Annotated in this window: 45 protein-coding genes and 1 tRNA gene (2 of these 46 running past the window's edge); 17 read left to right on the forward strand and 29 right to left on the reverse strand. The window is 46.8% G+C overall.

Translation table 11 applies throughout. The features are described 5' to 3' along the window. Positions 1-213: the 3' portion of an ankyrin repeat domain-containing protein gene (locus AC1DFM_RS23575; RefSeq protein ID WP_477079218.1), read on the forward strand. The gene continues 978 nt to the left of window position 1, outside the view; 213 of the gene's 1,191 nt are visible here — the last part of the coding sequence; the start codon falls outside the window, past its left edge; it ends in the stop codon at positions 211-213. Positions 214-223: 10 nt separating this feature from the next. Then, the gene (locus tag AC1DFM_RS23580) at positions 224-1,552 is read left to right on the forward strand and encodes an ankyrin repeat domain-containing protein (protein ID WP_477079219.1); all 1,329 of its coding nucleotides are present in this window, start codon (positions 224-226) and stop codon (positions 1,550-1,552) included. Between the two features lie 83 nt (positions 1,553-1,635). On the opposite strand, the gene gap is transcribed toward AC1DFM_RS23580, so the two are convergent. Both gap and AC1DFM_RS23590 read right to left on the reverse strand, forming a co-directional pair. Continuing rightward, the gene (gap, locus tag AC1DFM_RS23585) at positions 1,636-2,649 is read right to left on the reverse strand and encodes a type I glyceraldehyde-3-phosphate dehydrogenase (protein ID WP_477079220.1); all 1,014 of its coding nucleotides are present in this window, start codon (positions 2,647-2,649) and stop codon (positions 1,636-1,638) included. 72 nt (positions 2,650-2,721) lie between these two features. Continuing rightward, complete coding sequence (locus tag AC1DFM_RS23590; RefSeq protein ID WP_477079221.1) at positions 2,722-3,471, reverse strand: SDR family NAD(P)-dependent oxidoreductase; 750 nt, start codon at positions 3,469-3,471, stop codon at positions 2,722-2,724. Positions 3,472-3,570: 99 nt separating this feature from the next. Here AC1DFM_RS23590 and AC1DFM_RS23595 point away from each other — a divergent pair, with 99 nt between their 5' ends. After that, positions 3,571-4,095, forward strand: a complete 525-nt coding sequence (locus AC1DFM_RS23595; protein WP_477079222.1) for a GNAT family N-acetyltransferase — start codon at positions 3,571-3,573, stop codon at positions 4,093-4,095. A 15-nt stretch (positions 4,096-4,110) separates the two neighbouring features. Here AC1DFM_RS23595 and AC1DFM_RS23600 read toward each other — a convergent pair whose 3' ends face one another. Beyond that, positions 4,111-4,575, reverse strand: coding sequence for a hypothetical protein (locus tag AC1DFM_RS23600; RefSeq protein WP_477079223.1), 465 nt, complete (start codon positions 4,573-4,575; stop codon positions 4,111-4,113). 70 nt (positions 4,576-4,645) lie between these two features. Here AC1DFM_RS23600 and AC1DFM_RS23605 point away from each other — a divergent pair, with 70 nt between their 5' ends. Together AC1DFM_RS23605 and AC1DFM_RS23610 are read left to right on the forward strand one after the other, a co-directional pair. Then, complete coding sequence (locus AC1DFM_RS23605; RefSeq protein ID WP_477079224.1) at positions 4,646-5,503, forward strand: helix-turn-helix domain-containing protein; 858 nt, start codon at positions 4,646-4,648, stop codon at positions 5,501-5,503. A 67-nt stretch (positions 5,504-5,570) separates the two neighbouring features. Next, positions 5,571-6,221: an HD domain-containing protein gene (locus AC1DFM_RS23610; RefSeq protein WP_477079225.1), complete on the forward strand. Its 651-nt coding sequence runs from the start codon at positions 5,571-5,573 to the stop codon at positions 6,219-6,221. 78 nt (positions 6,222-6,299) lie between these two features. Here AC1DFM_RS23610 and AC1DFM_RS23615 read toward each other — a convergent pair whose 3' ends face one another. The 3 genes from AC1DFM_RS23615 to AC1DFM_RS23625 all read right to left on the reverse strand — a co-directional run bounded on the left by AC1DFM_RS23615 (position 6,300) and on the right by AC1DFM_RS23625 (position 8,343). After that, positions 6,300-6,845 carry a hypothetical protein gene (locus tag AC1DFM_RS23615; protein WP_477079226.1) on the reverse strand — a complete coding sequence of 182 codons (546 nt, stop codon included), beginning with the start codon at positions 6,843-6,845 and terminating at the stop codon, positions 6,300-6,302. A 153-nt stretch (positions 6,846-6,998) separates the two neighbouring features. Next, positions 6,999-7,544 carry a dihydrofolate reductase family protein gene (locus AC1DFM_RS23620; RefSeq protein ID WP_477079227.1) on the reverse strand — a complete coding sequence of 182 codons (546 nt, stop codon included), beginning with the start codon at positions 7,542-7,544 and terminating at the stop codon, positions 6,999-7,001. Positions 7,545-7,608: 64 nt separating this feature from the next. Then, positions 7,609-8,343, reverse strand: coding sequence for an AraC family transcriptional regulator (locus tag AC1DFM_RS23625; protein ID WP_477079228.1), 735 nt, complete (start codon positions 8,341-8,343; stop codon positions 7,609-7,611). A gap of 273 nt (positions 8,344-8,616) precedes the next feature. Here AC1DFM_RS23625 and AC1DFM_RS23630 point away from each other — a divergent pair, with 273 nt between their 5' ends. From AC1DFM_RS23630 to AC1DFM_RS23640, 3 genes are all read left to right on the forward strand, one after another. Further along, positions 8,617-9,216: a short chain dehydrogenase gene (locus AC1DFM_RS23630; protein WP_477079229.1), complete on the forward strand. Its 600-nt coding sequence runs from the start codon at positions 8,617-8,619 to the stop codon at positions 9,214-9,216. Between the two features lie 234 nt (positions 9,217-9,450). Further along, positions 9,451-10,047, forward strand: a complete 597-nt coding sequence (locus tag AC1DFM_RS23635) for a Crp/Fnr family transcriptional regulator (protein ID WP_477079230.1) — start codon at positions 9,451-9,453, stop codon at positions 10,045-10,047. Positions 10,048-10,126: 79 nt separating this feature from the next. Continuing rightward, positions 10,127-10,528 carry a YybH family protein gene (locus AC1DFM_RS23640; RefSeq protein WP_477079231.1) on the forward strand — a complete coding sequence of 134 codons (402 nt, stop codon included), beginning with the start codon at positions 10,127-10,129 and terminating at the stop codon, positions 10,526-10,528. A 122-nt stretch (positions 10,529-10,650) separates the two neighbouring features. Here AC1DFM_RS23640 and AC1DFM_RS23645 read toward each other — a convergent pair whose 3' ends face one another. From AC1DFM_RS23645 to AC1DFM_RS23655, 3 genes are all read right to left on the reverse strand, one after another. After that, positions 10,651-12,666, reverse strand: a complete 2,016-nt coding sequence (locus tag AC1DFM_RS23645; RefSeq protein ID WP_477079232.1) for a M13 family metallopeptidase — start codon at positions 12,664-12,666, stop codon at positions 10,651-10,653. A gap of 231 nt (positions 12,667-12,897) precedes the next feature. Continuing rightward, positions 12,898-14,517, reverse strand: a complete 1,620-nt coding sequence (locus AC1DFM_RS23650; RefSeq protein WP_477079233.1) for an Ig-like domain-containing protein — start codon at positions 14,515-14,517, stop codon at positions 12,898-12,900. Positions 14,518-15,550: 1,033 nt separating this feature from the next. Continuing rightward, positions 15,551-15,635, reverse strand: a tRNA-Ser gene (locus tag AC1DFM_RS23655). A 176-nt stretch (positions 15,636-15,811) separates the two neighbouring features. Here AC1DFM_RS23655 and AC1DFM_RS23660 point away from each other — a divergent pair. Further along, positions 15,812-16,249 carry an acyl-CoA thioesterase gene (locus AC1DFM_RS23660; protein WP_477079234.1) on the forward strand — a complete coding sequence of 146 codons (438 nt, stop codon included), beginning with the start codon at positions 15,812-15,814 and terminating at the stop codon, positions 16,247-16,249. A 3-nt stretch (positions 16,250-16,252) separates the two neighbouring features. Here AC1DFM_RS23660 and AC1DFM_RS23665 read toward each other — a convergent pair whose 3' ends face one another. The 6 genes from AC1DFM_RS23665 to AC1DFM_RS23690 all read right to left on the reverse strand — a co-directional run bounded on the left by AC1DFM_RS23665 (position 16,253) and on the right by AC1DFM_RS23690 (position 22,277). Further along, a complete protein-coding gene (locus tag AC1DFM_RS23665) occupies positions 16,253-16,786 on the reverse strand; it encodes a hypothetical protein (RefSeq protein WP_477079235.1) in 534 nt (177 codons plus the stop codon). A 252-nt stretch (positions 16,787-17,038) separates the two neighbouring features. Continuing rightward, a complete protein-coding gene (locus tag AC1DFM_RS23670; protein ID WP_477079236.1) occupies positions 17,039-17,296 on the reverse strand; it encodes a hypothetical protein in 258 nt (85 codons plus the stop codon). Between the two features lie 104 nt (positions 17,297-17,400). After that, positions 17,401-17,775, reverse strand: coding sequence for a VOC family protein (locus AC1DFM_RS23675; RefSeq protein WP_477079237.1), 375 nt, complete (start codon positions 17,773-17,775; stop codon positions 17,401-17,403). A 144-nt stretch (positions 17,776-17,919) separates the two neighbouring features. Next, positions 17,920-18,717: an AraC family transcriptional regulator gene (locus tag AC1DFM_RS23680; protein WP_477079238.1), complete on the reverse strand. Its 798-nt coding sequence runs from the start codon at positions 18,715-18,717 to the stop codon at positions 17,920-17,922. Positions 18,718-18,741: 24 nt separating this feature from the next. Beyond that, positions 18,742-19,512, reverse strand: coding sequence for a GLPGLI family protein (locus AC1DFM_RS23685; protein WP_477079239.1), 771 nt, complete (start codon positions 19,510-19,512; stop codon positions 18,742-18,744). A 5-nt stretch (positions 19,513-19,517) separates the two neighbouring features. Next, positions 19,518-22,277 carry an outer membrane beta-barrel protein gene (locus AC1DFM_RS23690; RefSeq protein WP_477079240.1) on the reverse strand — a complete coding sequence of 920 codons (2,760 nt, stop codon included), beginning with the start codon at positions 22,275-22,277 and terminating at the stop codon, positions 19,518-19,520. A 261-nt stretch (positions 22,278-22,538) separates the two neighbouring features. On the opposite strand from AC1DFM_RS23690, the gene AC1DFM_RS23695 reads away from it, so the two are divergent. Further along, positions 22,539-24,257 carry an IlvD/Edd family dehydratase gene (locus AC1DFM_RS23695; RefSeq protein ID WP_477079241.1) on the forward strand — a complete coding sequence of 573 codons (1,719 nt, stop codon included), beginning with the start codon at positions 22,539-22,541 and terminating at the stop codon, positions 24,255-24,257. A gap of 10 nt (positions 24,258-24,267) precedes the next feature. Further along, positions 24,268-25,026, forward strand: coding sequence for an SDR family NAD(P)-dependent oxidoreductase (locus AC1DFM_RS23700; RefSeq protein ID WP_477079242.1), 759 nt, complete (start codon positions 24,268-24,270; stop codon positions 25,024-25,026). 111 nt (positions 25,027-25,137) lie between these two features. On the opposite strand, the gene AC1DFM_RS23705 is transcribed toward AC1DFM_RS23700, so the two are convergent. Next, positions 25,138-29,175 (reverse strand): DEAD/DEAH box helicase, encoded by a 4,038-nt coding sequence (locus tag AC1DFM_RS23705; RefSeq protein WP_477079243.1) that lies wholly within the window; start codon positions 29,173-29,175, stop codon positions 25,138-25,140. Between the two features lie 182 nt (positions 29,176-29,357). Here AC1DFM_RS23705 and AC1DFM_RS23710 point away from each other — a divergent pair, with 182 nt between their 5' ends. The 3 genes from AC1DFM_RS23710 (at position 29,358) to AC1DFM_RS23720 (ending at position 32,334) form a co-directional block, all read left to right on the forward strand. Then, positions 29,358-30,245 carry a hypothetical protein gene (locus tag AC1DFM_RS23710; protein WP_477079244.1) on the forward strand — a complete coding sequence of 296 codons (888 nt, stop codon included), beginning with the start codon at positions 29,358-29,360 and terminating at the stop codon, positions 30,243-30,245. 132 nt (positions 30,246-30,377) lie between these two features. Next, positions 30,378-31,265 (forward strand): helix-turn-helix domain-containing protein, encoded by an 888-nt coding sequence (locus tag AC1DFM_RS23715; protein ID WP_477079245.1) that lies wholly within the window; start codon positions 30,378-30,380, stop codon positions 31,263-31,265. A 70-nt stretch (positions 31,266-31,335) separates the two neighbouring features. Further along, positions 31,336-32,334 (forward strand): aldo/keto reductase, encoded by a 999-nt coding sequence (locus AC1DFM_RS23720; protein WP_477079246.1) that lies wholly within the window; start codon positions 31,336-31,338, stop codon positions 32,332-32,334. Positions 32,335-32,455: 121 nt separating this feature from the next. Here AC1DFM_RS23720 and AC1DFM_RS23725 read toward each other — a convergent pair whose 3' ends face one another. Continuing rightward, positions 32,456-33,187, reverse strand: a complete 732-nt coding sequence (locus AC1DFM_RS23725) for a GntR family transcriptional regulator (RefSeq protein WP_477079247.1) — start codon at positions 33,185-33,187, stop codon at positions 32,456-32,458. A gap of 244 nt (positions 33,188-33,431) precedes the next feature. Between AC1DFM_RS23725 and AC1DFM_RS23730 the strand changes: the two genes are divergently transcribed. The 3 genes from AC1DFM_RS23730 to AC1DFM_RS23740 all read left to right on the forward strand — a co-directional run bounded on the left by AC1DFM_RS23730 (position 33,432) and on the right by AC1DFM_RS23740 (position 39,649). Beyond that, positions 33,432-34,745: a glucosidase family protein gene (locus tag AC1DFM_RS23730; protein WP_477079248.1), complete on the forward strand. Its 1,314-nt coding sequence runs from the start codon at positions 33,432-33,434 to the stop codon at positions 34,743-34,745. Between the two features lie 268 nt (positions 34,746-35,013). Beyond that, positions 35,014-38,082, forward strand: a complete 3,069-nt coding sequence (locus AC1DFM_RS23735; RefSeq protein ID WP_477079249.1) for a SusC/RagA family TonB-linked outer membrane protein — start codon at positions 35,014-35,016, stop codon at positions 38,080-38,082. A gap of 55 nt (positions 38,083-38,137) precedes the next feature. After that, the gene (locus tag AC1DFM_RS23740) at positions 38,138-39,649 is read left to right on the forward strand and encodes a RagB/SusD family nutrient uptake outer membrane protein (protein ID WP_477079250.1); all 1,512 of its coding nucleotides are present in this window, start codon (positions 38,138-38,140) and stop codon (positions 39,647-39,649) included. Between the two features lie 123 nt (positions 39,650-39,772). Here the strand turns inward: AC1DFM_RS23740 and AC1DFM_RS23745 are convergent, their stop codons facing one another. The 12 genes from AC1DFM_RS23745 to AC1DFM_RS23800 form a co-directional block, all read right to left on the reverse strand. Then, positions 39,773-41,821 (reverse strand): LamG-like jellyroll fold domain-containing protein, encoded by a 2,049-nt coding sequence (locus tag AC1DFM_RS23745; RefSeq protein ID WP_477079251.1) that lies wholly within the window; start codon positions 41,819-41,821, stop codon positions 39,773-39,775. Between the two features lie 182 nt (positions 41,822-42,003). Then, a complete protein-coding gene (locus AC1DFM_RS23750) occupies positions 42,004-42,366 on the reverse strand; it encodes a nuclear transport factor 2 family protein (protein WP_477079318.1) in 363 nt (120 codons plus the stop codon). Positions 42,367-42,437: 71 nt separating this feature from the next. Then, the gene (locus AC1DFM_RS23755; protein ID WP_477079252.1) at positions 42,438-43,028 is read right to left on the reverse strand and encodes a Crp/Fnr family transcriptional regulator; all 591 of its coding nucleotides are present in this window, start codon (positions 43,026-43,028) and stop codon (positions 42,438-42,440) included. Positions 43,029-43,177: 149 nt separating this feature from the next. Next, positions 43,178-44,557 carry a discoidin domain-containing protein gene (locus tag AC1DFM_RS23760; protein ID WP_477079253.1) on the reverse strand — a complete coding sequence of 460 codons (1,380 nt, stop codon included), beginning with the start codon at positions 44,555-44,557 and terminating at the stop codon, positions 43,178-43,180. Positions 44,558-44,589: 32 nt separating this feature from the next. Continuing rightward, positions 44,590-46,350: a DUF4983 domain-containing protein gene (locus AC1DFM_RS23765; protein WP_477079254.1), complete on the reverse strand. Its 1,761-nt coding sequence runs from the start codon at positions 46,348-46,350 to the stop codon at positions 44,590-44,592. A 15-nt stretch (positions 46,351-46,365) separates the two neighbouring features. Next, entirely contained in the window at positions 46,366-47,955 is a 1,590-nt protein-coding gene (locus AC1DFM_RS23770) for a DUF5008 domain-containing protein (protein WP_477079255.1), read from the reverse strand. Between the two features lie 31 nt (positions 47,956-47,986). Continuing rightward, positions 47,987-48,706 carry a hypothetical protein gene (locus AC1DFM_RS23775; protein ID WP_477079256.1) on the reverse strand — a complete coding sequence of 240 codons (720 nt, stop codon included), beginning with the start codon at positions 48,704-48,706 and terminating at the stop codon, positions 47,987-47,989. A 10-nt stretch (positions 48,707-48,716) separates the two neighbouring features. After that, positions 48,717-50,246 carry a RagB/SusD family nutrient uptake outer membrane protein gene (locus AC1DFM_RS23780; RefSeq protein ID WP_477079257.1) on the reverse strand — a complete coding sequence of 510 codons (1,530 nt, stop codon included), beginning with the start codon at positions 50,244-50,246 and terminating at the stop codon, positions 48,717-48,719. Between the two features lie 30 nt (positions 50,247-50,276). Further along, positions 50,277-53,432: a SusC/RagA family TonB-linked outer membrane protein gene (locus tag AC1DFM_RS23785; protein ID WP_477079258.1), complete on the reverse strand. Its 3,156-nt coding sequence runs from the start codon at positions 53,430-53,432 to the stop codon at positions 50,277-50,279. A 57-nt stretch (positions 53,433-53,489) separates the two neighbouring features. Next, a complete protein-coding gene (locus AC1DFM_RS23790) occupies positions 53,490-54,566 on the reverse strand; it encodes a DUF5007 domain-containing protein (RefSeq protein WP_477079259.1) in 1,077 nt (358 codons plus the stop codon). Between the two features lie 18 nt (positions 54,567-54,584). Further along, entirely contained in the window at positions 54,585-56,177 is a 1,593-nt protein-coding gene (locus tag AC1DFM_RS23795) for a carbohydrate-binding protein (protein ID WP_477079260.1), read from the reverse strand. Positions 56,178-56,194: 17 nt separating this feature from the next. Further along, positions 56,195-57,671, reverse strand: the 3' portion of a protein-coding gene (locus AC1DFM_RS23800) for a RagB/SusD family nutrient uptake outer membrane protein (RefSeq protein WP_477079261.1). It continues 38 nt past the right edge of the window; the window shows 1,477 of its 1,515 coding nt (coding positions 39-1,515); the start codon falls outside the window, past its right edge; its stop codon occupies positions 56,195-56,197.

Raw genomic sequence — 57,671 nt, forward strand, 5'->3', positions numbered from 1 at the left:
GAAGGCAATACCCTGCTGCATAAAATATGCGGCCACAATGTAAACTACGAACAGGAAGTAGCAAAACAGTTGTACCGCAAGGTGAAAATGCTGATAGAAGCCGGCGCCAACGTGAATCTTACTAACGATAAGGATCAAACACCGCTAGACCTGGCAGCACAGGATAACCTGAAATCTAAAACGGTGGAGTTACTCCTCAAACATAAAGCCTGATATCATGTCCATGTCTTTTATTATAGCCTGCGAAAGCGGCAAAAGAAAAATTGCCGAAATTCTGCTGGCCAACAAAGAAGTAGATGTAAAATATACCGATGAAAAAGGCAGAACCAGTCTTCATTACGCCGCCCACCAGGGCTATCTCGATATCGTAAAACTATTACTGGAAGCGGGCGCTGACCTGGATTATGAAGATCATAACGGAGAAACCCCTTTCTACTTCGCCTGTTTACAGAAACAAAAACAAACTGCGCTGCATCTCCTGGAAAATGGCGCCAGAACCGATATCAAAGACTTTCAGGGCAACAACCTGCTTCATCTCACCGCCAAAACAGGACAGAAAGAGCTGGTAGAAGTGCTGTTGGCAAAAGGAATGAATGCCGACCTGGTGAATAACGAAGCTGTTACGCCCCTGCTGGTGGCCTCCGCATGGCGCAACAAAGAGATTGTGCAAACACTCATCGACCACGGCGCCAACGTAAATGCCACCGACAAAGCCGGCGATTCGCCGCTGATCACCGCTGTACGGTCCAAAAATGTACCGATGGTGACCTGTCTCATTGACAACGGGGCCGACGTCAATCAAACCAACGATGCCGGCGAATCACCACTGCTGATCGCCTGTTACGATACCAACCGCGCTATCACCAATCTGCTGGTAGAGAAAGGGGCAGATGTGCAAATCACCTCCAAAAATGGGCTGTCACCAATCTGGTATGCCTGCGCTAATAACCAGAAAGAAATCGTGAGCCTGTTCCTGGATAAGGGCGTAGACGTGAATTTCAGTCAGCCGCTGTCCAGCGTTACGACCAGTATGAACAGCTACCTCGACTGGGTAGAAAGCAGCAATAGCCTGTCGATGGAAAGCGCTTTCTCCTTTAATCATACTTACAGCTATGGCGGGGAAAGTCTCCTCCACGTAGCCGCGAAAAACGGACACCTCAGCATGGTGAAGCTCCTGCTGGAACGCAATGCCCTGGTGAATATCCAGGACGAATCCGGTAACACCGCCCTGCACTACGCAGTTTCCTGCGGTAAAAAAGATATCGTGAAATACCTGTTGGAACAGGGTGCTGATGTCACCATCGTGAACACCAAAGAACAGAAAGCGATTGACTATGCATCCATCAAAGGATTTAATGAGATCGCCGCGTTGTTGCTAAGTTATCAGTCGCCCGCAGCGCAGGCGCCGGCAGCTACTGCAGCTCCTACCGCCAGCCAACCGGCCACCGACAAGAAAAAAGCGTTAATGGACCTAAAAGAATTACTGGATGCCGGCATTCTCACCCAGGCAGAATTTGATGCCGAGAAAGCCAAAGTGCTGAATGGAAAATAGTTTTCTCCGAAAACACCCGTTTACACACAAAAGCCTGTAGATGCATATCTACAGGCTTCTTTATGATGGAATAAGATGTATGCTTATGCTACGGGTTGTTGCTTCAATGCAGCGATGCGCACTACCAGGTCAGCCAAACGATTAGCATATCCGAATTCATTATCGTACCAGCCTACTACCTTCACCAAATCCCCTACAATAGAGGTCAGCAACGCATCGAAAGTACAGGAGTAGGGATTATCGATAACATCTACAGATACGATCGGCGCTTCCGTATATTTCAACACACCCTTCATGGACGTGGCCGCCGCGGCTTTGAACGCATCATTAATCTCCGCTACGCTGGCCGGCTGCCTTTTCAGGATACAGGTGAAATCGGTCAGTGAACCATTTAATACCGGTACCCGTATACCTGCTCCACCCATTTTTCCTTCCAAATGCGGAAATATCGACGTAATTGCTTTTGCTGCGCCGGTAGAAGTAGGTATAATAGAAGCCGATGCAGCTCGTGCCCTGCGAAGATCGCGGTGTGGTGCGTCATGCAAATTCTGATCTCCGGTCATAGAATGCACAGTAGTGATATAACCATCCACAATGCCCCAGTTATCATCCAATACCTTTACCATAGGCGCCACATTATTAGTGGTGCAGGACGCATTGGACAGCACCGGTGCGGTAAGATCCACCAAATGATCATTCACCCCCAATACTACTGTAGGAATATCTTTATCCGGCGATGGCGCTGATACAATCACCTGTTTCGCACCCGCTTGCAGATGCAATCCGGCGGCGCTGCCGGTAGTAAATTTGCCGGTTGCCTCGATGACGATATCAATGTCTAGTGCCGCCCAGGGCAGCTTCAGCGGATCACGCTCCGACAAAACACGAATGGGTGTACCATCTATTATCAGGGCATCAGCCGTAGCTGTTACCTCACCTTTATATGGACCATGTACCGAATCATAACTGTAAAGGTGCGCCAATGTTGGCGTATCCGCCAGATCATTGATAGCCACCACTTCTATCCCGGTTTTCTGCAGTAACATACGTAAACATATTCTGCCTATACGCCCAAAACCATTAATAGCTATCTTCATGTTTAAATAGTTATAGCCTGTAAAGTTATTTGATAGTGCGCAAATAACAAAAATCCACCGGGACGAAGGGCGTTAATCAAGTACGGTAACGCCGGTGTCATGATGAATGCCATAGGCTGTCCCCTTCATACATACCGGATTAGTGAGTATCGTACCTACCAGTTCCGCATATCTTTGTGCAGATAAAGGGTGGCCATACCGTTTCTCGATATACTGCTCCAGCGTCAGATCGCTTCCCTTAATATAGGCGCCTGCCACACATTGAGCCAGCGCGGTTTCACCAATCATCTGCAATGGCACTATCGTCTGGAACACAATACCGAGGTCTTTCTGATACGATATCTGGTTGGCATATTGTACCATTAAACCTAACATGTGCTTGGCGCCGGCATAACTACCAGATAACGGCGCGCCTCTCATTGCAGCACCACTGGATACCACCAGCACCCGGCTGCCTCTTCTCAGGGAGGCCTTCAGTGCGCTTTGTATGCCATGAAGCCCTGCCTTTACATCCGTATTCCACACGGTAGAGAAATCTTCCCACGACAGTTCATCCAATGGCCCCATCACGGGAGTAGCCCCGGCATTGAGGATGGTCACTGCCGGCCGTAATTCCCCCATTACCTGGTCCATAAAAACAGGGTCCGTGGCATCGCCGCTGATCACGCTGACGTTCATTTGTTTTATTTCTTCCAATTTTGCCGCATTTCTCGCAATAACAGTGATATTGGCTCCCAGATGCGCTAATTCATGCACCAGCGCTTTACCTAGTCCGCTGCTGCCGCCGGTGATAAGGATAGCCTTGCTTTGTAAGTTTTCCATCTTGCTTGATTTTTAGGTAACACTGATGGCATAACACCTGAGGAATAAAAACAAGGACAATTAAGTACTATTTTTATGTTGAAAGATAAAAATACTGATATGCACATCMGACAGGAACAAACAAAAGACCATCCCGAAGTATTTCAGTTAATTCGATCGGCTTTTGAAAAAGAAGTGCACAGCGATCACCGGGAACAATTTCTGGTAGAGCGTCTGCGTCATTCCGATGCTTTTATTCCTGAGCTGTCGTTGGTAGCTGAAGAAGATGGCCACATCGTGGGATATATCTTATTAACGAAAATCAATATCGTGCAGCAAGATATCCGTTCACCTGCGCTGGCATTGGCGCCGGTGGCCGTGCTTCCCAGTCACCAGGGAAAAGGCATTGGCGGTCAACTGATAAAAGCTGCGCATGAAAAAGCGGCGGCAGCGGGATTTACCGCAGTAGTACTATTAGGACATGAACACTACTATCCCCGTTTCGGCTATAAAATGGCAAAAACATTCAGAATTAAACTGCCTTTTGAGGTGCCGGAGGAGAATTGTATGGTGCTTGAATTAAAAGCAGGTGCGTTGAAAGATGTTACCGGCACGGTGGAATATGCTGCACCGTTTTTTGAGTAACCCATCCGGCGAACATTAAAAACTTCTGAACCAGGGCCGATGTGTCAGCGGAGAGAAAGCCCAGGGAATAGAGGTGAGTATGATGAACAGGGCAATGCTAAACCAGATGGCCATTACTTTAAACTTCGCAGTGTCTGACGACTGGCGTCTCGTCTTTGCCGCACCGATGGTCAGCACTATCACCGCAATCATCATCATCAGGCTGTGTTCCATCCCAAAGAAACGTATTTCGCGCTGATGTACCGCTTCTTTAAAATGCGCCCAGAAATAAGTCACCAGGGGGCTGATAAAATAAAGATACACGCCGGCCAGGAATTGAATATGCGCGAAAATAATGGTCCAGCGCCTGGCGCCGTGATCAAGGGACGAAAATGTTTTTCCGGACAGCCAGCCGCGCCAGGCACGGTAAATAGCGAAGATCAGGCTCGCCAGCAGCAGCCAGCGCACCAGCGAATGAAGGGCTAAAATTGCGGGATACATCTGTTGTTTTTTCGAGGCGCAATTTATAAAAAATAACGCTCCCTTTAAGAAAGCATTCCTACATTTGAATATGCACACTATACCAGATCTGGTTATTGACAGGGAAATCAGGGATTCTTTTAAAGTATCCCGGCTTTCCGATACCGGCATTGAGGACGCTGTGCCGGTTAGTGTAGTGTACAACAGGATATTCCTGCTCGCGGAAGCAAAAGGTTCCATACAAATAGATCAGCAGCATTATCCTTTGCAGGGACACGAGATTTTTTTAGTGGCCAAAGGGCAGGTATTTGCCTTCACGGCTGATACCCGGCTGAATGGATTTGAAATCCTCTTCGGCGATTGCTTCTGGGAAAGAACACCCGCCAGCGCATCCAATTGCAAAGCAGTGCTATTCAACAATACCGCTYTACATCAAAGGCTACCGTTAAATTCGTCCCACAACGCTGCATTAGCACCCGTCTGCCATCTGTTGCTGCAGGAATATTCAACCGCTGATTATCCCAATAAACTGGACGCCATGGCCGCTTATCTGAAAATCATCATGATTAAGCTGGCAAATATTCAGGCCTCCACACAGGTGGAGATGAACACTTTCGATAATCAGCTTTATCAAAAGTTTCTTGAGTTGGTCAGCACCCGGTTTCAGGCACAGCGGGAAGTATTTGACTACGCCAAAGAGCTGACTGTTTCCGCCCGCAAGCTTTCTGATGTGTGCAAACAAAAGAGTGGCTATGGCGCCAAAGAAATTATCAATGGCTATCTGGTAGCGGAAGCCAAACGATTGCTCCAGTTTTCAACCAAACCTATCAAACAAATCGCCTACGACCTCTCCTTTGCCACACCCGAACAATTCAGCCATTTCTTTAAAAAGAGTACCCTCGCCTCTCCGGCAGACTACCGGAATATCTTCGTAAATATTGGCAGGTAAACCACACTTTCTGACATTCCCCCGCCGACAACTACCCATTAATTTTGGGTCATAAAATTATTCTATCATGTCAGTAAACAAAGTGAAATCAGTAGCTGGAATTGTTATTCCCGACAGTAAAATAGCCACCGCCGCAACGGACTTATTGCTGGAACATGGCACCACATTCATTTACAATCATTCTCTCCGGGTATTTCTTTTCTCTTCTTTAAATGGTAAAAGGCTAAACAAAAAATATGACGCAGAGCTATTGTATATCAGCGCCGTTTTTCACGATTTAGGGCTTGTTCCCCATTACAGCAGCCCTGATCTCCGGTTTGAAGTAGATGGCGCCAATGCCGCCCGCGATTTCTTAAAAAGCTATGATGTTCCTCCGGCATCTTTACAGTTGGTGTGGGATACCATCGCCCTGCACACCACTATCGGTATTGCAGAACATAAAGAAGCGGAAGTAGCGTTGATGTATTCCGGCGTTGGCCTGGATGTGATGGGCGAAGGATATGAACATTTAAGTGAAGCACACCGCCTTGAAATTACTGGCGTCTTCCCCAGAACCGACTTCAAAAAACGAATTATCCCTACCTTCTTCGGTGGCTTTGAACATAAAACAGCTACCACTTTCGGGAATATAAAAGCCGATGTATGTGCTTATATGATCCCCGGATTTCAGCGTAAAAACTTTTGTGACTGCATCCTTCATTCTCCGTGGAATGAGTAGCATCCGCGGAATATGCAAAGAGGAGCTGTTGTTGAAGCTCTTCTTTGCATTGTTAATTGACCCGTATCCGGGAATTATTTACCAGGCATTATGAATAGTAAGATCGTAAGTAGCTTTGGCTGCAGGAATACCACCACCCACAACTATATCTTTCTTAAAGCTAACCGTTGATGACACGGTTACATGAAACTTGCCATTGCTATCTTTTGTGATATTAGCAGTTCCTCCTGTTCCATTCACGGAATAGAGTATAGCTCCTGTATTCACAGCAGTACCAATAGTACAAGTAAGGGCGAGGATACGGCTGGTAGGATTCGATACCATCGCTTGTGTAGTGCCAATACTATAGCTGCCCTCTCCCAGGTTACTATAGAACGTCATGGCCAATGAGCTGCCGGAAAAAGCACCGTAATTGCCTCCATCTCCGGCGGTAGTAACAGCAATGGCAGTAATGACGCGCCCCTCAGAAGCTGTGCTGCTCTGAGAAGAGGCAGCTCTTACATAGGTATAATCCCCCAATTTCCAGTTGGCATCTCCACCGGAAGGTGTTGGGTTATCATCACTTTTTTTACCGCAGGAAAACAAAAATAAAGATGCGAAAACGATTGACAATACTCTTTTCATAAATCAAAATGGTTAAACTTTTTGGCGCTATATGGCTAACAGGCTATAGCAGCCAGGCTAACGTTGCTATTTACGGGTAATGTATATGAACCATTGGTTCAATTTCAACGCAATAATATGAAAATTTATCTTGATTATTTTTCCTAATCAATGCTACCTCACTGGTGCATAGGTCAGTTCCACGACCCCTGACTTAAAAACTTTGGTTTCCAGTAATCCTAAACCGATCCGCGCGTTCAAATCTTCAAACAATGGCTTACCGGCCCCCAATACTACCGGATGTACGGATACTTTATATACATCTATCAAACGCTCTTTTATAAACGTTTTGATAAGACTTGCGCCTCCATACAACCAGATATCTTTACCACCTTGTTGTTTGATATTGGCCACCTGGTCGGCGATATCCTCATGAATAAAGGTTGCATTGGCATCTTCCCTGTTTTGCCGCGAAAACACAAATTTCTGTTTGCCATGGATTCCCTCCCACATTGCTTTTTCAGCGGGGCTGGTAGTCGCATCCGGTTGAAAATTGCCCCACGCATCATAGCTTACCCGGCCATAAAATATGGTATCGACACTGGCTATAAAGCCGCCAAAATCCATGTCCTCCTCCATGATACACCAATCTACTTCACCGTTGGGTCCTTCAATAAAACCATCTAAAGTAACTGCTAAATTCAAAATTATTTTCTTCATTTCATCTATTTTTTAGCAAAAATAAATATCAGTCCTGTGGATCTTTTGGAAGAATGCGACAAAATTAAAACTGCGCAGGCGTAAGTCCGGTATGTTTTTTAATTTCATTGGTAAGATGTGACTGATCACAGTACCCACAGTCAAAAGCGATATCTGCCAGGCTCTTTCTATCACCTGCTTCACTCATCATTGTCAGCGCCGACTGGAAGCGGATAATCTTTACATACTCTTTTGGCGTTAACCCAATGTGCGTTTTAAACAATCGCTCCAATTGCCTTACTGTAATAAAATTCCGCTTCGCTGTTTCGTAGATACTTAACGTTCCTTTAGTCACCTGTATATCATTCAATACAGCCAGTAACACAGGATGCAGACCTCCCTTTCTGTCTAAAAAATATTTATTGAGATAAGCAACAGGCGTTTGTTGTATTTTTCTCATATCCAGTAAAAGAGGTTGCTCAAATTCAAATGTATGATCCGTCAACTCATTTTGTGGCGCATAATTGTAAAAAGAGGAAAACACGGCAGGCTTGAAACATACGCCCAACAGGTGCGTGTTGCTATCGATAAAACTATCTTTAAAAGACGTCATAGCACCTACTACATACGTTTTACCATGCTCCATACTGGCTGAACCGCTATCCGTTTTACAGGAGGCGCCCAAATTGATAACGATACCCGGGCATCCATCAGGAAAGATGCGTTCCCATTGGTGGTCGGTGTCATCGCCTTTTAATTCCCAGAACGTGTGGATATGAGTGGCGAGCTGTGGGCAAGGTTGGGTGGCATTGTATTTCATGAATCAACTAAGGTAGGAATTTCGGGGCGTATTACCAGCATAGCCGTACATTACTAGTAACGCTCATCACCGCTTCCGGCGGCGGGAAAGTAGCTGTACTTATTACTATGACCAATACTACAGCCTACAAAAATGATTTAATCAATTTCCTGGATAACCTTCAGTTGATGGAAACAGCTGGAAATGTTTCCTCAGCAACAGATGCCACTTTTATTGGTGAATAGATTAACTTTATTGTTCTCAGAGATTCACAGACGAAAACCTAATTTTTGTATGAAAGTACTGATTATTGGCGCCAACGGAACAATAGGCAAAAGACTTACACCACACCTGGCACCACAACACCATATCATCACTGCCGGGAGAAATAGTGGAGACATCCGGGTAGACATTACTTCTGAAACCTCAATTAAAGAAATGTTCAGGCAGGTAAAGGAGATAGATGCCTGTATTTGCATTGCAGCCTCTGGCCCTCTAGACAACTTCTCCACACTTACAGGATCGCAGCTGTCAGATGACTTTCAGGGAAAACTATTTGGCCAAATGAATCTCGTTCTCATCGGCCAACATTATCTAAACAACAATGGTAGTTTTACGCTAACCTCCGGCATATTTGCTGATATTCCTTATAAGGGTGTAACCGGTGGAGGAGTTATCAGCGGTGCTTTACACAGCTTTGTATTATCTGCAGCTATAGAATTACCAAGAGAACTCCGGATAAATGCAGTGAGCCCAGGCATGGCCGAAGATTCTGCAGCAGACTACGGACATTTATTTCCGGGATTAAATGTAGTGTCCATGAAAGATTTAGTAGCAGCTTACGATACCAGCATCAACGAACCTATAACCGGTCAAATTTTGAGAGTTTACTAACCGCGGCATAACAGATGCACAGGTAGCCCTGGCTCTTGGCGGAGATATGGTACCCAAAAGGAATGCAGCGTTTATTGATGCTATTCCTCTCGTGAAGCTTACCACACCTACCTCTCCTACTGGTACGTAGAGAACAGCCACAGTAGGCCACTCCGGCAGATTCTGTGAATAAAGCGTCAAATTAACTGTATATTACAGCACTTCTTGCCATCGTATATCATTTGTGCTGTAAACATGAAAAAGCCCGGGTCTCCCACTGCTGACAACAATGATGAATTATTGCTTCACTGCTTTAAAGATCATCTTAACTTCGTGATTGATGATTTCTCAACGATCAGCGCACATTTTCATTGCTACCACACGAAAAAAAAGGACTTCCTCCTGCGGGAAGGTTATATGTCTTCTAATTACTTCCTCATCCTGGAAGGATATGTTCGTATATTCTATAGAACAGACAAAGGAGAAGAGGTGACCATCGATATCCTGCGTAAAGGAGAGTTTGCCTCCTCGATGTACAGTATCTTAAAAAACGCTCCTTCTTTCGAAAATATTCAATGCCTGACCGACTGCCTCATCTGTAAAATATCAGAAGCGTCTTTTGAGACACTGGCCGCGGAAAATCCTGCGTGGATTCAACTGGGGATGCAGTCGCTTAAAGCAGCGCTTCTGAAAAAAGAGGAAAGGATACTGACTTTTGGGAAACTAAAAGGGAAAGAACGTTATAAAAAGTTAATGGCAGAAAGACCTGATATTATTAAAAATGTGCCGCTTAGGTATGTAGCCTCTTATATTGGCGTGAAGCCGGAATCCCTTAGCCGGATAAGAGGATAAGGTATAAAAAATAACAATTGTTATTTTTTATGGTTTCGATGCCCATGATTTTTGCATTGCAATAAATGTAATAAGTATCATGGAAACAATTGATCTCACCACACCCGCTGGCATGGTAGCCTATTTTCGTCGTTGTATCAAAACCGGAGATGTTAAAGGAGCCATGCGTTGCTTTGATGTCAACGGCGTATACATAGACAGCACCGGCATTACACTCAATGGTCTGCCACAAATTGAATCAGCCATCGGGCAGCTGTGTACCTTACAGCCAAACATACAAGGAGGCAAACCACATGTAACCCTACTTGGCGATTTAGCTATGTGGCTGGATAAATGGGAAATGACGGGGATAACTCCGGAGGGTACCGCCATTAATATGAGTGGCCATACCACCTGTTTGATGCAAAAGGATAGCATGGGAGTTTGGAAATGGCTGGTGGATAATCCTTTTGGGGCGGCGGTGTTGGATGCGAATGCATAAAAAGCGAACAGTCAATACTGATTATTTCCTTCAGCGGAGTCTCAGCGATTCGAGCTGTAATCCTCAAAAACAAAAAAGCCTTTGGTGATGTACCAAAGGCTTTTTTAAATTTCATCCACACCTTACCATATCTTGATCCGCTTATTTTCGTCCAGGAACATCTTCTCTCCGGGTCGTACGTTAAACGCGGCGTAAAAAGCCGGCGTGTTCATGAGTGGGCCATTTACGCGCCATATTGGGGGCGAATGGGGATCGTTATTCACCCAGAAGCGCAGGTATTCGTCTTTCATTTTCACCCGCCAGATTCTGGCCACTGAGAAGAAAAATCGCTGATCAGGTGTAAAGCCTCCGATCCTCGTTGTATCCTGTCCTTGCTTGGTCATTTTAAAAGCGTCATATGCTACAGCTATTCCGCTGATGTCTGCCGTGTTTTCTCCTACCGTAAGCGCACCTTTTATATGAATGCTATCTAATACAGTGAATGTACTGTACAGGTCAATGACCTGTTGTGTTTTGGCCTTAAACTTCTTATAGTCTTCAGGTGTCCACCAATTTTTCACGTTACCGTCCTTGTCAAACTGGGCGCCCTGATCGTCAAATGTATGCGTCATTTCATGCCCGATCACCATGCCAATGCCACCATAGTTAAGCGCGTCATCGGCGTTATTATCAAAGTAAGGAGGCTGCAGAATTCCGGCGGGGAATACAATCTCATTGGCGGAAGGATTATTATAAGCTGTTACTGTGGAAGGTGTAGTGAACCACTCCGTCTTGTCAACCGGCTTTCCCAATTTGGCGAAGCTGTATTGGAAGTTGTTCGCGGCCGCCGATACCACATTTTCAAAATACTTATTCTTCACAATGTTTACATTATTGTATTCGCGCCACTTATCAGGGTATCCGATCTTTTTGGTGATCGCAAATAATTTCACCTTGGCTTTTTGCTTGGTGCTGTCACTCATCCAGTCCAGCTTGTCGACCCTACTAGAGAACGCCTTCTGCAGGTTATTCACCAGCTCCAGCATCCGTGTTTTGGCCGACTCCGGGAAATATAGCTTCGTATATAATTGTCCCAATGCCTGGCCAAGATAGGTATCTACTACACTTGACATGATCTCTCCGCGTGCTTTTTGCGTGGTCTGTCCCGTAAGGACTTTACTATATTCAAAGGATGAATTCACGAAGGGTTTGCTGAGGTAATCTGCATAGGTACTAATATAATTTAGGCTCAGGTATACTTTCCAATCGGCTAGTGGGATCGATTTGAGGAGCGTGTTCAATTTGTCATAGTAGCCTGGCTGGGCTACATCCAGTGAATCTATGGTAGCACCCAGATGTTGGAAGAAAGTTGTCCAGCCTATATTGGGTTGTTGCTTATTTAAAGCGGCCAGCCCTACTTTATGGAAATTGGCTTTTATATCCCGCAGCTCAATATTGGTTTTATGTGATGTTGCCAGCTGCTTTTGGATATCGTAAACAAGTGCCGCATTTTTTTGCGCTAACGCAGCATCGCTTCCTGTCAACATAGAAAGATCTGCGAGGTATTTTTTATATGCCTGCTGTATAGCAACAGTGGCGGTGTCAGTCTTGAAGTAATAATCCCTGTCAGGCATGCCGATACCAGTTTGATAAACATGCCCCATATTCATGCTACTGTTTTCCTGATCCGGCGACACCTGAAAATCAATCAGGGCGACGTTTGACAATTTGGTTTCTTCCGCCATGAATGTAAGCATATCAGCAATACTTGTGATGGCATTGATCCGCTGCAACCCGGCTTTGAGTGGTTCAAAACCACGCTGATTGATCATATTGGTATCCATTCCGGAAGCAAAAAAATCGCCGATCTTTTGTTCAAGGCTGCCGGGGGGATTGTTACTTTTTGATACGCTATCAAGGATACCCTGCAACTTGAGACGTTGCTGATAATTCATAAACCGGTATGCACCTACCCCCGACTGACTGGGTGGTATTTGTGCGGTATCATACCATTTTAAATTTACATAATTATAAAAATTATCGCCCGGCTGAATGGTAGAGTCGATTCCTTCAATAGCAATGAAGGGTTTTTCATTTGTATGCGTTTGGCAGGCAACAAATGAAACTAAGAAAACGGATAGCAAAAACCAGATTTTCATACAGATTAGATTGGTTGCGAAATGATGTTGAATGGTTAATAAAGATATCGTTTCTATTTAATACTTTTTCAAATACATCATATGTCTGGTAGCAACCGAAAATGAAAAAGGGACAAATCATCATGATGATTTGTCCCTTTCTGCGGGCTACCGGGGACTAATTTCGAACTTTTTTGTCCGGGATTTAAGTAAAATTAGGACGTCTCTGGATATAACATTCCGTTTGGCGGACTATTTTTGTATTATAATTTTCCCAGTCAGTTTTTCTCCTGTAATGGTGTTGATCTTTATGAGATAGACGCCTGCTGGGATATGATTTGGTACTTTCACGTTGTTTGTTTTCATTATATTCTGATAAACCGGGACGCCATTCATATTATTTATAATAATTGTGCTACCAGCCAAATCCTTGTTGTATTGAAATGATATCTCTCCTTTAGTTGGGTTCGGATGTAGTTTTAGCTCCATCGGGAGCCCTGTTTTACTGGTAAGTAGGAATTGATTGCTGACAATTACAACGGCCCTGGTGCGGACACTGCTTACACAACCATCGAGCAGTGATTCCACGTAATAATACAAGGTATCTAAAGTAACCGGATGAACGGGAAAAGCATTACCGGTAAAGAGCGGGGAACCGCCTGTTGCCGTGGAATACCAGTTAAAAGTAGCTCCCTGTGGAGCAATTGCTTTCAGGGTATCACTGGTATTTACTTTCATTAATAATGTATCATGAGCGAGCAAAGGAGGTGTTCGGGGAGTGACTGCTACTTTTACAGGAATGCGTTGTGGATATTCACAGGAACCTTTAGCGGTAACATAGTAGATGGTGGTGGTGGCGGGACTTACGCTATAATCCGGTCCGATATGCAGTTGCGTTCCTCCAGTAGGCGCACTATACCAGATGATAGCGTATAGGGCATTAGGAACCACCTGAACGGCATGCAGCGTAGCACTGTCACCTTTGCAGATATGTACGCTGTCGGTATCAACCCTGGGTAAAGAAGAAGTACTGCCCGCAAAATATGCATGATGAACAGAATCGGACCTGCACCCGGTTATACGATTTACAGCCTGTATATAAATATCTCCCTGTGAACCGGCAAAGTTCGTATAATAGGGTAGTTGTACGGAATCATTGTTTAATACTATATAAGAAGTGTCTAAAATCAAATTCGAAAATGCGGTATAGATAACTCTTACATTATAATTCATATCTGGCTGATGATTCAGTATTGATATAAAAGGTGCTCCGCATACCATTCCTTCAGGAGGATAATAAACGGGGTTGTCTACGCTGTTTTTCCGATAAGCATAATAAAGCCGGAAATTGCTTAACAAACCAACAAGGCTACTGCTTAACTTGATCTTTACCCTGTCAAATTGGTGTTGTGGCCACAGTAATATTTCTCCACGACTGTTACACTGCAAGAATCGTAGTATGCTGGAATCCACAGTATGAGTATCATTATTGAAAGTGCTACCATTGTAAGTTTCCACCGTTACTCCTCCAAATAAGTTAGCAGACAATACGGGATTTCCACTGCCGATCCCAATAATGAGGGAGTCGCAACCAGTAGCGCTTGCAGTTGGAAAAATAAGTGTTTGCTCCACACTTACACCTAATAGGCCCACGTTGATGATAAAGGTGGAGTAGTCTTCAAAGCTGCTGTTATTTACGGGGTTGTTTGGATTATTTACTCCACACAGTAAACAAAGACCATTCACCTGGTTGGTTTGACTACTGGCATATGTCTTCTGCCCAACTGCTCTGGATGATATTGCCAGGATAGCAAATAATATAATGCCGCATGAAGTAAGCATTTTCTTTTGAACAAAGTAGAGATTATGCATTGGGATGGATTAATTGTTATCAAATAGGGCTCATTAATTAAGATGTCTACAGGCATAAGCTTGAGCGATGTTGATGCTCCATTTTTTAAAGTTATGTGTTCCGGGTTAACATCAGGCCGCAGCTTCCTGGTAATACTGGATGGTGTGAGTTTTCGACCAAATTTTTCCTGGCGCAGTGTATTGACGAAAGTAAGGATGCCTTCTAACTAAAAAAAATATTACCGCTGATATATTGCAGTGGCAAGCTTTATTTTGCAATAGCTGAATTGTTGACACTGTAATTCTTATATAATAGCCTCTCAGGTAATATTTCTTATTAAGAACCTAAAAAACCACACATGAAAAAAGTAGCGCCAAAGAAAATGCGACTCTCTACCATCAGAATCGCCACCCTAAGCAATCCAAAACAAGGGCAAATTAAAGTTACCGGAACATCCACCCCTTGTACACTTCTTGATCACACCTATTGTGGATGTCCTMCGTCTGCAATTTGTTAATGAACTTTGTAAATTAGAATAACAGCCCCGGCGAAATTATGATCTTCTCCTTCTGTCTGTGATTGCAGTCTATAGGAGATAGTTGTATTCACCGGGCTTTTTATTTTTCGACCTGTTCGGGTTACATGGATCTTGTTAACCCATATATTTATGCAGGAAGTATGCCGATTGGAGTTGTTGGTGGAAAGACCTGGAAGTTGTCAATGTTTGAAGCAAAAGCAGACGACGCTGATAAAATTGTAATATAGTATATTGCCTGTGCAGGGTAGAGCAATCATTAACAACGAAGTGTAAAATAGCGGCGCTACATGTGCTGCCATTTTATTTGCTTTCCCTTTATTGCCTAAATTTTTCAATGAGGGAGCCCAATACTTTTTACGGAGGGGGAAGAGGGTGTAATTATAATTGTATTTTAGTTAGTGGTAGTTGATCCTAATAAGGTCACATAAAACCAGAAGAGAAGTAATCGGAACTCGACTAATCAATCGACTTAAAATAAGAAACCCGCTCATTGAGCGGGTTTCTTCAACATTTTGCGGAGAGTCAGGGATTCGAACCCCGGGACCTGTTACAGTCAACAGTTTTCAAGACTGCCGCAATCGACCGCTCTGCCAACTCTCCATGCCGCGAAAGTATAACACGAATTGATTCTAAAAAAATTTGTTTTGCTTTTTTTTATTGTTTTTTTTCGTTAAGAAGCCGTCCTATGGCAGGATTATATCATTTACGTATAGCCGTTATCGATAGCATACCTCTTCCCACACGATCATTTATACCGCTTTTTCGTAAATTTAAAGATGAACAACGTATTCTTTGAAGGACCCATTCTATGGGCACAGATAGATGCTAATATGCACCTGCGGCACTCGGCCTACGCCGACTTTGCCGCTCAGGCACGTTTATCCCTTCTGGACAAAGTAGGACTCAATGCCAGCCACTTTTTACAGTTACAGGTGGGACCTATCCTCTTTCGCGAAGAACTGCTTTACCACCGGGAAATAGGCCCGAATGATAAAGTACAGGTCACCTGCGAAATGACGAAATGCAAAGCAGATGCGTCGCGCTGGTCTATCAGGCACGAAATTTACCGGGGCGATGGCACCAAATCAGCTACTATAACGGTAGACGGCGCCTGGATAGATACCCGCAAACGTAAACTGACAGGACTCCCGGCCGACTTGCTCGAAAAATTTAAAGCCGTTCCCCGCAGCGAAGATTTTGTAGAGGAGCCCTAGGACTTACCTGCTGGTGAGCGGCCGACCGCCATGTATAAACTCCTGCCGGTCAGTTTCCAGCTCCTTAATAAATGGTAGCTTGTTTTGAAGAAATACCCTGGACGATTGCTCCAGGTAATTGTCCAGCTGGAAGAACTTAGCCGCTCTGGTAGCGCCTAACAACTTGTTCATCCGCCGGAAATAGCGCATTTGTAAACGTCCAAACTCCAGGTCGTTGGTGATAATCTGCCTGGTCAGTGAATTCAATTTACGCTCATCGAGGGAAGAAAATTCCTCATTATACATCTTTAATAACGCGATACGCTCCGCCAGCCACGGGCTTTTCTCTGTTTCATATTCCAGGAAAGTAGCCTGGAAGGCCTGCATTTCTACCGGAGATATCTGTAATAAATCATCCAGCAACGATTCTTTATTCTTTCCAAATATTTGTGTTACCAGGTCCTCATCCTGTTTAACAACTGCTGCAACGGGTGCATTCTGAGCACACAACGGCCATGCGGCGCTCAAGATCACCAACAAACATAAAAACTGTTTCATGCGCTGAAATTTTTGGTTAATGGCAGGTTCAGCCACAAGCCCAATGCAATCAGGGGGTTACGAACACCGGCTCTATATGGGGTGTAGAAGCAGATTTGTCAAAGCTAAGCAGGTGTAGTGCCCACTACATTATATGGCAGTGAATCCACCGTCATAATTAAACAACACCCGACCAGAAATAGTTGCAGGTTTTAAAAAAATGCCCCCCAACTTAGTAGCAGGGGGGCTATCGGGGTAATAAAAAGGAGGATACTAATTCATATTGGCTTTCAAAAAGACATCATAGGCCTCTCTTGTCCAGTGCTGATAGTCCGTCAGCTGAATGCCTAACTGCTCATCACGCGCTACCTCTTTGAATTCGCGGCAATCCCAATAGCCTTTGGCTAACGACTGGATATTCTGTAAAACCGCTGCCGGCGCTTCTTCGTAATCAGCAGGGTAACTTTTGTAGTTACCGATGGCCAGTTCCTGAATTTCATGTTTTACTGCGTCCTTGCTTTGCTTTGCCATGGTTAAAATTTTTAGTTCCCTGGCATAAAACAAAAATGGTTCCTCTTTGGGGGCCATCCACCACGTTTTAAGATTTCTTTAGCTTAAAAAAATGTTAACGTCGTTTATGGCTGAGCGTATGTTACCAGGTCTATTCCTACCCCGTTGGGGTCCTGAATAGCGAAGTGACGGTCGCCCCATGGCTCGTTTCGAAGCTCAATGATGATCTCCGCCCCCCTGGCTTTTAACTGCTGATATAACGCATCAACGTGCTCTACCTCTATCGTCAGATATACCCCTTTGCCTTGAAAAGCAGGACGGAACAACGGCTGCTGAGAAGCATGATCCGGTAGTAAAAAACTAAGCATCGCACTACTGTCAGGGGTATGCAGCAAGAGGTAAAAATCGTTTTCAAATGCTACCCCAAAGTCCAGCATCTCCGTATAAAATTTTTTACTCTCTGCTATCTTACTGGTAATAATACCCGCATTTAATTTCATGGTCACCGGTTTTATTTGTGAATAAAGTGGACAAAAAAGAAAAGAAAAAATACCCGCTAACAGCCATCGTTTCATGATCTGAATAATTTTAAGACCACAAAGTTAGGCCGACAGCAAGCATCCGCATTGTAAAAAACGGACAAACTACTTATCGAAAACCTGGGAGGGAGTAAGACCGTATAGCTCTTTAAAAACCTTTATAAAATGCGCCTGGTCGTAATAACCGGCGTCAAGATATAGCCTGTTTTTCAGCACGGGCAAGGGAGAACGTAAAAGATGCTGAAAGCGGACCACATTGCTAAATGCCTTCGGTGTATCGCCGATATAAGCCGCAAACAAACGCCGCAGCTGCCGGGAACTGATTCCCCGGGGCAACTCCCTTTCAATACTCACCATACCGGCTGTACGAAAAATCAGGTCCAAAGATTCATAAAAACGATTGTCTGCCGGAAGATTTTTGGAAGACAGCAACCTCAGAAAATGTTTATCCAGCAACGGTTTGATGTCCGTTAAAGCCGTCCCTTCCGGGAAGCCTTCGGGAAGGAAATGAGTGGTGATATCTGCGAGATTCGTTTCCTTATGCGCCAACTCCGCCGCATTCACGTTGTATAATGCGGGAAACATACCGGGTAAAAACCGCACACCTACATAATGGAAAACAGCTGGCAGCGGGAACTCCGTATAGGCGTCTGTGAAACCCATTACCACCGCCTTCGCCGGGTCATGCCACTCAAAAAAAATATCTATACAACCATCAGCCACCACCCGGTATTGGTACGGTGCATTTAACGGATACGCCGTTTTCAACTCCCAGTAACAGTAAATCATCTCCTGCAAACCCGGATGCGGCAAGCACTCCCGGTATACCACGCCCTCTTCCGCCTGCTTCAGGCCTGGCTGAACAGGGGCGTAAAGTGCACTGACGTTAGGTAGTTTTTGCATATATCATTGGCCTGTCAACTGCAATTATAACATAATTGCCTTAATATGCGCCTTTCCCCAATTCCCCCATTTGCCAATGCTTTTTTCTAACGCAGCATTGATTCCCTTGTTATCTACCTGTTTTCCTTTGACGGGCGCCTTCAAAGTTCCTTCTTTTATATCATCTACCAATACTTTGGTGGCAAACCAGGTAACATGCTCGTGCGGCAATGCTACGCCCAGTATCATACCCGGCAATCCGCTAAACGATTCCGGGCCACCCGGGGTAACAATAGCGTCGGTATAAAATGCCACTACATAAATGGAATCCATGATAATAGCATTGGCCCGGCGACAATCAAAACCCGCTATCTTTCGCGTTTCATCAGTAATTTTCCAACGGATGACCCGAATGGTATCTTTCACCAGAAACAATTGCTCAAATACTTTCTTCTGTGAAACGCTCTGCATACTATCCAACCGGGAGTATACCACGTTCTCCTCTGCAGGGCTATCACCCCAGATGGCGGTTTTATTCTCCGATGAATTATCTCTTCCTGGCTGGTACAAACTAGTGTTGCCGGCAAAAGAATAATTAAAATAAGTCACCTTGTACTGCGGCATATCTTTTCGGATACTCGCCGACCAGGAATCTTCCTCTCCGTCCCACAACTCCTTCATACGCGCCTGTATATTCACCCGCTTTTCATATTCAATACGTCCCTGTTGCAAAAACATGGCTTGCTGGGCCTGTACAGAAAAGGCCATCCCCACCAGCAACAGGAGCAAACCTAATTTTTTACCGCTGTTTTTCATAGCTACTATTGTTTTGGCGCTCCGGCGCCCAGTTTGTTAAAGTTCCAGATAAAAGACAGCATACCATAACGACCAATGGTGCTGCGGGTAGTTTGAGTAATGGTGTTGGTATTAACGGACCTGTCAAATCCTATATTCTGATTCAATATATCGTTCATCGCAAATTGGGCTTCTATCAATTCTTTCTTCCCGAATTTCTTTGTTACAAATCCATTGATGATGGCCACATTATTATTTTTGTCGAATAAAGTTGTTTTCTGGCGTATCTCACCATTCATTTCGGCGTGCAACACTATTTTCAAAGGCAGATAAATGTCTATGTTAGGATTTGCTGAAAAGGTCCAGTAGTTGGTGCGCAGGTTTGTTTGTACGGAAGATACGCTGGTGTTATAATTGGTATTGACCTCCATGTAAACATCGTACTTTTTCTCTTTCCCTTTGGAAAGATACACGCCCAATCCACCATTTGCAGATTTCGTCACATTGTAAATACCGTTCACATAATTCACATTCCGGTTCATCCCTGCGTTCATTCTTGGGCCGACCCGCATGTCCCAGGAGGCAAGCTTCCAGCCAATGTTACCATTCATGCGCGCATTGCTGTTTCCATTTACGTTCACCGACTGAGTCGTTTGTTTACCATCCGGGGATAGCACACTACGACTACTGATGGCATTGCTGGTATTAGAATAGCTGGCATTTATCCAGATATTTCTTTGGGACATTACCTTATAGTCAGAAAAATTTATGGAAAAGTTATTGTTGAACGCAGGCTTCAAATCCGGGTTTCCAATAACAATATTCATCGGATCATTATTTACCCTCACAGGCTGAAGGTCGTTAATGCCGGGTTGCTGCGTATATCCGTTATAGTTAAATGAAAAACGCCTTTGCTGGGTGAAATTATAACGGAAGATGGCTTTGGGATACCAGTTCGTAAAACTCCGGTTCAATGAACGACCACTAAAAATATCAGACTGCCTGTAACTGCTGAGGCCTACGTTGCTACCAATGCTTGCCCGCATTTTTTTGCTTGAATAACCATAGCTCAAACCACCGGTATTCGTTAACATATTAAAGGAGTAGTCGTTGCTATACACAGAATCCAATGCCATATATTTCCCATCGCTGCTCTGATTGTAGGAAAGCCGGTTAGAGTGGTTATTGCTGACATTAAAGGCATACGTAAGCGATAGTGCAGTGTTTTTAGAGATGGGTTCTGTATAAGTAATATTCCCATTAACATTTACCGTTTCATTGTTGGTTATTTTTCGCTGATCCGTTCTTTGTGTGGAATCAATCTGCCCTTGCTTGTAGAAATTGGTAATCGCGTCCAGCGTTCCTTCTCCGTTGGTACGATTATAGTTTTCCGCCAGGAATACAGCAAGGGTACGTCTGGGTTTTTGAAATTTCTTACGCCACAACAGGCTGCTGTTCATGCCACCAATATCTGATACGGAAGCGGTTTTCCGATTAGTATTATTTACCCTCGTCATATTATCATTGGCGCCGATAGCTACTTCGGAGGTATTGAACATCGATGATATTTTATGGTCGATGCCACCATCCACCATCACTTTAATGGAAGAACTGGAATCTATCTGATGTTCGTAGCTACCATCCATGCGGTTACGGAGGATACTGTTTTTAAACTGCTCCGAAGAATTGCTATAGTAGGTGGTATCTTTCAGAATATTTTGTGAAATGGTACCAGAGCTGCCATCCACAAATAACTTCATGATTTTATAGTTGGCATTCAGGTTTTGACGATCCCGGTTCCACTTATCGCCGTAGTGCAAGCCACCTGTTTGTACCAACGGATAACCGTTATTTTCATACCGGCCGCTCCAACTGTCCAGCTCATCACCAACACCGCTGAATTCAAAATCGCCATCCTCGTTCATGGACAGTTCTCCATTGCCGCCGCCAAATTTCTCCCGGTCGCCCCAGCTGAGGCCTATCTTACCGGTGTTAGAGACAATACCAAATGCCGATATTTTTTTCTTTCCCCGGAATATATTCATCATGGCCTCGGTATTATGATACCCCTGATCGCCCGCGCCCATTGCCACTTTCCCGAAATATCCCCGTTTCTTGTCCTCTTTCAGCTGTATATTCAACGTTCGGCTTTTCTCTCCATCATCTACGCCTGTAAAGGCTGCCTGATCACTCTTTTTGTCATATAGCTGTACCTTGTCCACCATATCAGCCCGTAGATTTTTAGTCACCAGTGTGGGGTCATCTCCAAAAAACTCATCTCCATCTACCAATACTTTCTTTACTTTTTCCCCCTGTGCCGTAATCTGCCCTTTACTATCTACCTGTATGCCAGGGAGTTTTTTCAGCAGGTCTTCTACGGAGGCATTGGCGGCTGTCTGGAAGCTGGCAGCATTAAATTCGGTGGTATCTCCTTTTATTTTAATGGCGGCTACTTTCTGTTGTATGACCACTTCATTTAATAAACGGGACTTCTGTATCAACAATACTTTCCCAACATTTACTACGGAGGTATCTGATAACGTAAACGATTCAACGTAATCTGCGAATGCCGGGTAGCTAATCAGGAGTACATACTTTCCGGCCGGGATTCTATTCAGGTCAAAATGGCCTTGTTCATTACTGCGTACAAATTTTACAAGCATGGAATCTTTGGCCTGCAGCAGTGCCACTACGGAGTTGGCTAAGGCAACATGATTAAGTGTATCTACGACAGCCCCCTTTACCCTGGCTTGTTGTGCTACAGAGAATCGCGTAAGGGCAAGCATGCAAAGGACTAGTAAAGTTATTTTCTTCATTGTGGACAACTACGGGTTATGGTACAGATGCAACGAATTCAAAATTCCATAATAAAGAGATAACTTATCTTTTCCGTGTGATAAACATCTGTTAAATGGATAGCCTATTTATCATGTAGAGAAAGAATAGATTTTAGATAGTGCTGCCTGCACATTGCATGATAAATTCAAAATCCGTACATTTCAGAACTATCTATAACACGTATCTTATATACTATATCCATTCCCGTTATGAAGCAGGAACATTCGCTCAGAAGTAGCCATTGGTTTGCCCGTGAAGGTAAAGATGGCTTTATTTACCGCGCCTGGCTGAAGAAGCAGGGCATCCCCACTCACGAGCTGGAAGGAAAACCCATTATTGGCATTTGTAATACCTGGTCGGAGCTAACACCTTGTAATTCTCATTTCAGGGAGCTGGCGGAAGCGGTGAAGCGGGGCGTATTAGAGGCGGGGGGTTATCCGCTGGAGTTCCCGGTGATGTCCCTGGGGGAAACGCTGATTAAGCCCACCGCCATGTTATACCGTAATCTGGTGAGTATGGATGTGGAAGAATCTATCCGCGCCAACCCAATGGATGGGGTGGTTTTACTCTGCGGATGCGACAAAACCACGCCGGCCCTGGTCATGGGTGCATGCAGTGTGGACCTGCCCACCATCGTGGTGTCTGGCGGTTCTATGCTTACCGGCCGGCATCGCGGACAACCTATCGGCACCAGCGATATCTGGCGCTTCAGTGAAGCCGTAAGATCCGGGCGCATGACCAATGAAGAACTCATGATGGCAGAAGCGGGTATGTGTCGCAGCGACGGCCATTGCGCCGTAATGGGGACCGCCTCCACCATGGCTTGTATGGTGGAATCCCTCGGACTTTCGCTGCCACAAAATGCTGCCATTCCCGCCGCAGATGCCGCCCGCAAAGTGCTGGCACAGCTCTCGGGCAACGAAATCGTGAAAATGGTGAAAGAAGACCGGCGACTCTCCCACCTCCTTACCCGGCAAGCGTTTGAAAATGCCATCCGTGTAAACGCCGCCATCGGTGGTTCTACCAACTTTGTGCTGCACCTCCTCGCCATTGCCGGGCGAATAGGCATTGAACTGGACCTCCAGGATATGGATACCTTTTCTGCCAATATCCCCCTGATTGCGAATCTGCAGCCGTCGGGCAGCTATTTCATGGAAGACCTTTACTATGCCGGCGGACTTCCGGCAGTCATCAATATCCTGCTCGATCATCTGCACAAAGATTGCATGACCGCTAACGGAAAAAGCATCGGCGCCAATTACGCCCACGCCGTCAGCTATAACAATGACGTGATTGCCCGGCTGGATAGTCCTTTTAACACCGTATCCGGTATTGTGGTGCTGAAAGGAAATATCTGTGAAGAAGGCGCCGTGATTAAGCCCTCCGCCGCCAGCCCGCATCTGATGCAGCATACCGGCAAGGCCGTGGTATTTGAAGATATTGACGACTATAAAAAACGAATCGATGATCCCGCCCTGGACGTAGACGAAAACAGTATCCTGGTGCTCAAGAACGTAGGCCCTAAAGGCTATCCCGGTATGCCCGAAGTAGGCAACCTGGGACTGCCCGCCAAACTGCTGGCGAAAGGCATTACCGATATGGTACGTATCTCCGATGGCCGTATGAGCGGTACCGGGTTTGGTACCGTGGTACTCCATGTATCGCCGGAAGCGGCTACGGGTGGCACCCTCGCCATTTTGCGCGATGGCGATGTGATTACACTGGATGTACACCAACGCCGCCTCCATGCAGCATTATCTCCCGAAGAAATTGCCAGTAGGAAAGCATCCTGGCAGCCATTCTTTCCGCAGTCCACCCGTGGATATGTACAACTTTATCAGCAACACGTAGAACAGGCACACCTCGGCGCCGACCTCGATTTTCTGAAAGGTGGCTCCGGCAGTGAAGTAACCAGAGACTCACATTAAAATAGCGGTTATGCAATTCGAAAATAAAGTAGCCATTGTTACCGGCGCAGGCCAGGGCATTGGATTTGAAATATGCAAGCAACTGGTACAGCGGGGCGCCGTCGTAATCCTGAATGATGTTGATCCCGCGCTGGCCAATACCGCCGCTAACGAAATAACCAGCGCCAATGGCATTTGTATTGCCATGCCCGGCGACTCCAGCGATGTAAACTTCATCCGGCAAATGGTGCAAACGGCCGTGAAACGATATGGCAGTCTGGATATCGTGATCGCCAACGCAGGGATTACCTTGTTCGGCGATTTCTTTACCTATACACCAGAAGCCTTCTCCCGCGTGATGCAGGTAAACCTTGGCGGCACATTCTTTCTGGCACAGATGGCCGCTAACCAGATGAAGCAACAGCCATCCGGCGGCGCTATCCTGTTTACCTCGTCTGTTACCGGCCACCAGGCGCATAAAGACCTCGCCGCCTATGGCATGAGCAAGGCTGCTCTTGAAATGCTGGCGAAAAATTTAGTGATCGAATTATCTCCMTTTAATATCACGGTGAACACCATTGCTCCCGGCGCCACACTTACTGAGCGCACCCTGGATGATCCGGGCTATGAAAAAATCTGGTCGCAGCTAACGCCGATGGGCCGTCCGGCACATACCATTGATATTGCTAATGCCGCGATGTTCCTGGTATCAGATATGTCCAGGCATATTACCGGACAAAGTTTGATCATTGACGGCGGCTGGACGAGCATTAGTCCATCACCGTTTTAGTGGAGCAAAAAGCTGAAAGCAGAAAGCAAAAAGCTATTGCAGCAATTGAACTAAGCGTATGAGTTAAATCCGCGCTGATCAATCGCTGCAATAGCTTTTTGCTTTCTGCTTTCAGCTTTCTGCTTGTTCAGTATCTGCAATCAGCGCCAGGAGCTCTTTGGCATTTAACCGGCCTGCCTGATCGCTCCCTTCAAGTAACTGATCGGCCAGGTCACGTTTGCTGTTATGCAACTCAATAATTTTTTCTTCAATGGTATGTTGGGCCACCAGCCGATATATCGTAACTGGCCGTGTTTGTCCGATCCGATGCGCACGGTCAGATGCCTGTTCTTCAATAGCCGGATTCCACCACGGGTCCATGTGAATGACATAATCCGCAGCTGTTAGGTTGAGCCCCAACCCACCTGCTTTTAAACTGATGAGGAACAGCTGTGCCTTCCCTGCCTGAAAATCCTTCACCAGCTTATCGCGCTGCGACATCGGCGTGCTGCCATCCAGATAACAATAGGTAATGCCCATGTCCAGCAACGCTTCTTTCACCACGTCCAGGTGTCTTACAAATTGGCTGAATACCAACGCCCGGTGATTATTAGCTACCAACTCGGTCACTATCTCCCTAAATACCATTAATTTGGAAGATGGGATATCGCTTTCTGCATCCACCATCTGCGGGTTACAAGCCGCCATGCGCAAGCGGCTGATCTCTGCCAGCGCACGGATATGCTGCTGCGCAACACCTCCTTCCGTAGCTTTGATATTCTCCAGCGCTTTGCGACGCAAGGCTTCGTAAAAGGCCGCTTCATCCGGCGATAAACTCACCAGCTTCAGGATCTCCGTTTTAGGTGGCAGCTCATCCAATACCCCCGTTTTGGTACGGCGCAGGATAAACGGCGACATCAACTTCTTCAAATGCTGCTTCACCGCACTCTCCGGATTACGCACCGATGGAAACACAAACTGTTTATTGAAATGATCTAATGTACCCAGTAAGCCAGGATTCAGGAAGTTAAAGAGGTTCCAGATTTCGCCCATGTGATTTTGTATAGGCGTTCCCGTTAGCATGAGCTTAAACCCTGCCTGCAGCGACATAGCCGCTTTCGATGTTTTGGTTTGAAAGTTTTTGATGGTATGTGCTTCGTCCAGTACTACCGTTGGCCATTTCACGGAACACAACAATTTCTCTTCTGCCTGCAACAGACCATACGTAGTAATGACGATATCAAAAGCGCCGGCACTTTTCACCAATTTAGACCGCTGTCCCATATGCAAATAAATCACATTGAGCGACGGTGCAAAGCGATTGATTTCATTGCGCCAGTTATTCACCACCGAAGCCGGACACACCACCAGCGCCGCTCCCTGTTCACCCCGATGCAGCAGCAAGGCAATAGCCTGAATGGTTTTGCCGAGTCCCATGTCATCTGCCAGGCAGGCGCCGGCTCCCCAGGCTGCCAGGTGAGTCATCCAGCGGAATCCCTCTTCCTGGTAGGGACGCAGCGTAGTTTGCAGCGTACCCGGTATCGGCGCCACCAGCTCCATGGCTTCAGTACGCCGGCGGGCGAAAGCTTTCCAGGCCGCATCCGTGGTTACATGTCCTGCCTGTTCCAATAGCTCCTCCAGCACGGTGGCAGCAAATGGCTGTATGCTCACCGTATGGCGGTCAATATTGGCCACGCTGGACATTTCGTTGAGGCGTTTACGTAAGTCGGCCGAAAGCGCCAGGTACTCCCCATTTTGCAGGGCAACAAACCGCTGCTTCACGGTACGACTGGTATCCAGCAAGTCCTTTAATGCTATCACAGTTAGCTCATCCACCTTTAGTTCGCCGTCGGCCATAAACCAGTGGTCCTTTTCCTTCAGTGAAATACTCAGGTGGGTAAAGCCTGCCGACTGCGTTACTTTATACCGCTCTCCTTCCGGCCATTCCGCTCTCACCAGAGTGGGGTTATCTTTGATAATTTCCAGTAATTGCAGGCAATCCAGCGGGTCTTCGAAGATGATGGTATCATCTGATAGCTCCTGCGAAATAGCTCCCTGTATGAGATTCAGCAACGCAGTGACGTTACTTTTTTCTTTGGCCAGGTCACGAACTGCCTGCCAGCGTTCGCCGTTGCTGATACCGATGACATGATGCGCACCGGCGCCGGGCTTGCAATACGGCGGGTCCATTGTAAACGGCTTTACGTACAAAGCAGCCTTCAGGCCCTCACCGAGTGGCAGCAGTTGTATTACGATGCGGGAATCTGCCGGGCGTTTGCTGATATTGGCCGCCATATCACCCATATCCGCATGGATGGTCAGGTGGGCGCCAATGCTTTTCAGCACCTGTATCAGCTTATCTTTTCCCGTAGCAGGTACCAGCGGAATCTGCTGCAATGTTTGCAACACGCGCCGCTGCTGCGCTGTCATGCTGATAATCTTTAAACGTGTATTGGTTTCTTTTACAAAAACCGTTTCACTGATATAGTCGTCGATGTTAGCACTAAACGTATAGCCGCGATCGTTTTTATTCACACTGAGTTCAGGTTGCGCCTTGATTACCTCTACAGAAACGGTAGGGTCATCTGCAGAGAATAACAACGGATGCCCTGCAATCTCCTGCCATACCGTTTCTGCAAAGGAATAAGATTCGCCGTCGTAGTTATAGTAATGATCTTTCTGCACGGTGTTGCCTATACGAAAATCCTGTTCCGTCATGGCTTCCGCCTTTCCTTCCTTTAATTTTTTAAGCGCTACATTTCTGCCGGCGCTCCAGCTATTGCCTTGCGTCGATTGTAATACCGGTTGTATTTTATAATCGTCGAAGTCGATCAGGTAAATTAACCGGGACGCATTCACATTTTTCTCTTTTTTAGTGAGATGACTATCTGCTCCCAGCATGGTGTTCAACAATCGCTCCCAGTCGGGCGTTTGCTCCATCTGTGAAAATACCGGTGGCTGGCCGGTGATCGCGGCAGCCTCCTGGAACTGGCTTTCATAGCCTATGTAATCATCTCCCTTAAATAAATATAAATATTCGTAGGTCAGTAACCGGTAGTGGCGTTCCATACCAGTACTCAACAGATATCCTGCCTGCGGAGTAAATGTGCGGAGCAATTTGCTTTTAGGATGCATCAGCTGTAAACACAGGATTGACAGGTAACTCAGCAAATGACTGCCCCCGCCTTCCAGTAATATCAGCAACAGGTTATCTGCTTTTTCCCGGCGCCCCGCATGATAATGCAACAGGCAAATAGCGGGCGTAAAAGCAGGTGCTAACTTCCGCTCATAGGTGGTAATGATTTTAGCGATCAACGGATTCACCTTCTCACCGGGCATTACAGCCAGCGTAAATGCATAATAAAAAGCAAACAGCGGTGATAGAGGAAGGCTATTTTTTTTGTCGTGTTGCCGTTGACGTTTGATCCCTTTCTCAAACTGCGCGAGGGCTTTTTCCGGTGCACCGCCATATAGCCATATCACCGCCTGCGCATACAGATCGTCTGCCGACTGATCAGCCGCCGGGATATTCAAATGCCCCTGTACCAGGGATAATTCCGGGAAAGTAACTGCATATTGCTGGCGGAATGCCTCCAGTTCTGCTACCGGCAGCATTTTGAGCAGGTTGTATTTCAGTGCAAACAGGGCCATTTTGTTAACACTTTCTTCACTGAAGAAAGGCAGCAAGCCCGCATAGGCAGGGAAATACAGCAGATACGACAAATACGGCTGGTATTCGTCGAGTTCCATCTCCAGCCGTCTTACGGGAGCTGTCAATAAAAACCGGTCGCCCGTGAAATAGGCCGTCAGCAATTCCTGGAGGTCCTGCAACCGGCCGCTGCTGGTGTAAAAAGCATGCAGGGCGGTCCGGGTGCGTCCCTGCAGTGATGCATATGCAGGGTTCGTAATATTTTTCGGAAACAGGATAAAATTCAATTCGGGGATCAACGCATAGCTACCGGTCACCTGTTTGATGACCAGCCCGGCGGTGATCAAATGTTTTATCACGGCGCTGATATCAGGTCCCTTCATTTCCTGCACCTGGTTCACCGCATCTGTAATAGTAAATGTTTCTAACGGATACAGATACACCGACATCACGTCCATGACCAGCCGGCCATGGGCATCCTGAGATTTATATTGCTGCAGGTAGTAGCTTTCATTTACCATGGCAGCAAATTTAGCGGATTATAAGGAGTGCCGCGTTTTATAGCTACGCAAAATTATTTTTCCGCGGTGGCAACCTTTCCACTGTTTTTTGCGAATAAGCATACGTATCGGATGGTATCTCTTGCTGAGTTGTAGCAGAGCAACGATTGATCCATCTATCATCTCAAAAAATTTTAATCAATATGAACTGCGTAAGAAACACCTTTTTCGCATGGATAGCTATGTCCGGAATAGTAGCATTCAGTGCCTGCGGCGGAAGTAACAACAACAACCCGGATAAGCCGGCGCCTAAGCCAGTGGTACAACTCAGTACCAGCGCTACGCTCGGCGCACACATCACAGATGTAGACGGTAACTCACTGTACTATTTCTCCAACGACTTTGACGGCGCCAACCACTGCGCCGGCGGCTGTGCAGCAGTATGGCCTATCTATTACGCCGGCGACAATCTTGCCCAGGCGGCACTGGGTGCAGGATTAGACATAAAAGACTTCGGCAGCACTACCACTACCGATGGCAAAAAACAAACTACCTACAAAGGCTGGCCACTGTATTACTACGCACCTAACGTAAACGGCGCCAACGTACGCGAAGCTGCCGGTGAAACAAAAGGCGAAGGCGTAGGCAATATATGGTTTGTGGCTAAAACCGATTACTCCATTCAACTGGTAAATGCCCAGCTGGTAGGTGCCGACGGCAAAAACTACCTGGCAGATCATACCGAAGGAAGTGGTAAAACGCTTTACTTTACAGATGCCAAAGGCGTTACCCTCTATGCTTTCAGCATAGATAAATTCAATGTCAATAAATTTACCAAAGCAGATTTCTCCAACAATGCCATCTGGCCGATCTATGAAACAGACCAGATTGTGGTGCCTTCTACGCTTGATAAAACACAGTTTGGCAGCATCACCGTATTCGGGAAGAAACAGCTGACTTATAAAGGATGGCCCCTGTATTACTTCGGGCAGGATGCCGGCGCAAGAGGCGCCAACAAAGGCGTGAGCGTTCCAGCACCGGGAGTATGGCCCGTAGTCACCAAAGACGTGGCTGCTGCGCCGCAGCCATAACTGAAATTACGAATTACGGATTTGTGGGTAGATAGAAGCGAAGATGATCCTCGCGTTTACTATCTGCCCACAAATCCGTATTTCGTAATTCGTAATTCTTTTTACCTTGCATCGTAACTATCCGCTCCAACGATGCCAAATGATATCACTTTTTTACTAACGGAACTAAAGCAACATGAAAAACTGGCGATCCGGATCAGCTCTCATGAAATGGGACTTTTGCCGGAAGCGGTGAAAGATCGTTTCAGACAACCACACCGTAAAACCCACTACTTCATCATGTTTGTGATGAAAGGCGGCTCCAGTCATGCGGTAGACCTGGAAACCCTGACAGTGGGACCACAACAGCTCCTGTTTGTTTTACCTCACCAGATCCACCAGCTGCCCCCTGCCGGCAAGGAGCATCCCGGGCCCATGGAGTTTTATAAACTCAGCTTCGATCAGCATTGCTTGTCGATGTTGCCTAAAGCCTTTCCGTTTCTTGTGAACCCCTTGCACCAGCAACGGATTAGTTTTACCCCTGCAGCCGCAGAACGTCTGGAATGGATTTTTAAGATGCTGGCGCAGCATTTGTCCGTTAAAGACACACCTCCCCCGTTGATTCTCGCGCATCTCGACACGCTCCTCACAGAAATTAATCATGCATACTTCCAGCAGGCGCCGGATCAAAGCGCCACAGATGATAAGCTCAAAAAATACATCGACTTCAAACTGCTGGTAGAAAAGGATCTGGCAGAGCAACCGCCGGTAACCGGTATTGCGAAACAGCTGGGCATCAATACCACCACGCTTTATAACATTGTGACCAAATATGCGGGGATGTCACCCAAGTCGTTTATCAATAACCGGCTGATACTCGAAGCACAGCGGAAACTCTATTATGGAGAGGGCTCTGCAAAGGAAATTGCCTTTGATCTGGGCTTCAATGACCCGGATTACTTTTCCCGGTTGTTCCGGAAAGTGACCGGGAAAACAATATCCGCATTTGTGACAGGGGTCAGGGATTTGTCCGGTACTTAAGATGATCTGTCCGGCACTTCTCCATGTGCACCATCGATCTTTGTGTTGTCAAAAAACAAAACAAACGATCATGAACACAAATACAACTATACTCGGAAAAAGCGGTCCACAGGTATCAACAGTAGGACTGGGTTGCATGGGCCTCTCTGGCATTTATGGCCCTGCAGAAGATAATGCCTCTATTGCTATTATTGAACAGGCGCTGGAACTGGGCGCTGGCTTCCTGGACACCGCTGACTTTTATGGCAACGGACATAATGAAGAGCTGATTGGCAAAGCGATCCGTGGCAAACGGGAAAAAGCATTCCTGAGCGTAAAAACCGGTGTAATGCGGGCGCCCAACAAAAACGGCATGCCTGTTTTTGGTCCGGTGAATGGCAGTCCGGATTATTTGCGCAATGCAGTAGTATATAGTTTACAGCGATTGAAAACAGATTACATCGACCTGTACACGCCTTCCCGTGTAGATCCTAAGGTGCCTATTGAAGAAACCATCGGTGCATTGGCAGATATGGTAAAGGAAGGTATTATCCGTTACATTGGTTTATCGGAAGCCAGTGCTGCTACGATTGTCAGGGCACAACAGCTACATCCCATTACCGCACTGCAAATTGAATATTCTTTATGGAGCCGCGAAATTGAAACTACGGTATTGCCTACACTACGCGCCAATGGCATCGGACTGGTAGCTTATGCACCACTGAGCCGGGGTTTACTGAGCGGCACCATCCGTACACCGGAAGATTTGAAAGATGGCCGTATGCACATGCCTCGTTTCCAGGGAGAAAATTTCTATAAAAATCTGCAGTTGGTGGAGAAAATCCGGGAGCTGGCAGCAGAAAAGGGATGCACTCCTTCACAATTAGCCATTGCCTGGGTATTAGCGCAAGGTGAGGACATCATTACCATTCCGGGTACACGGCAGGTAGCAAATCTCCAGCAAAACATAGCAGCATCAGAGATCACCTTGTCAGCGGCTGAACTGGCAGCTATTGAAGCGGTATTCCCGATGGGCGTAGTTTCCGGCGACCGGTATGCAGCGGCTGGGATGCAATCACTGAACGGATAAGAGAGGAAAGAATTACGAATTACGGATTTGTAGGTAGATAGTAACGCGAATAACAGCATTCGCTTAGATCTACCCACAAATCCGTAATTCGTAATTTGTAATTCGTAATTCGTAATTGTTCCTATTCCCTTCGGCTTTCTACGGTATACACGAAGCTATCTGCGCGATAGTAGCCGAGGTTATATTCAATGGGGCGTTCGCCCTGATCGTATACAAAACGTTTTCTGAAAAGTATGGGGCTACCCGGTTCCAGTTCCAGTTTGGTGGCGATAAATTTGTCCGCTGTTTTTGCGCTGATTTCTTCTTTGGATAAGGTGGCTGTTGCCATGTAGTCCTTTTCCAGTATATCATACAGGGGACGTTTGAAATCTTCTTCTCCTGTAAGTCCCACGCGGGGATGAAAATAAGAGATGAAGTAAACGAAGGGGCCTTCTTCTTTGCCTCTCAGTCGCTCCAGTTTTAATACTTTCTTGTCGGGGCTGATTTCAAAAAAGTTGGCGATGGTTTCATCTGGCAATACCCAGGTGACATGCAGCTCGAAATTCCGGATCGTTATACCACGGGCGGTCATTTCCTGCGTAAAGCTGAGCCAGTTTTTGGATTTAGAGCTGATGGCAGCTTCTGCGACTTTTGTTCCTACGCCTTTTTTGCGGGTCAGCAGTCCTTCGTATACGAGTTTATTTAAGGCATGACGTAACGTAGATCTGGAGATAGCCAGTTGTTTGGCCAACTGTATCTCATTTGGTAAAAATTTCCCTCCAGCATATTGCGGGTCCTTGATCATGGTACGCAACAGGTTCTCGGCCTGGATGTGCAGCGGCAAAGGATTTTTATGATCTATGCTCAAATTCATGCCTGCAAAGCAACTGGAAAATAACTAGAAAAACAATTTTAGGCCGGGTATTTTGCTGAATATGTATGGTGGCTACCCCAAATGACAATCGATGTCATTTTTTTCAACTCCACCCAACAATCTTATTCAAAATTCGTTATAATCAATTCATTCACAGCAGAATAAGCTAACTGATCCCTGTGAAAAACTTTTCTTGCATTAGTAAATTTATGTTTATATGTTTGTACATAATATCCGGGGCCATATGATGAAAAATTTGATTCCCATAATTGCAGGTATTACCCTTCCTGTTTTCTTCACGGAAAGCATGCATGCCCAAAGTAAGTCACCCGAGGTCCTGGCGGCGTCTATCCTCAAAGACAGCCAGCTGGATACTATTCAAGCCCGCGCTTTACGATTACTCACCGGTTTTTCCGCCGGCACATCCTATGGAGAAGTTTGGATCAGAGATTTCAATACGTTCATCAACGGTTCCATGCAGGTACTTCCCCGTGATACCATCAAAGACAGGCTGCTGCTGTTTTTCAAAATGCAGGGAGATGACGGCAATATTGTAGATGGTATGATCAGCAAAGAAAAAGCGCATGTAGGTTACCCATATCGTTATGCAGCGATGGCGCCAGGATGGGCCGCGCATAAAAACACCGTGGAAACGGACCAGGAATCTTCCCTCATACAGGCGGTGAGCAAATATGTAATTGCTACCGGCGACCAGTCGTTTCTTTTTTTAGCCCTTAGTGATAAAACGATTTTGCAACGCATGGAGTGGGCTTTGGAGTATGTCCTTCAGCACCGTTGGTMGGAGAAATATGGCCTGATTACCGGGGCCACCACCGTCGACTGGGGAGATGTGCAACCAGAAACCGGCTGGGGCGTAGCCATTAATGACCACACTAAATGGGCGATCGATGTGTATGATAATGCCATGTTTGTGATCGCCATTGAAAACCTGCTGGCCATAAAACCCGCCAGCTATAAAATGTCCCGCAACTGGCAACAGGTGGCCGACGGGATCAGGAAAAATGTACGCAAATACCTGTGGGACCCAACTGCCAAAAAATATATTCCACACCTCTACCTTGATGGCAGTCCATTTTCTCCCTCTTTTAATGAAAAAGCAATTTTATACACCGGTGGTTCTGCCTGTGCAGTACTCGCCGGATTTAATACCAAAGCAGAAATCGCCGATATCAACCAACAAATGATGCAGGCTGCTGCAAAAGAAAAGTTCGCCACCATTGGCATAACGGTGTATCCTCCCTACCCGGCGAAGGAGTTTCCGAATATGCATCCCTACGTGTATCAAAACGCAGGCGACTGGACCTGGTTTGGCGGACGCATGATACAAGCCCTCATTGAAAATGGATTTATACAAACAGCCGTGGATGAGCTTAAACCCATGACCAACCGCGTCATTGCTCACAACGGATTCTACGAATGGTACGATGTTCAGACAGGCGCACCGAAAGGATCGGGAGATTTTAGAGGGGAAGCAGGCGTTTTATTGGATGCGATCACGTTGCTCAAAAAATGGGCAACCCATCACACACACCAATAAGGATTCCCGCTGTTCATTTGTTATTAATTATTCACCACTCAACCAAATCTGATGCAAAAACGATGATTCAGCTCTGATCACTTGTTTAAATGGAGGATCCACGTAATAGCAATCCTGTCCATTATCTTTTATTGAACGATTAACCAGTTATTATCTTATCAGCTCTGATCACTTGTTTGAAAGGGGGATTCCACGTAAAAAGCAATCCTACCCATCTTCTAGTTAAACGATTTACCGGCTATTATTCCATCATCTCTAAAGACTTGTTATGAAAACAAAACTTGTTTACGTGCTTGCATGTCTACTACTCTCCATGCATGCAATGGCCCAGATTAAAATAAGCGGCAAGGTCACCAATTCTGCAGACGGGACGGAGATCCCCAATACCACCGTTGCCATTAAAGGCACCGTGAAAGGTACTATTGCAGATGCCCATGGCGTATATACGTTACAGGTACCCGACGTTAATGCGGTGCTTGTATTTTCCTTCACAGGATTTGCTACGAAAGAAGTAAAAGTAGGTAACCAAACCGTTATCAACGTGTCGCTCTCGGAACAGGCCAATACCCTGAATGACCTCGTGGTGATTGGTTATGGTTCCGTAAAAAAATCTGACCTCACCGGTGCGGTGGCTTCTCTCAAAGCAGAGCAGATCATGGATGCACCTGTGCCTAATATTTCGCAGGCCTTACAGGGTAAACTTCCCGGGGTAGATGTTAACATCAACAGCAGCGCTCCCGGTCAGGCCGCCAAGGTACGTATCAGAGGTATTGGCTCTATCAACTCTTCCCTCGATCCACTATATGTGGTAGATGGGGTAGCCGGCGTAGATGGTAATGCCATCAACCCGAACGATATCGCCTCTTTAGAAGTATTGAAAGACGCTTCCTCTACCGCTATTTATGGCGCCAGAGGCGCCAACGGTGTGATCATGATCACCACCAAACGCGGTAAAGCAGGCCCTACTCAGGTAAGCTACCAGGGCGATCTAAATGTGAGCACACTTTCCAGGCACCTTAAAACACTGAATTCCGATGAATTCGTGAAAGTGTATAATGACGCCTTTGTAAATGCCACCAAGTTTGATCCACAACATGGTAGCTGGGCGCCGCCTAAAGCACTCAATCACCAGAACTTTCCACTGCTCTTTGATGCCAACGATAAACCTCTTTATAACACCAACTGGGAAAAAGAAACCTATAAACCAGCCGTTTCTACCAGCCACCAGCTGAACTTTCAGGGCGGCAACGACAAAATGTTGTACAGTGCTTCCCTCGGCTTCCTGGATCAGAATGGTTTGATGATACAATCCTGGTACAGGAGATATTCCGCCAGACTTACTTTCGACGACGATGTAAAATCCTGGTTGAAAATAGGTGGTAGCCTGAACATCATTTCCAGCAAACAAAGATTGGTATCTGATGCCAACGGATCTTTGAACGTAGCCAGAATGGTAACAGAAGAAGTACCCATTGTACCGGTGAGATATCCTGACGGCACCTGGGCAGGCAACAACGATATTTCCGGTCTGGAAGGAGGCCCTAACCCGGTACATATTGCGCAAAACAGGTATACCCTGAATAATATGCAACATACACTGGGTAATATCTACCTGCTGTTCCACCTGACCAAAGAACTGGATTTCAAAACAGACTTTGGTTATGATCTGGTCAGCACCAAAGCCAACGCCTACGCTGCCGGTGATTTGCCTCACCTGTCGCAAGACCAGGGCGGTGTAGCGAAAATCACCAACAATTACAACAAATACTGGCAATCTGAAAGCTACCTTACTTATAACAAACAATTTAATAGCAACAATAGCTTAAATGCCGTAGCGGGTATTTCCTTCCTGAAGTACTCCGGAGAAAACAATCTGGTAGAAACACAAAACTTCCTGTCGGATTACTTCCAGTGGAATAGTCTGGGAGCCGGTTCTGTGCGTTCTGACGCTAGTTCACTGACTGCTCCCTGGGATATGAACTCTTACTATGCCCGTGTAAACTATAACCTGCATAATAAGTACCTGTTTACTGCTACCGGCAGGTATGATGGTTCGTCTAAATTCAGCAAAGAACAACAATTTGCGTTCTTCCCTTCCGTTGCTTTTGCATGGCGTATGTCAGAAGAAGACTGGCTGAAGCACAGCAATTTTGTCAACAACCTGAAACTCCGTACCAGTTATGGTCTTTCCGGTAACCAGGAAATCGGGCAGTTTCAAAACGTACCACAGTACAGGCCTGACCAAACAGTTATCGGTGGCGCCAATCAACCTATCGTTGTACCAGGCTACATTGGTAACCCTAACCTGAAATGGGAAAAATCCAACCAGTTTGATGGAGGCGTGGAATTGTCTGTGTTGAAAAACCGCATTAACCTGACCCTCGATGCATACACCCGCACCACCAAAGACCTGCTGCTGGCAGCACCTATTCCATGGTCTGCCGGTATGTACACCCCCAACGTATATAAAAACGTAGGTTCTGTCAGAAACAGCGGTATAGAACTCAACCTGAATACCATCAATATTCAGCGGCCAGACTTCACGTGGAGCACCAACTTCATTTTTGCCTCCAATAAAAATAAAGTCTTAAAGCTGAATGAAGGTAATGCGGACATTTTCCCAGGTCCTAACTTCCTCGGACAAACCAACGTATTGCGTGTAGGTGAACCCATCGGCTCTTTCTATGGCATGAACCGCTTAGGTACCTATGGTACCAACGAAGCGGCAGAAGCAGCCAAACATGGTTTGATGCCCGGCGACCGCAAATACGAATATGATACTGCCGGCAACGCCGTATATGGTATCATCGGTCGTGCTTATCCAAAATGGACCGGTACTTTCAGCACTACGTTCAAATACAAAGGATGGGATTTAACCTGTGATATCCGTTTTGTGCAGGGGGTGAATACAGCGGCAGCCTTTAAGCACTCCACCGAAGACCGTCAGACACTGGCTAACAGCCTCGCTACCGTATTAAACGCATGGACACCTGAAAACCAGAACACCCATATTGCCCAGGTACGTAGCTACAAATTCACACAGGATTCTCACTTTGATACCTGGTGGGTAGAAGATGGCTCTTATATCCGTGGTCAGAACTTCACCTTAGGTTATTCTTTCCCGGAAGCATTCCTGAAAAGAAGCCATATCAGCAAATTCCGTATATACGCCAGCGTGCAGAATCTCTTCCTGATCACCAAGTACACAGGGTATGATCCGGAAGTAGATACCTTCGTCAGCACCTATGGCTCCAACACCGGCTTTTCACAAAACCTTGACTTCTTCCCTTATCCACGTCCGCGCGTGTGGAACCTGGGTGTAAATGTCAACTTCTAGCCGTGTACGTATAACCGGAACCGTGATATCATTTAGTGAATTAAAACATCTGAAAATGAAAACGACAAAACATATATTAATAGCGTTACTGGTGTTGCTCAGTTGCTCCTGCAAAAAGTTCCTGGACGAAAAACCAACGAACTTCCTCACACCGGATGCCGATCTTACCAGCCCGAAAGTAGCCAYGGCCTTTACATTGGGCTGCTATCAAAACCTGCAGGGAGTAATATACGGACAACCATCTTCCTACGGTGGCAATACTTATAACCTGATGGAATTTATGACGGGTAAATCAGGCAGTGATCTGGGACAAACAGGTTTTTCCACCTTCCAGAATCTGCTGTACAACAACACCTCGTTTTATGTAGATACCTGGTGGCAACGTTTATACCTGGGCGTAGGCGCCTGTAACCTGGCTATTCAGAATATTCCGAAAGCCATACAACCAGCAGCTACTACCACTAACCAGCTGGCTACCGCCAAAGCGCTGCGGGCATTGTACTATTTCTATCTGGTACGGCTATACGGAGCAGTTCCTAAAGTATTGGTGGTACCAACGGTACCTACAGCGCCTAACCTGAACCTGCCGCGTACGCCCGCCAAAGCCATTTACGACAGCATCATTATTCCAGACCTGCTGGACGCTGCCAAATCCACCCTGCCCTGGAAAGACAACACCGGACAAGTAACCATGAGTCTGGTGCAAACCCTGCTGGCAGATGTATACCTCACCTATGCAGGTGCTGCCATCAATGGAGGTAATCAATATTATGCTTTGTCGGCCGCCGCTTCCAAAGCAGTGATTGCCAACAGCGGCGCTTCTCTTTTCACCAACTACACGGATATGAATAATCCTTCGAATAAAAACAACGGTGAATTCATATTCCAGGTACAGTTTGCAGCATCCGTGCCAGCACCTAATCCGTTAACGGCACTGACGATTCCAAACTATGCAGGTATCTCCAAATATTCTGATGAATATGGATCTGTATATCCTACTCCTCAGTTTATAAAATCGTTCGCACCCGGCGACAAACGTGTACAGGAAAGGCAATTCTTCTACACGAAGTACAAAAAAATAAACAGTGCGGATACCATTACTTTCCGGAACACATATATCTACAAGTTCTTTGACTCCCTGGCCGTAGTAAGTACCACCAAGTCTGATCTGAACTTCACCATCTACCGTCTGGCAGATGTATACCTGATGTATGCAGAAGCATCTAACCGTGCGGAAGGAGCACCCAATGCAGATGCACTCAACTACGTGAAAGCTATCCGTACCCGTGCACAACTGGGACCACTGCCGGCAAATATGTCGCAAACCGACTTCGAACACGAAGTTTGGCTGCAACGGTACTTTGAACTATGCTTTGAAAACAAAATGTGGTTCGATATGATCCGTACCCGAAAAGTACATAATGATGTTACCGGTAACTGGGATGATTTCATTGGACACAAAACAGTGTACAATGCCACTTTCGCAGCAAAGAACCTGTTGTTCCCCGTTCCTAAACAGGAAACAGATGTGAACCCGAATTTGCTGCCGAATAATCCGGGATTCTAATAGAGCGGAAAGCAGAAAGCAGAAAGCAAAAAGCTATTGTAGCGGGTGGGACCTGAGCGAGTATAATATCCGCATTGGTCGTTCGCTACAATAGCTTTTTGCTTTCTGCTTTCTGCCTTCAGCTTACCGTACTTCAAATACGGTTAGTACCGCCGAATGATCGGAGGCCCATACGTCATCAATATCCGGAGCAGTTCTGATAATTTTGGACGCCACTGCCTTTATACGCGTTCCTTTATAGTAAATAAAATCAATTCTGGAAGTTTGCAGATGGCCGTAAATAGCAGCAAAGGTACCTCCCTGGTGAGTGACCTCGTTAGGTTGTAATTCCCGGTAGCTATCAAGATATCCTTTGCCCAGCATAAATTTAGACACCGGCAATTCCACAGGGCCATAACCGTAATGCAGGAAAGCCGCGCGGGCGGTCCAGTCCAGGTGACTACCTGAATTGAAATCTCCGGCCAGCATGATGGGCATTGTTGAGTCAGCACGCCATATCGGATCGATGTCCTGTGCTATATTTTTTTGCGCATCCTCTTCCGCCAGCTCCCGGTCTTCTGTTATCCAGTCGTTGGTATCAAAGCCAGGGATCGGATAAAAATCGGTATACTCATGCTTATACGCATAGCGCAGCCACCAGTTGCCCATCAATACTTTCCGTCCGCCGGGCAATGCAATGGTAGCGGTGTTGGATTTAAACTTGTCGTTGGAAGGATGCTGCGTCATCGGATACCGGCTGAAAAGCGCCAGATTAGCGCCGGCTGCGGGGGTTTGCAACTGGTACCCCAGTGAGTCGCGCAACATTTGCTGAGAGCCGTATGCTTCCTGCATGGAAATAATATCTGCGTTGGTTTTTTGCAATAGTTCCAATATCCGGTGCGTTCCTTTGTTGCCCATATGTACGCCACCATGCCAGATATTCCATTGTAACAGTTTCACGATTTGCGGATTGGCAGCAGTAGTGGGCGCCACTGCTTTGCGGATGTTTGAGGAGGCTTCTTCCGGTGTATACTTTACGCCGTTCAATACAAACGATGGTATCGTGGCATGTAATATATGCCCGGGCGTAGCGGCAGGATTAACATCGAAGGTTACCAGGAAATAATTCACGCCGTTTTTAAGTGTGTATCCATCTGCCGAAGGCAAAGTAAAATTCATCCGGCGGGCAGGGGCAGTACCTTTTCCGAACAACTCCGTTTGACCAGGTGTACGGGGGGTATTTCCTGCTGCATATATATGCACTGTGGTAATGTCACTCAATGCGGTGGTGGCGGACAAGTCCAATTGCAAATGACTCAGCTTTAATGCACCCGAAGTACCGTTAGCGACTATACGTAGTTTTAGCACGGCATCGCCTTTGCTGCCCTGATCTGCATCCCATTCACTTTGAATGGTAACCGCATTAAATAATTGCCGGGGAGCAGCGGGCGTTACAAATAAAGGATTGTCGTTTTCCACCAGCGTAGCCAGTGGTGCATGGCCTTTATAATTTTTGCGGGTATTACGCAGGTGATACGCCTGATGGCCTTTCCCTACCAGGTTCAAACAAACATCGTCGGACATGCCATCGAATGTGTAGTACCCTTTCAATGCAGAAAAATTGCGATGGCGGGGATTCAGCGGCTGGTGCATCCATTGCCGGAGTGTAGCTGGCTGCAATGCGGTAGTCCAGATCCGGACTTCATCAATTTTGCCGCCAAAAGTGCTGGAATCCTGGTCGTTGGTACCGATGGCGCCGGGCAGGATATCTATCGCCACTTTAGCGCTGCCTACTTCTTTTCCATCTATATACAATTGGGTTTCGCGGCCATCACAGGTAGCCGCCACATGATGCCAGTTGCTATCCAATACTTCCGGCGCGGTAATGTTGGCTTTGCTGCAGTGAAGGTGTCCATTTTTAAGGATCAGCGGCAGGTAATCGATGTTGGGATACTCCGAATATTCCCCTCCGCCAATAATGGCTTCTTTCTCTTTCCAATGCTGGTCGTTTCCTTTGATCCAGGCTTCCAGTGTCCATTGGCCGCGGATAATATCCATTCCGATGCAGGGATTGTTGTCGTTCCCATCCAGCTGCAACGCATGATTAACGGATTGTGCCTGGGTCATGATGCCACCTAACAGGCAGGTAGCGGCAAGGAGTAATTGCTTTCCGTGGTGGAAAAACAGGTGCATGTTCATTGTTCGTTTTATTGTTCACTGTTAGGGATGGATCAAAAGCGCCCATCCGAAAGCTTAAGTTACTACATAAAATAATGATTAGCATGCTTCCGGGAAACCATTTACACAAACGGCAAAGACGCCGGGGAGGAATCAACCCGGCGTCTTTACTATGTAGTGTGAACGAGCATATATTTTTACTGTGCCGCCTGATCAAATAAAGGCCGGGGATCAAAAACAACCCGGAACAGGCTGATTTTATTATCGATCAGCTCATACCATCCGCTGCAAAAAATAGTTTTGTCACCCATGTTGATATCGTAATATAAACTCACATCCGTACCATCTTCAAAAGACTTCTTCACCGTATACTTGAACTTCATGCGTGACATCTCACTGATGTATACATCTGCGCCGGTGCGGGTGCCCAGTACGCCGATAAAGGTCACATCGTCCTGCAGATACTGCCGGGCAGCGGCAAAATCTTCCTTATTTAAAGCGTTAATAAAGGCTAATACTATTTCCCTGGCGTTGGTGCTATTTGTTGTCGTTGTMATAATTGCTTTTTTGTATTACAAAGATCCGTAGTTATTTGCGGCTATACCTGTGACGATCGTCACAAAAGAGGCGGCTACTCTCTCCTGCCTCTGATCCGGCTCAGCGTTTCCCTTGCCACACCCAGGTAGGAAGACAAATGCGACAGGGATACCCGTTGCAACAAGTCGGGGAAATGGGTTTCCATGTATTCATAGCGCTCCTGTCCGGACATGAGTTTGTAGATAGCAGCATGTTGTTCCTGCTTTGCGGCAATCAGCTGCAAACATTTTCTTCCCAATACCTGAATATCCGGATCAAGTGCGGCAGCGGCAAATAATAACTGCTTATCAAATTTCACGGTCGTAAGTGGCTCCATAGCTTGTATCGCATACGCTGATGGTTCCCCCTGTCCAAAGCTGCTGACATTGGTAGCCAAATCATTTTCAAAAAAGAAAGCGGTGTTAATATCCTTTCCATCTTTATTGTAGTAGGCCCTGCAGTATCCTGTACTGATGTAAAACAGCGACTGGCATACCTTTCCTTCCTCCAGCAGGTATTCCCCTTTTTTAAAGGTGACGATACTAAGCGCCGGATACAGCTGCTCCCAGTTTTTATCTTTAAAGGCAGTGAGTGCATGTATGTAGGCTAATACATTTCCMGCCGCGGCGGTGTCTGTGTCGAACATCTATAGGTAGTATTTAAACCGGCAAGATAGTATTTTCCAGAAGCTAAAAGCAGAAAGCGGAAAGCAAAAAGCTATTGTAGCGAATGATCTTTGCGAATATTAATTACGCGCTGATCACCCGCTACAATAGCTTTTTGTTTTTTGCTCTCCTACGGTCTTCGCAGCAAGCGCCATTCAGCCAGCTGGAACAAATCTTTTCCCCAGTTGGCGGTAATGTTGAGGCGATAATATTTAAATGCCTGTTTATTGCTGAACGTGAATTTCCGGGTGAGGAAGCGGGAGCCGAAAGACTCGTTATTTCTGCTATCCACTACTACCCAGTCGGCGCCATTGTTGGAGCCCTGTAATTCCCAGTTTTTAGGATCTCTGCCCGGTTCATCATTGGCGGAAGTGAGGGTATAGGCACCTGTAAACTGCGGCGTAGCAAAATCCAGTTGTACCCATACATTGGTAAAGTTGAACAACAGGAATTTGGTATTGATGTTATTGTCGATCAGCTTGGACGAGTTTTCATTGCCGTTGCTGGTGTTTTCAAACTGTACGCTGTAGCGGATATTGGTGTTGGTAATATCTGTTTCAATCAGTTTGGCCGGGTCCAGCGCCACTATTACCGTGCGTTTGGCGCTATCCAGCAAGTGGTTCGACGGATTGCTGAGCGTGATGCCCAGCACAGGTTTCATGGCGGCATTTTGTTGCAGGGCGCTTACCTTTACTTTCAAACCAACAGTGGCGACATTGCTATTGGCATCAAAATTCATGATAGCCGGTATCGTATAGTCGTCTTTTCCCAATGCTACTCCATTAGGGATGGCACCTTTATTCAACAGCGCCTGTACCGTATCCGGCGCCGCGTTGAGGCCTACCGTGAAAGCGCTGCCCGCCTGACCATTCAACGATACGCTGATGGGGATGGTCACCTCTGTGAGCCCCAGGATGGCATTATCGCCGGAGGGCTGATTGGAGATGGCGCCAGCATCTGTGAAAAATACATAGTGTATTTCCTGCGGCGTAATAATTTGATTGGTGTGAATAATCACGATAGCATTCCCTTTGGCGCCATCGAGGCTATTATTTTTACCAAGTGTGCCTAAATGGATGGCCAGGGCCAGGTCTTTGCCATAGTTCTTTTCTATGGCCTGTACTGCCACATCAAGATTTACCACGATGCTATCCAGCCCGAAACGAAGTTCTGTAGTGGCTGGCAGGCGATAGTAATTATTTTCCAGCAGTACGGTATTGAGTAATTTCCCGGTGCTGATCAATTGCCGGATGGTATCGTCATTCACGCCGATGCCCATCGTAAATATTTTGGGCGCGCTGGCCGACAAGGCAATTTTCACCGGGATGGTAACCGTTTCATTGGTTTTGATGTAGTTCCCGGTACCCGGCACCGTAATTTGTCCGTTTACACTACTGATGGCTACTTTCACCTCCGGCAGCTGTTCGTCGCGGAAGCGTTCATTTTTGTTGCATGACAAGATAGTCAGCAGGGAGATGCACGCGATAGTTATCCATATATGTCTGCGCATAATGCGATGTTTTTTTGTAAATAAAAATCCGTTCAGTTACCGGTGATGGAAGTATACGGCGTKATCCACACCCTGCCATCCAGGTTCCAGCGGGTATCTGCGGGGATCTGCAGCCAGCTGAGCACCTGCCGTACTACATCTACCGGCTGCGGTACCAGCTGCGAGAGGTTCGTATTGGAAGTAGGACACATCAGGTCGTTGAAATCATCCCAGGAGTAACTGCCATGGATGACAAAGTCGTGTTTTAATCCGCTGGCATCCTGGAATACGCCACCAAAGCCATCTTTACAGGACCAGTATCCGGCCAGGTAATCATAATAAGGGTGAGATACCGGGAGCGTTTCAGCGCAGAGATAGTTCCGGATCACGTCATCCGGTAATGCTGCCTTAAAAAATTTCACTTCTGTTACATTGGCATCCAGCCAGCGGTTGTCTGATACGTTGCCGGGCATAAAGCCAAGAGTTAGCGGCGCATCGGTGTTGAAGCTGCCGTAATCGGTGATATCAATTTCGCCATTGTACTGCCCATCGGTGAGGAGGCGTAGCCAGCGGCGGCCGTCGCGCCGATAGAAAACGGCGGCGAGGTCGTGCCACTTGCCATCGCCGATATTGCCGCCGGTGATCATATTATTTTTATTGATGACGGCGTTGTTTTGTCCGAAGTGTACGCCCCAGTTATTTTGTTCGAGCGACATATTCCAGCCAGTATTATGCCACCAGTCCATCGATTGGTTATTACCAATGATACTGGGCCAGGTAAAGGAATAATCACCTGAAGCGCTTTTGTTCTTTTTTAGCTTCAGCTCTATCGTAGCGTCGGAGGTATCGCCGAGGTTGTAGTCGGCTTTGCCGCTATCGATGGTGGCATAGGTAGCGCTGGCAGCATCGCCGCCATGTAGCCTCACCACTTTACCGGTATAACGGTTACCCGTAAACGGCCTGTCAATGAAGTTGGGACGATACCGGGGAGAATAGAAGATAGTGAACGTATTTACCTTGCCATTGCTGAGGATGGTGCCATCATCCTTTGAAGGATCGGCGGCGATGGCGCCACCGCGATTAGAGGTAACTACTACCAGCCAACTTTCTTTACTATAGTTTTTTCGTGTACGCAAGGCCGTTAGCAGGTTAGCGATGTACGCATCTACGTTTAAGATGGCTGCTTTATATTCCGGTGTATTGGATTCGTAGCCGTGTGCAGCGCCCGCAGCAGCTACCTGGCTGAACTGACCAAATACAACTCCGGCGGTATCTGTTTTCAATTCTTCCAGCAACGCCTGTTGTACCGCATCATCATTGCCGGCGAAAGTTTTATTCACATCAGCGTTGGTGATGAGTTGTTTACCGAGTGCGTCGGTGGCGCTGAAGGCTGCGATGCGAAATGCGGGATTGCGGTCTTTCACGTATTTGAAAAAGATGGGGTACTGCGACAAATGATTACCACTGAAATCACTGCTGATCACACCATGTTTTTCTTTATGTACGCCCGTGAGCAAATCGGCCCATCCGGAAGCATCCAGGCTGATGGTATCGCTGATACTGTTCCAGCAATAGATGGCACTATCGGCCATGGCGTTGAGCTGGGGCGCTGCTACATCACGCACCGCTTCTCCCCTGGCGCCATCTACTACCAGGAACAATATTTTGGGTTGCTTCACGGTTACACCTGTAATATCGTTGTAGTCCTTTTTTACCGGAGTATTATCCGTTCCTTTATTACAGGCCATCATCGCAGTGATGATTGTCCCCATAACAGCCAGCCATTTTCCTCCCGCGCGGTTGATGTGCATCATATACAAATGATTTTTTTATTTAAATAACAGTCTGAAAATATTGCCCGCATCTTTTTCATTGAAGCGGTTGAAATAGCCCATCAGCAGGGCTTGTGTCTGGCCTGCCGGGCTGGTGGTTTCTATTACCCTGGCCACGTATCCGTTAAAGTCACCGGTGTTGTTATACCCTGCCGCCAATGATCCATCAGGGTTGAGKATCATTAATCCGTTGCGGTGTACGCCGCCATACTGTTTGAAGTAACCGTTTACAATCACCAGCCCGTTGCTCAGCAAATGAGCCAGGTTGTAGGTATCGTTGTTACCCATGGGCAGCGATGCAAACTGTGCATCCACGCTGCCATCCGGTTTTAACATCACCAGGCCGTTGCTGGTACCACCATTAAATTTGCGGAATACGCCGGCGAGTATAAATCGTTGTTTGGCGGCATTGAAGCGGATACTGTTAATGGTATTGTCTGCACCACTGCCACCGAAGCCAGGGTCCAGGGAGCCATCCACATTAATCCGCGCCATGTAAGGCGCTGGCTGCCCGTTGTATTTAGTGAAACGGCCTACTATAATCAGTTTCCCATCGGATTGCATAAACGCATCTGCAATAGGGCCGTTGGCGCCATCAAAGCTTTTATGTTTGACCAGATCGTAGTTAAAAGAAGAATCCAGGGAACCATCCGGATAAAAGCGAATGAGTTGCCGCACCACTACACTATCGGTAACAAGCGAATCTCTTTCGTGCATAAAATCGGGGACGTCGTACCGGTAGCGCAGATAGTAGTTAAAACTGCCGATAGCGGTGATCCGGTTATTAGACACAAATACCCTTCCGATGCCACCATCAGTGCCTCCATTAAAGGCAGGCACCGTGTCTTTTTTGGTGTAGGTTTTCACGATCCCGGAATCCAGGGAACCGTTGTTATTCAACAGGGTAATATTGCGTATTTCGCCGCTGTGGGTATCATAGGAAGAAAAGCCACCGGATATCACCAATTTTCCGTTTGGCAAAGCAGCCACGGAAGTCAGTAGTCCATCGGCGCCTTTACCGGATAACAGGCTGCGATCTACTTCCCCATCTTTCGAAGTCATTACTATTCTGTTCAATGGCTTTACTACCCCTTTGCGTTCAAAGTCCCAGAAACCGCCCAAAAGCAGCATGCGCCCATCTGCCAGCTGGTAGCCATCGTATACCGGGCCGTTGGCGCCAATGACTACTTTATAGTTAGGGTCCAGGTCTACGTTGCCTTTCACTTTAAATATGGGTCCAAAAAAAATCTGATCGCCAATGGTGACAGCGGCTACACCGGTGCTACCATTGGCCGGCACTTTTACTTTAATGCCGGCGGTGTCAATGCCTACCACTTCTGCCTTCTCTCCATTAAAAGTAAAGTGGAGGGAATCTTTATACGGCAGCAGCCCGGTGGCCTTAAAGGTGACTACGCCACCGGGAGCCGCCTCCAACGGCGATGGTGGATCTGTGCTTAATTGCACGCCCAACGATGGCCGGCCTCCGGCATAGGGATCATCAAATACTTTGTTATCCTTTTTACAATTCACCAGCATAACAGCGATGAAGAAAAAGAGGATATTTTTTTTATTGAGAATAACGTTCATGTTTGCCTGCTTTTGCGGATCTTAAAAAATATCAACCACCTGTTTTCATCACTATTTTCATATCTGCCAGAAAAGAATCATAGTCGAACCCGAAATAATAATGCTGGTCATTTAACACATGTACCACGCCGTTGGTGGTGAGAATATTACAGGAGGCCACATCCGCGCGCACCCAGTTGTCCAGTGGTTTTCCGGCATCGGGGATATAACAGATGGTTAGCTGCCGGTAGCCTACGTACTTCACACCGTTGTCATCGTTGAATATCACACCGATGTTCATAGGGGTGCCGTTCCAGGAGAGGTAGCCCTGACCGGGGTACACCGCGCGCAGGTCGTAATCTATCTGCTGATAATCCTTCAACTCACTCCGGCCATGAAACATATATTTTTCCAGATAGCGTTCCCAGATGGCGGCAGGTATATCCGACAATACTTTCACGGTATCATATGCCTCATAATTTAAATCGGCATTGAGTGATTTTATCAGGTGTTTAATACTGTTGTTGGTAGGCGCAAAAAAAGTAAGGGTATCCTGCCGGAAGGTTTTTTCCAGGCCGGCCAGTTTCACGACCATGGCTACACTGTCGAAGAAGTAAGGCACGGCTTGCAGATATTCCATGGTACTGCCTTTAAAGTGAGGATCGCTGGTACCGGAATCTTTATAATATTCCTTTTTACAGGCGCTCATCCCCAACAGGATACTCACGAGAACGCCTATACAAAACCGGCTGCGTTTATTTATCTGTTGCATCAGCAATGTTTTATCTTAACCAATAATTATTCAATTGCATATTCGGATTATTGTTCAGCGCAGCTGCGTTGATGGGCCAGGTCCATCCGCCGTTTTCAAACTGCGACTGCGTTAGCGGGTAGTAGCACCACTGCTGATTCAGGACTCTGCCGGTGCGTACCAGGTCGAAATAATAGTGACCTTCCATCATCAGTTCTTTGGCGCTTTCGGTGTAGATGGCATCCTGTAACACGGGCCCAGCCGGCCCCTGATAGAGCAAGGTTTTAGCGCGGGTACGGATCATATTCAGCATTTTAATGGCTTCTGCTGGCTGATTGATGGCGGCCAATGCTTCCGCGCGTAATAAGATGGCGCCAGCATAACGTAATAGGATGAGGTCATTATCTACGTTGCGGTCGTTTTCTCCCTGCTCGAAAATGCTGCTGTATTTGAGGAACAGGAAAGTGCCATCGTTCGAATACATCTGTGAATCAAACCAGGTGGAGGCGCGGGCATCCGGCACTCCGGAAGGATAAAGTCTGCGGAGAAATTCAGCACGGATATACGAAAAACTGTACTGGTGTCCGGCGGCGGGGCGCTTGTAGGGCCAATGCACCACGAACTCGGATAAGTCGTTCCAGTTATTGCCCAACGTTTCGCCGTAGTTGGAGTTCACCACAATATCGAACAGGCTTTCTTTGGAGCGTCCTTTGAAGATGGTGAACGACTCTTCTATAGGCAGTAATTCATACGCGCCACTTTTGATCAGGTCGTCGCCCAGCCTGGCGGTTTCTGTGTAGTATTGCTGCGCTTTGGCTTTATCGAAGCCGGCATTCCACATATTCATTTCCATCATCAGCGCCAGTGCGGCGCCTTTGCTGGCCCTCGCGCCACGGTAGGCAGGGTCGGAGAAGGTCCAGGGTAAAGCGTCTTTTGCTTTGGCTAAATCTGCTATACAGTTATTCATCACGGTCACCATTTTTTCTCTGGCCAACGGTGCGTCGTGATAGGCGTCGGTATAGTACGGTACATCTCCCCAAAGCCGCACCATGATAAAATAGGTCATGCAGCGCATGAACACTGCCTCTGCCTGATAACTCTTGATGTCATCGGCATTCAGATCCGGTATTTTACGGTGATCCAGTTCATAGATCAGGATGTTACTGGCTTGTATAATGCGATAGAAAGGCTTCCAGTCGGCCAGGTTCTTCAAGGTGAAGATATTCCAGAAGTCTTTCCCACCGGGCGTATTCACCACATTGGTTAAATCATTTTTAGCCACGTACACCAGGAAGGTACGGTCGTTCCCATCATTTTTCTGCGGCGCCATGTCCATCATGCCGCCCCGCATTTCACCAGCCACTGCAAACAGCGGACAGGAACCGGCGGCATCTCTGAATAGCCCGTATATATCCCAGATGTTGCTTTCCACATCTTTCCGGCTCTGGAAAAAAGTATTCCCTGATAAGCGGTCCAGTGGCTTTACATCCAGGAACTTCTTACAGCCAAACGGCGTAGTGAACAATAAGATGGCAACGATATAAATAGTCCTGCGTAACATAGTCAACAGCTTTTAATTAAACAGATCACGTTAAAATTCTATGTTCAAACCAAAGTTCCAGGAGCGGGCCACGGGGTAACCGCCGGACTGGTCACGGCCCAGCGCCGATACGTTTTCCGGATTAGGTCCACTATACCTGGAAAAAGTAATGAGGTTGTTGGCGGTGAGGTATAACCTGACAGAATTAATTCCATAGCGATTCGTGAACTTCCTGTTCAGCAGATAGGCCAGCGTAACGGTATTGATTTTGAAATAGGACCCATCTTCTTCTGTCAGCGTTTGTTCATACCGGTAAGGATTAATTTGTCCTGCCCTTGAATAATCAAATGGGTTAGGATATTTGGCGGTACTGCCATATTTCTTCCAATAGTCAACACCGGAAAAGTCTACCACTGTTTTAGGATCGTATGGATTACCCAGGTATTGCATACGCTGCGCCAGTGCGTTATTCAGGATAGAACGGATCAGGGTAAACGAGGTATTGATGTTCACCGAAAAACTTTTCCAGTTTACATACGACTGTAATCCCCCGGTAAACAATGGTTGTGAATTACCTGCGGCTGTATAGTCGTCGTTGGTCATGATATAGTTACCATCCACATCCTGCCAGATGGGATCACCACCTTTGAAATAGGTACCGCCGGAAGTGCGGTAACGCAACCCGGTGGCGGGATCTACAGGTACGTCGGCATCGCTGGCATATACGCCCTGCGTTTTGAAGAGATAGTTGGTTAAACTATTACGCCCAACGCGGTACAGGATATATTGTCCGCTGGCATTATCGTATTGTATCAATGCTTTGGCGTTATCCGGCAAGTGGGTGAGAATGTCTTTGTTGAATGCCCCATTCAGTGAAATGGTCCACTGCACGGCACTGGTGCGGGGCAGCGGCCGGAAAGTCACTGTCATTTCATAACCGTAATCTATCAACGAAGTTTCGTTGGTAGTAATGTTATCGAAACCGGTCATGTCGGATACATCTTTGGTACGCAACAGGTTTTTTACTGTTTTGTAATAGGCGTCAAAAATGACTTCTATGCGGCTGTCGAAAAATCCGCCTTCAAAGCCACCGTTCCATTGCGTAGTGGTAGTAGGTTTCAGGGAAGTATTGGGCAACTGTCCGAACCGGATACCCAGACGGGGATTGGCATTATAAATACCTCTCGGATCGAAGGTGCCGTAGATAGAAAAGATGTCACCGTTAGGCACAATGTTTTGTCCCCAGCTGCCGCGCAGGGAGCCGTACGACAACCACTTGCTGTTGGCGAAAAACGCTTCCTTGTTGAAGTTCCAGCGTGCAGCAATAGAAGGATTTTTGGAATAAGGGTCTGAAAATCCGCTGCTGCTCGTACCGTCTAAACGATAGCTGCCTTCCAGTACATACTTCTGTTTATAGTTGTAGGAAAATGTTCCGGCGAAAGAGGCCACGTGTTGCTTTGCATAGTTGTCCAGCATACCACCTCCCCGCGATGCCCAGCCATCAAAGCCTAACGGCCCCTTGTACTGGTTGTTCGGCGTTTTCTCCTGTTGGATCACCTGTCCCTGGAAGCCTTTATTGTAGATTTCATTAAAGCCGGAGATAAAGAAGTTATGATTGTTATTGATGGTATAGAAGTACGACAACATATTCCGGTTATACAGCGTGAATTTGCGGTCGTTATACGCATATACCTGTGAAAAATCGCCATGCGCCGCCGCCGGTGTAAAGCGGTCTTCTGTATTGGAGGCATAGTCGTAACTCACTGTGCTGGAGGCATTCAGCCCTTTCACAAACTGATAGTTCACATCTACACTGGCCCTTACGTTAGCCGTTTTATTATCATTTTGGGTATTCAGGGAAGATAATACCCCAGCAGAGCTCTGATAAAAAGAAGGGCCAGGCAACAGCGATGAGGCGGTGGCATTATTTGCTACGCCATTTTGGGTAAGGCCATTTCCATCTCCCTTATTTCTTTTACCCACCTGGGTAGACAGCGTAGTAAACACCCGAAATTTAGGATTAGGCTGATAGAGCATATTGGTGTTCAGCGAATAGCGGTCGAAGCCAGTGTTGCGCATCACGCCGTTTTCATGGTAGTAGCCCATATCCACCTTGTAGTTGAATTTGGGGTCACCGCCGCTTACATTTACGTTGTGTGTTTGGTTATACGTAGTCCGGTAAAAAATCCCCTGCCAGTCGGTAGAGTTTTTATAGTACGGATTAAGACTATCAGATAAAAAAGGAGTGGTTGAAATTTTATTGATATCATCGCGGTTACCGCTAGCAAAGATTTCCGCGATGCGTAAACTTCTTTCATCTTTACCGCCAATGGTAGTACGTAGTTGCGGCGGTGTATTCACGAAAAAGTTACCGGTATAACGCACCAACGGCACCGCAGAACTACCCCGGCGGGTAGTGATGAGGATCACGCCATAAGCGCCCCTGGAGCCGTACAGCGCCGTTGCCTGTGCATCTTTCAAAATCTCCAGACTCTCTATATCCTCCGGAGGTATCAGCGATAAAGGGCTTACGCCGGGACCAGCAGACTGATAACCGTATTCAAAGTTGGCATCGGCTTCAATAGGTACTCCATCAATTACATATAGTGGGGAGGTGGGAGATAGAAACGCATCGTTGCCACTGCCGGATACGGTAATATTCGACAAGCCCCTGATTTGTATAGTGCCTCTTCCGCCGGGCGCGCCGGTGTTGTTTTGTATGTTCAACCCCGCCACACGGCCTTGTAGCAGCTGCTCTACGTTAGATACCGGCACGTCCTGCACTTCCTTTCCGGATACCAGCGTAGAAGAGCCGGTAGACAACTCCCTCGTTTTCTTCTGATAACCGATTACCACCGTTTCATTCAGTTTATTTTCATTGACTACGAGGCGTATTACCACATCCCGTTTATCCTTTAGTTTTAGTTTGTAATCGGAGAAGCCCATGTAACGGAATATCATGAGTGCATCCGGCGCTACGCTCACACTGAAGGCGCCGCTGCCATTGGTAACGCCCACGGCCTTAGCAGGTGTGCCCGTTAAAATACTCACCCCTACCAATGGCTCATTGGTTACCGCATCTCTCACCACACCTTTCAGCACCACCTTATCCTGGGCATGCAAGGCAGTACGGGATAGCAGGCAACTCAGCAACAGCAGCACTCCTGCCATGCCCCGGATACTTTTATCAATACCTGAAAATTTCATGCGTATATAATTTGTAATTGCTGTGATCGAAATAGATATCTTATAGGCTGACCGCCGCTATTCATCCCTGAATCGCGGATTACTACGGAAGTAGAAAATGATTTCCCAGTCGCCCTTCTGATAGATATTAAAGAACAAATCCATGGTGCCCCGCTGCCTGACGTGTCCATAGCCTATTCTGTCGAAGATGAAATTCACGTGCGCCGATGAGCCGTCGCCGTTAGTAAATCGGGTAGGCATCTTGACGAGCGGAATTGGATAGGCTGTTTCGTAGGTGACAGCCGTTTTGGTACGCACTACATTAAATCCATGCATCAGCGAATCCCAGTTGGTGAGGTTAAATTTGCTGATATCAATGGGTAATGAATCTTTGTCCATGAACTTAAACGTGAGGGTATTGCCGTTGCCTTTCTTTCTAAACAGTACCCGTACGCTGTCGGACTTAAGCCCCTGGTTGGTTTCATCGTCAGTGATATTATTGATGCCCGGGTGATTGTATACCAGGGAATACACGGATGAGTCGCCTGGATTGGGATAGTTGCGGCGTTGCAAGCCGGTAAGCGGGTCCATTTCACTGGGCGAATACGGTTGTTCCCGCAATGGAATCAGCTGCAGATTTTTGTAGGTGGTGCTGCCGCCGGTGTTGCCGGCCTCCACATCAAACAGGTAGCCCGAATCCGGCTGCTGCCGCATGAAGGAGCTGTCGGCGCCCGCCCATAGGATAAAGTCGCCGGAAGTGGCACGCACTTCCCAGGCAGGATGAGATTCTAGCACCCGTTTGGCTTCTATCTCCGCTACTGATTTTTCCCATCCCGTATAGGCTTTCTTCCATACCAGTGTTTGCACTTGTTTTTCCAGGTCTTTGGAAGGCAAGCCGCTTTTGGTATAGCGCACATTGGTGATTTTAAAATGAATGGGCGTAGTAGAATTATCGGTATTAAAAATCAGGGAGTACACGGTGGTACGGCCCAGGATAGGATTGAATACTTTTTGATTGTATACTGCGCGGGGGCTGAGATAGTCCAGATCGTCCGGCGCCCATTTTCTGCAGGAGCAGAAGAGGAGCAGAAAGCAGAAAGCAAAAAGCAAAAAGCTATTGAAGCGGATAAGGAAAATTTTAGGTTTTCGTTCCATTGCGTAATTTTTAAAACGTTAGTTCACCAGTTTAAAAGCCACCGACTTCACATCATATCCGCCGGTTTCCATTACGAAGCGCATTTTCTGTTTGCCTTTGGTGAGGTGAACAGATACGGTAACGGCCGTACGCTTATCGTAGCCACCGGTATTCACGGCGCTGACAGGCCCTGTTACATCTACCCCGCCGAATTCGATATGGAAGGTTTTCTTACTGCTTTCCGCGGTGCCGATCAACGTGGTGACGTTGTAGAAGCCACTTGTTTTTACATCCACATCATATTCCAGCCATTCGCCGGCGCGGGTCCAGCCAATCACATAGCCGCCGCCTTCATGTGGTGCGTAAGCAATACCTACTCCATCGTCCGGGCGATATTGGCCACCATCATTGTGTGTAGTGGTGTTGTGATAACCTACTCCTTCTCCCCCTGGATTATAATCTTCCAGCTGTACTAAACCCGGAATAGGAATAGGCCTGTTTTTAGGCATGAGTTTGATGAAGCGCAGGTCATAGCTGGCATAGTCGTAGTAGAGGGTCAGCACATGCTTTCCTTCCTCCAGTTTTACTACGCTTCTGATATCGGTGTAGCGGTCCCACCCACCGGTATTGGCGAGGAATAACTGGCTGCCTTGTACAAACCTACCATCCAGGTTCAGGTGCAGGCGACCATCGCCATTATTGGTACCAAATCGAAGGATCATATCATAGTCGCCGGTTTCTGCCACCTGTACGGTATAGTTCATCCACTCATCGGTTTCTGTCCAGCCTATTTTATAGCCATTTTCTGCATTGGCGATATCTACACTTTCAGCGGGTCGGAACTGGCCGCCATAGTTATCCCGGGACCGGTCGTGGTAGGCGACCATTTCACCACCACGATCAAACATTTCCAATCCGATGGTGCCGGGAATCCACATGGGTTCTCCCGTCCAGGGGTAGGAGTTGGTGGGGTTCATGCGGGCAATAAATTCGTCGAAGCCAAACATGTGATCTTTCTCCAGTACGTTCACGTAGCCATTTTTTGTATTGATGTCGATGGCAACGGTGTTGGTATTGCTCCAGCGATTGGTATAGATTACTTTTTTGGTATCACTGAATTCAATGACGCCGGGGCCGCCCTGTACCTGGCCTTCAGCGGTAGTTTGATTTAACTTGCCGTGCATAGGGTAGTCGTCTACCGTCCAGAGAATGACGCCATCCTGCAGCTTCATTTTATCCGCGGCCCATTTGCCACGGATAATGTAGCGGCATACCAGCGAATCCAGCTGTTCTGCCGGCAGTGCGCTGAGGTTCATCAACGGGCGTCCCTGTATACCGCGGAGGGTGTTCATATTTTCGAGGGCCTGGCGGAAGCTGGCGTCTGAAGGCGCGAAAACGGTGAACAGGCTATCTTTATTTTTGAGTAAATCACTGCGATGTACGAGGTCTGTTGCCAGCAGGAAAGAGTCGTATTGCTGCTGCTGGTGCAGGAAATCGTATATGGTGCCATCAAAGGCTTTCAGCTGATTTTGATAATTGTAATCACCATCATTTTTCCTGCAACCTATTGGCAACAGGATGGCCGCCATGCAGCAGGCGAGCAGACTTAACATGATATTCCTATTACGCATGTTTTGCTTCATTTAGATTATTGCCAATAAGGGTTTTGCCTGATCAAAGGATTCTGTGTCAGGATATCTTTCGATACAGGCCAGAAAATGCCGCCGTTGGCAATGAGTTGCATGAAGGCGGGATCATTTTGTTTTATTTTATTGTAGCGTATCAGGTCAAACCAGCGCCACCCTTCTCCCATCAACTCTTTGCGGCGTTCTTTAAAGATGGCGTCAATCAGGTCTCCTTCCACCGAAGCGTCATAGCGTTTAATTTTACGCAGGTCGCGGATAGTGTTTAACAAGTCGATGGCGGCCTGTTGCTGTCCGTTCACCGCCTGGGCCTCCGCCTGCAGCAACGTGATGTTTTCCAGCCTGGTAATGATAATCGTGCTGGAGAAGATGCGGAAAGAAGGATCTGTTGTATTGCCATCCTGTATCACCTTTATTTTATTGAAGATGGGGATGAGTGTATTGAAGCTGGTGAAATATCGTTGCGAGGTGGGCGCGCCGGTGAGGGTATCCAAACTGAAGCGCTCATCTACCGGCTGATCGAATACAGATAGAATAGTGGCTTTGGGAATATAGATATCCGGTACATCTTTGTTCACCACGGGCTTGGCCAGTGTGAGCTCTTCCAGATGTCCGGAGAAAGATTCATCTACATGTCCCCAGTCGAAGTTAAAGCCGAGGATATGATTGTCCTGTTTCCAGTGATAGAAGCCGTTGCCTCTTACCAGTTCATCTGTACCTACATAATAACTACCGGCTTTACCGTAATTATCCAGCACAAATTGTGCGTATACTGATACATCTGCATACTTTCCCTGCCACGCCGCCACATGGGCTAACAGCGCATAAGCAGATAGTTTGCGGGCCAGGGCGCCCATCCAGCGACCACTGCTTTCATTGTAGTAGTTGCCGAGTTGCTGCGGATCATTCTGGCTGTATTTGTAAGGCAGGTCGTCGGCAGATAATAACAATTCCTTTTCCACAAATGCCAGTACGGCTTCTTTCTTTTCACGGGGCTTGTTGCTGAATTCCCCATCATGGGAAGTAGTAATGAGTGGTACATCTCCCCAGATAGTTACTAAAGTAAAGTAGGCATAGGCGCGCATGAAGTGCATCTGTGCAATATCCACACGCATATTTTGATCAGAATATTTAGGATCTTTTGCCTTCACTTCGCCCACATGTTCCAGGAACATATTAGCCGAATTGATGACTGCGTAAAACCGGCGCCAGTCGGACAACGACTGCAACAATGGATAAGCTGCCCGGAGATCATTCCTGATCACGGCTTTCAGGTCCTGCCGCTGGGTGGCTACAAAATCACCGCTGCGCAATTCTCCATACATCCAGAACGCGTTGTTGTCTGCCAGGGCAGCGCGCATCAGGCCATATACACTGATTAAGGCAGCACGGGTATCTTCGTGGGAATTCCAGAAATTTTTCTCTGATACCACATGCGACGATTCTACGTCCAGCAGTTTCTTGCAACCGGAAAATATCAGG

The sequence above is a fragment of the Chitinophaga sp. 05T412 genome (genome assembly GCF_056396465.1).

Bases quoted from the DNA above. Each gene is read 5' to 3' on its own strand.
- AC1DFM_RS23580 (WP_477079219.1), top strand. From the start codon at position 224: ATGTCTTTTATTATAGCCTGCGAAAGCGGCAAAAGAAAAATTGCCGAA.
- gap (WP_477079220.1), bottom strand. From the start codon at position 2,649: ATGAAGATAGCTATTAATGGTTTTGGGCGTATAGGCAGAATATGTTTA.
- AC1DFM_RS23590 (WP_477079221.1), bottom strand. From the start codon at position 3,471: ATGGAAAACTTACAAAGCAAGGCTATCCTTATCACCGGCGGCAGCAGC.
- AC1DFM_RS23600 (WP_477079223.1), bottom strand. From the start codon at position 4,575: ATGTATCCCGCAATTTTAGCCCTTCATTCGCTGGTGCGCTGGCTGCTG.
- AC1DFM_RS23610 (WP_477079225.1), top strand. From the start codon at position 5,571: ATGTCAGTAAACAAAGTGAAATCAGTAGCTGGAATTGTTATTCCCGAC.
- AC1DFM_RS23615 (WP_477079226.1), bottom strand. From the start codon at position 6,845: ATGAAAAGAGTATTGTCAATCGTTTTCGCATCTTTATTTTTGTTTTCC.
- AC1DFM_RS23620 (WP_477079227.1), bottom strand. From the start codon at position 7,544: ATGAAGAAAATAATTTTGAATTTAGCAGTTACTTTAGATGGTTTTATT.
- AC1DFM_RS23625 (WP_477079228.1), bottom strand. From the start codon at position 8,343: ATGAAATACAATGCCACCCAACCTTGCCCACAGCTCGCCACTCATATC.
- AC1DFM_RS23630 (WP_477079229.1), top strand. From the start codon at position 8,617: ATGAAAGTACTGATTATTGGCGCCAACGGAACAATAGGCAAAAGACTT.
- AC1DFM_RS23635 (WP_477079230.1), top strand. From the start codon at position 9,451: ATGAAAAAGCCCGGGTCTCCCACTGCTGACAACAATGATGAATTATTG.
- AC1DFM_RS23640 (WP_477079231.1), top strand. From the start codon at position 10,127: ATGGAAACAATTGATCTCACCACACCCGCTGGCATGGTAGCCTATTTT.
- AC1DFM_RS23645 (WP_477079232.1), bottom strand. From the start codon at position 12,666: ATGAAAATCTGGTTTTTGCTATCCGTTTTCTTAGTTTCATTTGTTGCC.
- AC1DFM_RS23650 (WP_477079233.1), bottom strand. From the start codon at position 14,517: ATGCATAATCTCTACTTTGTTCAAAAGAAAATGCTTACTTCATGCGGC.
- AC1DFM_RS23660 (WP_477079234.1), top strand. From the start codon at position 15,812: ATGAACAACGTATTCTTTGAAGGACCCATTCTATGGGCACAGATAGAT.
- AC1DFM_RS23665 (WP_477079235.1), bottom strand. From the start codon at position 16,786: ATGAAACAGTTTTTATGTTTGTTGGTGATCTTGAGCGCCGCATGGCCG.
- AC1DFM_RS23670 (WP_477079236.1), bottom strand. From the start codon at position 17,296: ATGGCAAAGCAAAGCAAGGACGCAGTAAAACATGAAATTCAGGAACTG.
- AC1DFM_RS23675 (WP_477079237.1), bottom strand. From the start codon at position 17,775: ATGAAATTAAATGCGGGTATTATTACCAGTAAGATAGCAGAGAGTAAA.
- AC1DFM_RS23680 (WP_477079238.1), bottom strand. From the start codon at position 18,717: ATGCAAAAACTACCTAACGTCAGTGCACTTTACGCCCCTGTTCAGCCA.
- AC1DFM_RS23685 (WP_477079239.1), bottom strand. From the start codon at position 19,512: ATGAAAAACAGCGGTAAAAAATTAGGTTTGCTCCTGTTGCTGGTGGGG.
- AC1DFM_RS23690 (WP_477079240.1), bottom strand. From the start codon at position 22,277: ATGCTTGCCCTTACGCGATTCTCTGTAGCACAACAAGCCAGGGTAAAG.
- AC1DFM_RS23695 (WP_477079241.1), top strand. From the start codon at position 22,539: ATGAAGCAGGAACATTCGCTCAGAAGTAGCCATTGGTTTGCCCGTGAA.
- AC1DFM_RS23705 (WP_477079243.1), bottom strand. From the start codon at position 29,175: ATGGTAAATGAAAGCTACTACCTGCAGCAATATAAATCTCAGGATGCC.
- AC1DFM_RS23710 (WP_477079244.1), top strand. From the start codon at position 29,358: ATGAACTGCGTAAGAAACACCTTTTTCGCATGGATAGCTATGTCCGGA.
- AC1DFM_RS23715 (WP_477079245.1), top strand. From the start codon at position 30,378: ATGCCAAATGATATCACTTTTTTACTAACGGAACTAAAGCAACATGAA.
- AC1DFM_RS23720 (WP_477079246.1), top strand. From the start codon at position 31,336: ATGAACACAAATACAACTATACTCGGAAAAAGCGGTCCACAGGTATCA.
- AC1DFM_RS23725 (WP_477079247.1), bottom strand. From the start codon at position 33,187: ATGAATTTGAGCATAGATCATAAAAATCCTTTGCCGCTGCACATCCAG.
- AC1DFM_RS23735 (WP_477079249.1), top strand. From the start codon at position 35,014: ATGAAAACAAAACTTGTTTACGTGCTTGCATGTCTACTACTCTCCATG.
- AC1DFM_RS23745 (WP_477079251.1), bottom strand. From the start codon at position 41,821: ATGCACCTGTTTTTCCACCACGGAAAGCAATTACTCCTTGCCGCTACC.
- AC1DFM_RS23760 (WP_477079253.1), bottom strand. From the start codon at position 44,557: ATGCGCAGACATATATGGATAACTATCGCGTGCATCTCCCTGCTGACT.
- AC1DFM_RS23775 (WP_477079256.1), bottom strand. From the start codon at position 48,706: ATGCAACAGATAAATAAACGCAGCCGGTTTTGTATAGGCGTTCTCGTG.
- AC1DFM_RS23780 (WP_477079257.1), bottom strand. From the start codon at position 50,246: ATGTTACGCAGGACTATTTATATCGTTGCCATCTTATTGTTCACTACG.
- AC1DFM_RS23785 (WP_477079258.1), bottom strand. From the start codon at position 53,432: ATGAAATTTTCAGGTATTGATAAAAGTATCCGGGGCATGGCAGGAGTG.
- AC1DFM_RS23790 (WP_477079259.1), bottom strand. From the start codon at position 54,566: ATGGAACGAAAACCTAAAATTTTCCTTATCCGCTTCAATAGCTTTTTG.
- AC1DFM_RS23795 (WP_477079260.1), bottom strand. From the start codon at position 56,177: ATGCGTAATAGGAATATCATGTTAAGTCTGCTCGCCTGCTGCATGGCG.